Origin of the sequence: Candidatus Laterigemmans baculatus (assembly GCF_010367455.1) — a bacterium.
In the GTDB taxonomy this organism is placed as follows: Bacteria; Planctomycetota; Planctomycetia; order Pirellulales; family Pirellulaceae; genus Laterigemmans; species Laterigemmans baculatus.
In genome coordinates this window covers 1-52,918 of sequence record NZ_WRPR01000045.1, presented here as the reverse complement: position 1 = coordinate 52,918, position 52,918 = coordinate 1, and the positions used below count along the sequence as shown (strand labels likewise).

At 64.1% G+C, this 52,918-nt stretch carries 37 protein-coding genes and 2 tRNA genes; 29 read left to right on the top strand and 10 right to left on the bottom strand.

Annotated features, from left to right (window positions below; all coding sequences use genetic code 11):
• The first annotated feature begins 202 nt into the window (after nt 1–202).
• Complete coding sequence (locus GNK13_RS10435) at nt 203–1,171, top strand: AAA family ATPase (protein ID WP_235935030.1); 969 nt, start codon at nt 203–205, stop codon at nt 1,169–1,171.
• Between the two features lie 111 nt (nt 1,172–1,282).
• On the opposite strand, the gene GNK13_RS10430 is transcribed toward GNK13_RS10435, so the two are convergent.
• Nucleotides 1,283–1,933, bottom strand: a complete 651-nt coding sequence (locus GNK13_RS10430; protein ID WP_164102460.1) for a TVP38/TMEM64 family protein — start codon at nt 1,931–1,933, stop codon at nt 1,283–1,285.
• Nucleotides 1,934–2,333: 400 nt separating this feature from the next.
• Here GNK13_RS10430 and GNK13_RS10425 point away from each other — a divergent pair, with 400 nt between their 5' ends.
• From GNK13_RS10425 to GNK13_RS10410, 4 genes are all read left to right on the top strand, one after another.
• Nucleotides 2,334–3,335, top strand: a complete 1,002-nt coding sequence (locus GNK13_RS10425; protein WP_164102465.1) for a DUF1559 domain-containing protein — start codon at nt 2,334–2,336, stop codon at nt 3,333–3,335.
• 495 nt (nt 3,336–3,830) lie between these two features.
• Complete coding sequence (locus GNK13_RS10420) at nt 3,831–4,319, top strand: carboxypeptidase-like regulatory domain-containing protein (RefSeq protein ID WP_164102459.1); 489 nt, start codon at nt 3,831–3,833, stop codon at nt 4,317–4,319.
• 769 nt (nt 4,320–5,088) lie between these two features.
• Nucleotides 5,089–5,979 (top strand): DUF58 domain-containing protein, encoded by an 891-nt coding sequence (locus tag GNK13_RS10415; protein WP_164102458.1) that lies wholly within the window; start codon nt 5,089–5,091, stop codon nt 5,977–5,979.
• A complete protein-coding gene (locus tag GNK13_RS10410) occupies nt 5,976–8,117 on the top strand; it encodes a vWA domain-containing protein (protein WP_164102457.1) in 2,142 nt (713 codons plus the stop codon). The genes GNK13_RS10415 and GNK13_RS10410 overlap by 4 nt, the downstream gene beginning before the upstream one ends.
• Before the next feature lie 211 nt (nt 8,118–8,328).
• On the opposite strand, the gene ykgO is transcribed toward GNK13_RS10410, so the two are convergent.
• Nucleotides 8,329–8,481: a type B 50S ribosomal protein L36 gene (gene ykgO / locus GNK13_RS10405; protein WP_164102456.1), complete on the bottom strand. Its 153-nt coding sequence runs from the start codon at nt 8,479–8,481 to the stop codon at nt 8,329–8,331.
• Nucleotides 8,482–8,710: 229 nt separating this feature from the next.
• Here ykgO and larC point away from each other — a divergent pair, with 229 nt between their 5' ends.
• The 3 genes from larC (at nt 8,711) to GNK13_RS10390 (ending at nt 11,074) form a co-directional block, all read left to right on the top strand.
• Nucleotides 8,711–9,931 carry a nickel pincer cofactor biosynthesis protein LarC gene (gene larC / locus GNK13_RS10400; RefSeq protein ID WP_164102455.1) on the top strand — a complete coding sequence of 407 codons (1,221 nt, stop codon included), beginning with the start codon at nt 8,711–8,713 and terminating at the stop codon, nt 9,929–9,931.
• A 103-nt stretch (nt 9,932–10,034) separates the two neighbouring features.
• Nucleotides 10,035–10,517, top strand: coding sequence for a hypothetical protein (locus GNK13_RS10395; protein ID WP_164102454.1), 483 nt, complete (start codon nt 10,035–10,037; stop codon nt 10,515–10,517).
• Between the two features lie 188 nt (nt 10,518–10,705).
• Nucleotides 10,706–11,074 carry a hypothetical protein gene (locus GNK13_RS10390; protein WP_164102453.1) on the top strand — a complete coding sequence of 123 codons (369 nt, stop codon included), beginning with the start codon at nt 10,706–10,708 and terminating at the stop codon, nt 11,072–11,074.
• 364 nt (nt 11,075–11,438) lie between these two features.
• Here GNK13_RS10390 and GNK13_RS10385 read toward each other — a convergent pair whose 3' ends face one another.
• Entirely contained in the window at nt 11,439–11,657 is a 219-nt protein-coding gene (locus GNK13_RS10385) for a lipopolysaccharide assembly protein LapA domain-containing protein (RefSeq protein ID WP_164102452.1), read from the bottom strand.
• A gap of 33 nt (nt 11,658–11,690) precedes the next feature.
• Entirely contained in the window at nt 11,691–12,668 is a 978-nt protein-coding gene (gene pdxA / locus GNK13_RS10380) for a 4-hydroxythreonine-4-phosphate dehydrogenase PdxA (RefSeq protein ID WP_164102451.1), read from the bottom strand.
• A 269-nt stretch (nt 12,669–12,937) separates the two neighbouring features.
• On the opposite strand from pdxA, the gene GNK13_RS10375 reads away from it, so the two are divergent.
• The 3 genes from GNK13_RS10375 (at nt 12,938) to cysK (ending at nt 16,031) form a co-directional block, all read left to right on the top strand.
• Nucleotides 12,938–13,008: transfer RNA gene (locus tag GNK13_RS10375), tRNA-Gly, on the top strand.
• A gap of 241 nt (nt 13,009–13,249) precedes the next feature.
• The gene (locus tag GNK13_RS10370; protein WP_164102450.1) at nt 13,250–14,890 is read left to right on the top strand and encodes a C25 family cysteine peptidase; all 1,641 of its coding nucleotides are present in this window, start codon (nt 13,250–13,252) and stop codon (nt 14,888–14,890) included.
• A 199-nt stretch (nt 14,891–15,089) separates the two neighbouring features.
• Nucleotides 15,090–16,031 carry a cysteine synthase A gene (cysK, locus tag GNK13_RS10365; RefSeq protein ID WP_164102449.1) on the top strand — a complete coding sequence of 314 codons (942 nt, stop codon included), beginning with the start codon at nt 15,090–15,092 and terminating at the stop codon, nt 16,029–16,031.
• Between the two features lie 15 nt (nt 16,032–16,046).
• Here cysK and GNK13_RS10360 read toward each other — a convergent pair whose 3' ends face one another.
• Complete coding sequence (locus tag GNK13_RS10360) at nt 16,047–16,625, bottom strand: anthranilate synthase component II (protein WP_164102448.1); 579 nt, start codon at nt 16,623–16,625, stop codon at nt 16,047–16,049.
• Nucleotides 16,626–17,022: 397 nt separating this feature from the next.
• On the opposite strand from GNK13_RS10360, the gene GNK13_RS10355 reads away from it, so the two are divergent.
• From GNK13_RS10355 to GNK13_RS10310, 10 genes are all read left to right on the top strand, one after another.
• Entirely contained in the window at nt 17,023–17,580 is a 558-nt protein-coding gene (locus GNK13_RS10355) for a DUF2617 family protein (protein ID WP_164102447.1), read from the top strand.
• 143 nt (nt 17,581–17,723) lie between these two features.
• Nucleotides 17,724–18,905, top strand: coding sequence for a PDZ domain-containing protein (locus tag GNK13_RS10350; RefSeq protein WP_164102446.1), 1,182 nt, complete (start codon nt 17,724–17,726; stop codon nt 18,903–18,905).
• Between the two features lie 345 nt (nt 18,906–19,250).
• Nucleotides 19,251–21,818, top strand: coding sequence for a peptidase MA family metallohydrolase (locus GNK13_RS10345; protein WP_235935029.1), 2,568 nt, complete (start codon nt 19,251–19,253; stop codon nt 21,816–21,818).
• Nucleotides 21,819–21,869: 51 nt separating this feature from the next.
• Entirely contained in the window at nt 21,870–22,706 is an 837-nt protein-coding gene (locus GNK13_RS10340; protein ID WP_164102445.1) for a DUF4159 domain-containing protein, read from the top strand.
• Between the two features lie 206 nt (nt 22,707–22,912).
• On the top strand, nt 22,913–23,938 hold the full coding sequence (locus GNK13_RS10335; RefSeq protein WP_164102444.1) for an AAA family ATPase: 1,026 nt from the start codon (nt 22,913–22,915) through the stop codon (nt 23,936–23,938).
• A 12-nt stretch (nt 23,939–23,950) separates the two neighbouring features.
• Nucleotides 23,951–24,856, top strand: coding sequence for a DUF58 domain-containing protein (locus GNK13_RS10330; RefSeq protein WP_164102443.1), 906 nt, complete (start codon nt 23,951–23,953; stop codon nt 24,854–24,856).
• Complete coding sequence (locus GNK13_RS10325; RefSeq protein ID WP_164102442.1) at nt 24,853–27,087, top strand: BatA domain-containing protein; 2,235 nt, start codon at nt 24,853–24,855, stop codon at nt 27,085–27,087. The genes GNK13_RS10330 and GNK13_RS10325 overlap by 4 nt, the downstream gene beginning before the upstream one ends.
• On the top strand, nt 27,080–31,099 hold the full coding sequence (locus GNK13_RS10320) for a DUF4175 family protein (RefSeq protein ID WP_164102441.1): 4,020 nt from the start codon (nt 27,080–27,082) through the stop codon (nt 31,097–31,099). Before GNK13_RS10325 ends, GNK13_RS10320 begins: the two co-directional genes overlap by 8 nt.
• Complete coding sequence (locus GNK13_RS10315) at nt 31,096–33,519, top strand: hypothetical protein (RefSeq protein ID WP_235935028.1); 2,424 nt, start codon at nt 31,096–31,098, stop codon at nt 33,517–33,519. The genes GNK13_RS10320 and GNK13_RS10315 overlap by 4 nt, the downstream gene beginning before the upstream one ends.
• The gene (locus tag GNK13_RS10310) at nt 33,516–34,610 is read left to right on the top strand and encodes a DUF3500 domain-containing protein (protein ID WP_164102440.1); all 1,095 of its coding nucleotides are present in this window, start codon (nt 33,516–33,518) and stop codon (nt 34,608–34,610) included. Before GNK13_RS10315 ends, GNK13_RS10310 begins: the two co-directional genes overlap by 4 nt.
• Before the next feature lie 163 nt (nt 34,611–34,773).
• On the opposite strand, the gene carB is transcribed toward GNK13_RS10310, so the two are convergent.
• Nucleotides 34,774–38,034, bottom strand: a complete 3,261-nt coding sequence (carB, locus tag GNK13_RS10305; protein ID WP_164102439.1) for a carbamoyl-phosphate synthase large subunit — start codon at nt 38,032–38,034, stop codon at nt 34,774–34,776.
• Nucleotides 38,035–38,260: 226 nt separating this feature from the next.
• Between carB and GNK13_RS10300 the strand changes: the two genes are divergently transcribed.
• A complete protein-coding gene (locus GNK13_RS10300; RefSeq protein WP_164102438.1) occupies nt 38,261–39,547 on the top strand; it encodes a hypothetical protein in 1,287 nt (428 codons plus the stop codon).
• Nucleotides 39,548–39,552: 5 nt separating this feature from the next.
• Here GNK13_RS10300 and GNK13_RS10295 read toward each other — a convergent pair whose 3' ends face one another.
• Nucleotides 39,553–40,668 carry an aldose epimerase family protein gene (locus GNK13_RS10295; RefSeq protein ID WP_164102437.1) on the bottom strand — a complete coding sequence of 372 codons (1,116 nt, stop codon included), beginning with the start codon at nt 40,666–40,668 and terminating at the stop codon, nt 39,553–39,555.
• Between the two features lie 113 nt (nt 40,669–40,781).
• On the opposite strand from GNK13_RS10295, the gene GNK13_RS10290 reads away from it, so the two are divergent.
• On the top strand, nt 40,782–41,864 hold the full coding sequence (locus GNK13_RS10290; RefSeq protein WP_164102436.1) for a tRNA dihydrouridine synthase: 1,083 nt from the start codon (nt 40,782–40,784) through the stop codon (nt 41,862–41,864).
• A 15-nt stretch (nt 41,865–41,879) separates the two neighbouring features.
• Here the strand turns inward: GNK13_RS10290 and GNK13_RS10285 are convergent, their stop codons facing one another.
• The gene (locus GNK13_RS10285; RefSeq protein ID WP_164102435.1) at nt 41,880–42,434 is read right to left on the bottom strand and encodes a sugar O-acetyltransferase; all 555 of its coding nucleotides are present in this window, start codon (nt 42,432–42,434) and stop codon (nt 41,880–41,882) included.
• 50 nt (nt 42,435–42,484) lie between these two features.
• Here GNK13_RS10285 and GNK13_RS10280 point away from each other — a divergent pair, with 50 nt between their 5' ends.
• From GNK13_RS10280 to GNK13_RS10270, 3 genes are all read left to right on the top strand, one after another.
• On the top strand, nt 42,485–43,096 hold the full coding sequence (locus GNK13_RS10280) for a DNA-3-methyladenine glycosylase family protein (RefSeq protein WP_164102434.1): 612 nt from the start codon (nt 42,485–42,487) through the stop codon (nt 43,094–43,096).
• 90 nt (nt 43,097–43,186) lie between these two features.
• Nucleotides 43,187–43,642: a VOC family protein gene (locus tag GNK13_RS10275; protein WP_164102433.1), complete on the top strand. Its 456-nt coding sequence runs from the start codon at nt 43,187–43,189 to the stop codon at nt 43,640–43,642.
• A 31-nt stretch (nt 43,643–43,673) separates the two neighbouring features.
• Complete coding sequence (locus tag GNK13_RS10270) at nt 43,674–44,012, top strand: DUF1294 domain-containing protein (RefSeq protein WP_164102432.1); 339 nt, start codon at nt 43,674–43,676, stop codon at nt 44,010–44,012.
• A gap of 56 nt (nt 44,013–44,068) precedes the next feature.
• Here the strand turns inward: GNK13_RS10270 and GNK13_RS10265 are convergent.
• Together GNK13_RS10265 and GNK13_RS10260 are read right to left on the bottom strand one after the other, a co-directional pair.
• Nucleotides 44,069–44,141, bottom strand: a tRNA-Ala gene (locus GNK13_RS10265).
• A gap of 193 nt (nt 44,142–44,334) precedes the next feature.
• Nucleotides 44,335–45,543 carry a Gfo/Idh/MocA family protein gene (locus GNK13_RS10260; RefSeq protein WP_235935023.1) on the bottom strand — a complete coding sequence of 403 codons (1,209 nt, stop codon included), beginning with the start codon at nt 45,541–45,543 and terminating at the stop codon, nt 44,335–44,337.
• A gap of 266 nt (nt 45,544–45,809) precedes the next feature.
• Here GNK13_RS10260 and GNK13_RS10255 point away from each other — a divergent pair, with 266 nt between their 5' ends.
• From GNK13_RS10255 to GNK13_RS10245, 3 genes are read left to right on the top strand one after another with little or no spacing between them, the layout of a single operon-like run.
• On the top strand, nt 45,810–47,183 hold the full coding sequence (locus GNK13_RS10255; protein WP_164102431.1) for a DUF1501 domain-containing protein: 1,374 nt from the start codon (nt 45,810–45,812) through the stop codon (nt 47,181–47,183).
• Between the two features lie 28 nt (nt 47,184–47,211).
• The gene (locus tag GNK13_RS10250) at nt 47,212–49,722 is read left to right on the top strand and encodes a DUF1549 domain-containing protein (RefSeq protein ID WP_164102430.1); all 2,511 of its coding nucleotides are present in this window, start codon (nt 47,212–47,214) and stop codon (nt 49,720–49,722) included.
• Nucleotides 49,723–49,752: 30 nt separating this feature from the next.
• On the top strand, nt 49,753–52,629 hold the full coding sequence (locus GNK13_RS10245; RefSeq protein WP_164102429.1) for a c-type cytochrome domain-containing protein: 2,877 nt from the start codon (nt 49,753–49,755) through the stop codon (nt 52,627–52,629).
• Nucleotides 52,630–52,918: the final 289 nt, after the last annotated feature.

Sequence of the window (52,918 nt, the reverse complement as noted above, 5' to 3'; positions counted from 1 at the left end):
GTGTCCTTCCGTGGCCCGCGTCCTCCCGCCTCCCGCCTCCCGCCTCCCGCCTCCCGCCTCCCGCCTCCCGCCTCCCGCCTCCCGCCTCCCGCCTGCCGCCTGCCGCCTCCCGCGTCGTCGTCTGTTACGGCGCTGCGGGAGGGGCTAGGATGCAATCGCGATGCCTCCCGGCGGAGGAGGCGTTCCACAGCAGGGAAGGGGCATGAGTAAACAGGCTGCGTCCGAACACATTGAAATCGATGGCGTGCTCTTGAAGCTGAGCCGCCCGAATGACACGACCGGCGGCTGGATCGGGCAGCGCGAGATCCTGATGCAGTTGCTCGCTTGCTGGCTGACGGTCGACGCCAGCGATCTGCCGCTGACGCCGCGGCTGATCGGTCCGCCGGGAGTCGGCAAGACGCAACTGGCGATGGCCGCGGCCGCCGAATCGAAGCTGCCCCTGTACATCTACCAGTGCACCTCCGACACGCGGCCCGAAGATCTGCTGGTCACGCCGGTGCTCTCGCAGAACGGCTCGATCGCCTACCACGCCTCGCCGCTGGTCACGGCGATGATCCGCGGCGGCGTCTGCATCCTCGACGAGGGGAACCGGATGAACGAAAAGTCGTGGGCCAGCCTCGCTCCGCTGTTCGACCAGCGGCGCTACGTCGAATCGATCGTCGCCGGGATCACGATCCCCGCCTCCCCGAATTTCCGGGCTGCGGTGACGATGAACCAGGACGAGTCGACGTTCGAAATCCCCGACTACATCCTCAGCCGCTTGCAGCCGACGCTCGGCGTCGGGTTTCCCAACAAGCAGGACGAACTGGCGATCCTCCAGTACCACCTGCCATTCGCCGAAGCAGAGATGCTGGCGATGACGGTCGAGTTCCTGCAGCGGTCGCACGAGCTGCGGCTCGACTTCTCCCCCCGCGACGGGATCAACATGCTGCGGTTCGCCCTCAAGCGACTCGCCCAAGACCCGGAGCACCCGATCAGCCGCGACAAAGCGTGGCGGGAAGCCCTCGAGCACTGCCTCGGCGAAGAGGCGCTCGATCTCGAAGCGGCCGCCGAACGCCGACGCCGGACCCTCGGCGGCGACGCCGTCCCGCTGGGGCTGGCCGATTTCTTCTTCGACGCCGACGATCCCCTGCACCCCGACCGCGACGACGAAGACGACGACGAGCTGTAGCCGCCACAGTCGCCCATAGTCGCCTTTCGCTCCGCCATAGTCGCCTTTCGCTCCGCGAAAGTAGCGCAGACCGCTACTTTCGCGGAGCGAAAGGCGACTATGGCGACTACCTCATCCTACGGCGGCCAGCTCGCGCTCGGCGTACCGCTTCAAATACACCGCCAGGGCAACCGAGGCGGCGACGGTGAGGGCCAGGCTGAACCAACCGGCCGCTCCGGCTCCCCCAGCCACGGCACTGCCGGCGATCGCGCCAGAGTAAACCCAAGGAACTTGACTCACGACCGCCACCGCGGCGGCCGAGAGAAACGGAGCGGGACGGGCCCCGGCGGCACCACAGGCATAGCTGATCAGCATCGTCGGGACCGGAGCGAGCCGGAGCATGAGCTGCAGCCGAAAGCCTCCCTCGCCGGCCAATCGCCGGACCGCCGCCCACCGCGGCCGCTCAGCCGCCCAAGCCGCAACGCGCTCCCGGGCAAGCCACCGCGCCAGCGAATAACTCACCGCAGCCGCCAGCGTCGCCACGCACACCATCAGCAGCGAACCGAGGGCGGTTCCGAACAGTGCCCCGGCCGACACCGAGACCGCCGTCTTAGGGACGAACGCAGAGATCAGCGAAGCCCCAGCGGCAATGAACACCAAGGGAGCATAATCGCCCGCCCGATCGCAGAAGGCCGCGATCTGCTCCGCTGACGGCCCTGCACCCAACCCTGTCCCCATCGCTGTCCCCAGCCCGACCAGCGCCAGCCCCGCGAGAGCTCCCACCGCCAGCCATAGCCTGCCCCCCAGCCACAGCCTGCCCTGCCGTCCTGCCCCCACCATTCCTATTTCCTCTACCAGCCTTCCCCAACTTCCAGCGGCTCTCGGCGTACCCAGGAAAGGGAATTTTTTTCAGTGATTTTTCTTGCAACGCGATGGAGGAAAGGATATCAAGCAAGGACCGACTGGATCGAGCCTTCGCTCCGTCGACCTTATCTCACAACTCGATTTTCTCGACTCCCGATTCTCCCCATACCGCTTCCCTGCAGAATACAGTGGTCAGCAGCGGCGAGTGAGTGGAACACCCGACGCATTCGAAGCTGCGCGCTGCTCGAATTTTAATTCGAAGCGGTCTTAATCATACGGCTTTTCTTTTTCAGCTTCTCTTTTCCTACGAGGTAGGACAATGAATGCCAGAAGATCGGGTTTTACGCTGGTGGAATTATTGGTGGTGATCGCCATCATCGGAGTTCTCGTGGGTCTGCTGTTACCAGCGGTCCAAGCAGCGCGAGAAGCGGCACGGAGGATGAGTTGCTCGAACAACCTCAAACAGCAGGGTCTCGCGGCTCACAACTACCACGACACGTTCAAGATTTTCCCGCCGGCGCTCATCGCCTCGGGACGCTACAACAATGCGACTTACCATGTCGACAAAGGCTTGGTGAAAAACACCACGGGCTGGGCTTTGATGCTTCCGTTCATGGAACAGCAAGCGATCCACGCGAACTGGAATTTCAATGTCTGCGCCGGCGCGTCCAATCCTTACGGACAGCAGCTTGCGGGCGACGACACCATCAACCTCGGGCTCTACAACGCCCGCATCGCGACGCTCGAATGTCCCTCGCACCCTGAGGCGGGCGAGATCAGCACCTACAATGCTGGCGGCACCAGTTTCTACGATCGCCGCGAAGCGGTTCGCACCAGTTATTTCTTCTCGACCGGTTACTACACCGACTACGACCGGCCTTACGAACAGTGCAATAACAATGTTCAGCAAGGGGCGTTTGGCAACGACGGCGCCGCCAAGTTCGCGTCCCTGCGCGACGGCAGCAGCAATTGCCTGCTGTTCGGCGAAGGGGCCGGCGGGAGCATGAAAACCTCGAGCCACTACGGACCGTGGGGCATGTCGGGAATCCACACCGGCATCCATGGCCGCGTCGTCGTGGCCGATGTGGCCACCGGTATCAAGCCCACGGCCCTGGAAGCCCAGAACTACAGCATCAACGGAGCGTGGAACAACGACGCCAAACGCCGCACGTACGCCTGGATCTTCGGGAGCCACCACCCTGGCGGCGCCCAGTTCACCATGGGCGACGGCTCGGTCCGCTTCCTCAGCGACAATATGGATTTCACGACTTTCGCCCGTCTGGCCTACATCCACGACGGCGAAGTGCTCGGAGATATCTAAGCCGCCGGATCGCAGGAGCTAAGCTCATTCAGAAAACTTGAACGCTACCTTCCCAGCGGGAGGGTAGCTTTCTGACAGACACTGCCCGGCTCGTTCATCAGCCGCCGGGCGCTAGGCTCTATCAGAGACCCTGAAACGACACCCTCCCCCCGGGAGGGTCGCGAGGAACGAGCGGGGAGGGTGATGCGGGACGTAGAGCCTCAACACGGCGAAGTTCCGCAGCCCTCCCCGGGCCCGAGAGCCCGACCCTCCCGGGGGGAGGGTAACGGGGAAGAGGGGTTTTCCGACAGAGCCTAGCCCGTGGCGGCTGATTCAACACACGGTTTTGCGACGTTCTGCCATAAGCAGCGCCGACGGCTGAGGTAGATCCGCGACGCTCACGAGAAGCCGATGGCCTCGGCCATCGGCTTCTTTTTTATCAATGACCCTGTTTGCCTTTCCTGTTCGCTATCCATTTCTCAGTTTGTACAAGCCATGACAACGACGGATTTCCCCATGCATCGATCGGCTTCGCTCCCCAACCTTCGGCCTCGCCAATTGCGCGGACTGCGAGGCGTGGCTGTTGCCAGCCTCTGCAGCGGACTGTTCTTGCTTTCCGGCTGCCGCGACGCGGATACAGGCCCGGAAACGGTTCCGGTCAGCGGCACCATTACGGTCGACGGCAAGCCGATCGCAGGGGCGAAAGTCACCTTCCTCCACGAGACCTTCGCCGCTTTCGGTGAGACCGACGCCAGCGGCAAGTACCAGCTTGCTCCCGGTGCGGTCCCGGGCGAGAACAAGATCGTGCTGAGCAAATGGGAAGGCGGACCTCCCGGCGGCGAGGACGCCGGATTCGACGACGAACAACTGCGGATGATGGCCGAAGCAGGCGGCCCCGACGCGCCCAAACAGATCTTTCCGCGCGAAGTCACCAACGCGATGACCACCAACCTCACCTTCAGCGTTCCCGAGGAAGGCAGCGAAGCCGCAGACTTCGACCTCTAAGATCGGGTAGCCGGTTGCCGGTTGCTGGGGGCCGGGGAGAGGGGCCACGGAAGGACACGAGCCACGGAAGGACACGGAAATGCACGGAAGGATAGGGAAGGGCAGGGAAGGGCAGGGAAGGACAGGGAAGGACAGGGAAGTGCGCGGAAGGTGGGGAGGAGGACGAGCACCGCTTCGCAGAGCACGAGCACGACGATTGCCGCCCTCCATGCTGTTCCCTCTTCTTCCGTGCTGTTCCGTGGCCAGCAGAATCTGAGATCTCAGATTCTGCGAGCCACCGCTGCTTCCTCTCCTTTGATCCGCGTTCTCCGGGCTATCCGCGGTCCTTCTCCCTCGGCGCATCCATTCGTGTGATTCGTCTCATTCGTGGTTGCTTTCCCGATCAGGTCCCCACATAGATTCCGCTAGGGTCAGGAGATTTCGCATTTTCCGAAAGCGTTCCTTCCTTCCCTTCTATCCGCGTTATCTGCGCTATCCGCGGTTCAGCTCCGCTCCTTTCCTTCGTGCTCTTCGTGTCCTTCGTGGTTCCCCCACCGCGCGCCCTGTCGATTACGAGCACGAGCACCGCCCTCCATGCTGCTCCCTCTTCTTCCGTGCTGTTCCCTCTTCTTCCGTGCTGTTCCCTCCTTTTCCGTGCATTTCTGTGTCCTTCCGTGGCCCGTGTCTTTCCGTGGCCCCTCCCGCCGGCTCCCAGATGCCGACTCCCGGATCGGGTACACTGCGGTCCTGTCCCCCCCGTACCCTTTCTCCCCCGGGTCTTGGTTCTGCGATGCCCTCTGCCGCGGTGACGGACTTGCTTTCGCCTGAGTTGCTCAAGCGGCTCGAGCGGCTGGAATTGGTCTCGCGGCGGATCTTCCGCGGACGGCTCAAGGGGGAACGGCGTGGGAAGCGAAAAGGTCAGAGCGTCGAGTTTGCCGACTTTCGTAGCTACATCGCCGGCGATGACTTACGGTTTATCGACTGGAATCTCTACGCCCGGCTCGACAAGCTGTTCCTCAAGCTGTTTCTCGAGGAAGAAGACCTGCACGTCTTTGCCTTGATCGATGCCAGCGAATCGATGAATTTTGGCACGCCCACGAAGCTGCACGTCGCCAAACAGCTCGCCGCAGCCCTCGGTTACGTCGGACTTTGCCGGGCGGACCGCGTGAAAGTTGCCGCCTTGGGTCCCCCTTCCGCCGCCGCTCCGGTCCTGCGGGGACGGGCGTCGATGTGGCGGATGATCGATTATCTCTCGGGCGTCGAGCCGGGCCACAACGTATCGCTTTCGAGCGGCGTCAAAGATTTTTGCCTACGGAACCCGGGGCAAGGAGTCGTGCTGCTGATCACGGATTTGATGGATAAGGACGGCTACGAGTCGGCGCTGCGGATGCTGGTCGGCCGCCGGATGGACGTCTACCTGCTGCACGTGATGGCCCCCGAAGAGCTCGACCCGCCGCTGATTGGAGACCTGAAACTGGTCGACGCCGAAGATGGCGAAGAAACCGAGGTGACCGCCAGCGGTTATTTGCTCAACCGCTACCGCCGCGGCGTTGACTCGTTTGTCGCTGGGGCTCGCTCGTTCTGTTCGCAGCGGGGAGTGACTTACATCCAGATCCGCAGCGACGAGCCGGTCGAACGGATTGTGACTTCCTACCTCCGCAGCCACGGCGTCGTGCGATGAGTTTTTTGCCGGTGCTGTCGGCTTGGCAATGGGCGTTGCTCGCGGCGGTCCCCGTCGGCGTCGTCCTGCTGTACTTTCTCAAGCTTCGCCGCCAGCCGCTCCGCGTCCCGAGCACGTTCCTGTGGCATCGGGCGATCGAAGACAGCCGCGTCAACAGTTTGCTGCAGCGACTGCGGCGAAACCTGATGCTGTTCCTCCAGCTGCTCTTCCTAGCTCTGGCGATGCTCGCCCTACTGCGACCCGGGTGGCAAGGCGAGAGCGGCGGCGGACGGCGGCTGATCTTGATGCTCGATGCATCGGCCAGCATGGCGGCGACCGACGTCGCCGGCGCGGCGACGCGGTTTGAGCTCGCCAAGCAGCGGATCCATGATCAGATCGACGCGATGCGGGGCAACGACGTCGCGACGCTGATCACCTTCAGCGATCGCCCCGAGATTTTGCAGGAGTTCACCGCCGACCACCGCCGCCTCCGAGACGCACTGGACCGCGCCCGCGTGACCCACCGGACCACCGATCTGCGGGAAGCGATTCGCGGCGCTGCGGGCTTGGCGGGCGTGCTCCCGGCAGGCACCGTCGGAGGTCTCGCCCCCGGCGACGGCGTGGGTGGCGAAAGCAGCGGAGGCGGAGGGACGGAGGGGGCAGGCGACGCATCGCAGTTGCCAGCGAGCACCGGAGCCGCGGATGCGGGGGCAACCGGCGAGACGGCCGAGCCGGAAGTGGCCACGGCGGAGCTTTGGATTTACTCCGACGGTGGATTTGGCCCGCTCGAGGAGGCCAGTTTCGGCAAGCTGCCCACCCACTATGTTCCGATCGGCACGCAGTCGGCGAGCAACTTGGGAATCGTCGCCTTCAGCGCCGAGCGGAACGTGGAACGGCCCGAGCAAGTCGAGGCGTTTGCCCGAATCGTCAATTTCGGTAATCAGCCGATCCAAGGGACGGCCAGCCTAACGATTGGTGACGAGCTGATCGATGCGGCCGCGGTCGACGTGGAAGCCGGCGGCGAGACCGGCTTGTCGTTCGACCTGGAGTCGCTCGAGAACGCCGAACTCCAACTCACGTTGGACATCGAGGACGATCTGAGCGCCGACAACACGGCCTACACAGCCCTTGCGCCGCTCCGCGACATTTCAGTACTGCTGATCACGCCCGGCAACCGAGCGCTGCAGATCGCCCTCGAGACCGACCAGGCGGCCGAGCTCGGACGGATCGAAACTAAACCGCCAAGCTATCTGGAGAGCGACGAGTACCGCAGCCGTGCGGCGACCGGTCGCGAGGATCTGATCATTTACGATCGCTGCGCGCCGGCCGTGATGCCCGCGGCGAACACGTTTTTCATCGGTTCCTTGCCACCGGAGCATTGGGACGCGGGCGAGATGAGCGGCCCGCTGCTGCCGATCGACATCGACCGCACGCACCCGATCATGCGGTTCCTCGACTTGTTCTCGTTGAAGATCGTCGAAGGCCGCCCGCTCCAAGCCCCACCTCGATCGCTCGCGTTGCTCACGACGACCGCAGGAGAGGTGCTGGCGATCGCCCCCCGCGTTGGGAGCGAGGGCGCGGGTTACCAGGATCTCGTAATGGGTTTTGAAATCATCAGCGAGACCGAGGAGGGAGCCGCTTTCAATACCGACTGGCCCGTCCAACGCAGCTGGCCGGTATTCGTCTACAACCTGCTGCGGCACCTCGGTGGAGCGGTCGACGCGACCAGCGCCCCGAGTTATCAGCCCGGCACGGTCGCCCCGCTGCGAATCGACAATCAGATCCGCGAAGTCCGGGTGCGAGTCCCTGCGTCGCTCGATGCTGGGGGGACCAACGCGACAGGCCCAGCGGGCCCGCTCACGCGGAGCGTCAGCCGAGACGCTGGCGGCCCGCTGCTGTTTCCCGAAACCGAACGGCTGGGCGTCTATCGCGTACTGGCCGCCGAAGGAGCGCAGCCGCTGAGCCTGTTCACGATCAATCTCTTCGACCCGCGAGAGAGCGATCTGCGGCCGGCCGCATCGATACGTGTCGGCGAGCGAGAGATCGTCCAGAGCGACGCGCAAATTCGAGGCCGCAGCGAGCTGTGGAGGTGGCTGCTGATGGCCGCCCTCGGGATGCTGGCAGTCGAATGGCTGGTCTTCAATCGCCGAATGGGGTGAGAGGAGGCGTTCCTTCCAGCGTCCTCAACCTGCCGCCACGCGCACAATCCGTCAGAAAGCCCAAACGACACCCTCCCCCTGGGAGGGTCGCGAGGGACGAGCGGGGAGGGTAATGCGCGACGTAAAGGGCCGACCGCGAACGGATGCAGCTCTCCCTCCCCGGGCCCGAGAGCCCGACCCTCCCGGGGGGAGGGTGATGATTAGACTCGTCTTACCGACGGGCTTTCTTGGTTTTGGCTCCGCCTTGGCGGACTTTGAACTTGGGGTTGCTCTTGCAGATCACGTAGATCCGGCCGCGGCGACGGACAACTTGGCAATCCGCGTGGCGGTACTTGAGGGCTCCGATCGAGCTGACAACTTTCATCGAACCAATTCCCGAAACGTTTCGTTTGCTGTGGCTGGTCACGCCGCACGCCGGACCGAGCGGTCCACCATCAGCCGCGGGCTAAGGGCAGCCGCGGGCTGAAGGCTCGGCGGGGCGGGGTTATTTCACCGGTTGAATCGCGTATTCTACGCGGCTGCGGCTTGCTCGCAATATCACTTCCCCCTTCGGCCGTTTGCCCCCTCGATCCCTCTCGTTTTTTGGAGCTCCCGTGCGAATCGCCTACTTTGACTGTCTGAGCGGAATTAGCGGTGACATGACGCTCGGCGCGTTGATCGATGCCGGGGCATCGCGCGACGCCATCCTGCGAGGCGTCCAGTCGCTCGGGCTCGGGCAGCTCGATTTGGTGGTGAGCGAAGTCAAAAAGTGCGGTTTCCGCGCGACCCACGTGCGGGTCGAGCATCCGCCGGAGCACGCCCACCGCCATCTGCACCATATCGACGCGATGATCGATGGTTCGGAGGTGATTTCCGACGACGCCAAAGCTCTAGCGAAGCGAATTTTCCTGCGGCTCGGGGAAGCGGAAGCCAAAGTCCATGGGACGACGATCCAAAAAGTCCACTTTCACGAAGTCGGTGCGGTCGACTCGATCGCCGACATCGTGGGGACGGCGATCGGTCTGCGGCTGCTCGAGATCGATGCGGTCGAAGCGTCGCCGGTCCCGACGGGTACGGGGTTCATCGAGATCGCTCATGGCCGCGTCTCGGTTCCCGCTCCGGCCACCGCGGAGCTGCTGACCGACGTGCCGATCGCGCCGAGCGAGGTCTCTTTCGAACTGACAACCCCCACCGGAGCGGCGATCCTCAAGGCGACCGCTCGGCGATTTGGGCCGCTTCCGGCGTTCCGCGTCCAGCGGATTGGCTACGGGGCGGGAACGCGGGATCTCGAGGGGCAGGCGAACGTGCTGCGGCTGCTGATCGGCGAGAGCGAAGAGGCGGCCGCCGGAAGCACGATCGAGAGCGATCAAGTCATGGTGCTTGAGACGAATATCGATGACACCACTCCGGAGGATCTCGCCGCCTGCGTCGCGCGGCTGCACGCGGGCGGAGCGATCGACGTCTACCAGACTCCGTGCCTGATGAAGAAAGGTCGCAGCGGCGTGGCGGTGACGGTGCTCGCACCTACCTCCCGCGTCGCGGCGCTCGAATCGCTTCTGTTTACCCACGCCGGCACGATCGGCGTCCGCCGCTACCGAGCCGACCGCCACAAGCTGGTCCGCCGCGAGCACACCGTGGAGACCGAGGTCGGGCCGGTCCGCGGCAAGTGCGTCTGGCTGCCTGCGGGCCGCTGGCGGTTCAGCGTCGAGTTCGACGACGCCGACGCGATTGCAGCCGACCGCGGAATTCCGCTCAGCGAAGTCCGGCGATTGGCGGCCGAAGCGTTCCAAGCCGGCCAACGCCCCGAACCGCTGCATCCGGAAACTTCGCCCTAACCGCCAGCCGCGCTCGTCGGCTGATGTCGGCGGCTGGCGATGGTCGATTCGGCAATCGGTGGCCGGGCCCGCGCCGCCGCTTCCTCCGACCCGGCTGATACACATGCCTGCTGCCTCCCCCACGCTCGGACCGACGCTCGCGATCGCGTTCGACCGCGCGATGGAGTTCGTGCCGGCAGCGGCTCTGGAGCCGAATTCGTTCCGCTCGCAGATGATGTTGCTCGGCGGTTTCGTGCTGCTCGCTTGGGTCCTGATCCGTCGCTCGATCCGGGCCAAGAAGCGGGAGCGAGCGGCGGCGGCGGAGTGGCAGCGACACCAGCAGCAGACCGCGGCGGCCACCGATTCGCAGCTTCCCTTAGCCAACGCTCCGGTCGAGGTACTTCGCTGGCAGGGAGCGATGTTCGATCTGCAACGCGAGCTAAAAGCGGAGCTCGAGACGAAGATCTCGGTGCTCCAAGCGATGGTGCAGCTGGCCGACCAGCGAATCGCAACGCTCGAGAGGCTCCAGGCCTCAGCCCAGCGGGCGGAAACAGAACAGCCTCACGGTTCGCCAGCGGGTCAGGCTGGAAAGCCTGACGTACGTTAGGCTTTCCAGGCTGACAATCCGTCCGCAGCCGGTCAGGCTGGAAAGCCTGACGTACTGAAATTTTTTGAAAAATCTTTTTCGGGTGTGACCGAACGTGTCACAGCCCTCGCGAAGAATCAGAGGCGTGGTCGGGAAGGCAAGGCAATTCCCGGCGATTCCTGAGAACTTTGCCGCGAGGGCTGATTGCGATGACTCAATTGCTGCTGTTCGACTATCCGACCAACGCCACCGCTTCCGTCGCCAGCCCTCTCCCGGCCGCCAGCCCCGTTCCGGTCACCTGCCCCTCCGGCCGGCGGTTCCGCACTTCCGCGTCGCCGCGGCGGGAAGCGGCCGCGAAAGCCTCGCCCGCGACTCAGTCACCCGCGACCGCTTCGCACACGACTCAGTCTCTCGGGGGCTCGCTGCCGCTGTACGAACCGGCCCAAGGGGAACTGCATCGGATCGGCGACTTGGCCCAAGTGGTGCTGGCCCGCTATGAGATCGTCCACCGCCGCCGCGCCGCACGCCTTCGCCGCGCTCGCTCCGCCCCGGGCATCGCCTCGCAGAGCCGGGTGTAGGCGCAATACCGTTCATTTTTCATCTCATCAGCCGCAGGGCGCTAGCCCGGATTATTCGTGCGTTTGGGCAGATGTGTCGCAAGTTCTTGTGGTGCTAGAAGTTGCGACAGACCATGACAGAACAGTGTGTTAAATCAGCCGCCACGCGCTAGCGTCCGGTTCTTGCGGAGTTTTCGAGAACCGGGGGCTAGCGCCCGGCGGCTGATGAATAATCCGGGCTAGCCCCCGGTTCCTTCGACCCTCATCAAAAACCGGACGCTAGCGCGTTGCGGCTGATACTGCGACAACCCAAATAATGAACGGCATTGGGTGTTGGCGACTATGCAGAACGCTACCCACGCTACTTTCGCGGAGCGAAAGGCGACTATCCGGTTCGCGGTTTTTTGCGGCGGAGGATTCGGCTGGTCGTGATCACTCCGAGCACGAAACCGACGCCGGCCGCAAGGAAGATCAGAGCGGCTTGTGGGAGGGTGAATTCGTAGAACAGGAACGCGGTCTTGGTGGCCGCGGTGTTCTGAAAGACGGCGATCAACAAGATCATCAGGGCGATCACCACCAGCACCAGTTTTGTCTTTTGCCACATTGTTCGCCCTTTGCGTTTTAAGCTCGTTGCGTTTTAAGCGAGTTGTGCCGCCATTCGGATCGCCGCGAGCATGCTCGCATCGCTCGCCTTGCCCTGCCAGGCGAGGTCCAGGGCAGTCCCGTGATCGACGCTGGTCCGGACGATCGGCAATCCCAGCGTGACGTTGACCGCTTCGTCGAACGCGATCGCTTTGAGCGGAATCAATCCCTGGTCGTGGTACATGCAGACGTAGACGTCGGTCTCCGCTCGCCGGGCGGAGAGGAACGCCGTGTCGGGTGGCAGCGGCCCGAGCGCGTGGATTCCTTGCACGACGGCTGCCTCGATGGCGGGAATGATGGCGGCTTCCTCTTCGCCGCGACCAAACAAACCTCCCTCGCCGGCATGGGGATTCAGCCCACAAACGCTGACCCGCGGCGGCCGATCGATCATGCGCCCGACCGCTTCGGCCGCGATCTCGATCGTTTCCAGCACGTTGGCCGTGGTGATTTGCGAGGGAACGTCGGCCAGCCCAATATGCACGGTGACCAGAGCGCAGCGAATCGACGGCGCGGCCAACATCATACAGTGCCGCTCGGCCCCGGTCCGCTCGGCCAACAGCTCGGTATGTCCCGGGTGCTGCGAGCCCGCGGCGTGCCAAGCTTCTTTGTGAATCGGCCCGGTCACGATCCCCGCCGCTCGCTCGTCGAGCGCCGCATCGATCGCCCAATTCACGTACGCGAGCGACGCTCGGCCGGTCGCCGCGTTGACGTGTCCCGGTCGCACCGTCTCCGCCTTGAGCCCCGGAAGGTCGACGATCGCAGCGCCGTTGCAACGCGAGAGGTCGTCGGCGGGGACGACCGCGGGCAGCGGAAGGTCGAGCTGACGAGCGACTCGAGCGAGCAGCGCGGCGGATCCGACGATCACCGTAGGGATTCCTTCCCGAGCGGCCCAAGCCGCCCCGCGAAGCGCCAATTCAGGCCCCACCCCAGCGGGATCACCGCAAGTGATCGCAAGCGGTTTGTCGGAACTCACTGGGGTCTCCTGGAAAAGGTTTTTGGCTCGCACACGAGATCCGTCGCCCCGCGGCAGGCGATTGAGGGAACTTCGGCTCTACACCATTTAACCCGTGGTCGGACCTTTTCATCAGCCCATGGCTAGCAAAACACAGTCGCCTGCGGCTTGCCGTTAAACGAAATTTTTGTCGAGAGTCCTGCGGATCCTGTCGCAGCCGAAATCTCCTCCCATGCGGGCTTTTCGGGCCAGCCCCGGAAACGCTAAACTAGCCCTCCGCAAACACCGCTGCGGGTGTGGTTCAATGGTAGAACGCTGGCTTCCCAAGCCCGAGACGAGGGTTCGATTCCCTTCACCCGCTCTCTGACGTGTGCACCCCCCGCCAGTGAACCTTCGGGGACTGGCGGTTCGTATTGGATGACAGCAGCGGGCCCGTTAATGTCGTCGACCGTCCGCGTAACGTCGCTGATGGTTCGTCCAGACATCTTTGGCTTGCCGTGAAGCGATGATGGAAGGCGCGAGGATCGAAGGTGGAGGGACAGCCCGAAGCCTTGGCTCTGACCGCCGAGTGACCTTCGCATTCTTTTAGCCGGCTGTGGCTCATGCACGCACTCGCTCTCGCCGCTCTGTTGTCCGCTCCTGCGCTGGCGGCCCCTCCACCGGGCCCAGCCACTTCGACTCCAGCCACTTCTATTGCGGCGCCCCGAGCAGCGACGCACCCTGCAGCCGCCACGGGGGACGCCGCGGCCGATTGTTTTGTCGTCTGCCCGCCGCTGTTCCGCCAGTCGCTCGCCCCATGGATCGAGCACCGCACCCGAGACGGGCTGAACATCAAAGTCCTCGCGTCGGGGGCGACGGCCGCTGAAGTCTTGCAAAATCTTCGCGAAGCCGGACTCGGTCCAGAAGCGAAATATGTGGTTCTGGTGGGGGACTGCCGGATCGTGGCGGCCGACCACGCGGACGCCAGCCGCGAGGTTCCGACCCACTACCGGTTGCCCGGCCCGAGCGCTCGCTATGGCACCACTCCCACGCTGGCCGGCGACGCGCCGTACGGCGACCTCGACGGCGATGGGATTCCCGAAATCGCAGTCGGCCGGCTGCCGGTCCGCACCCCGGAACAACTGTCGGGGCTCGTCGAGCGGGTGATTCGCTACGAGCAAAGCAGCGATTTCGGTCCCTGGCGCGACACGGTGCAACTGACCGCGGGGACGGGCGGATTTGGGATGCTGGCCGACGCGGCGATCGAGTCGGCTACGCGCGCGGTGCTGACCTCGTCGCTGCCGGCGTCGGTGCGAACGGCGATTACCTATGCGGCGCCGGCGAGCCCCTTCAATCCGGGATCGCGTGACTTCTTTCCCTCGGTGCTCCGCCGGTATCGCGAGGGAGGGTTGTTCTGGGTCTACATGGGGCACGGCAACGTGACGGAGCTGGACCGCGTCCCGGGTCCCAACGGGCCTCGACCGGTGCTCGACTCGGAGGACGTGGAGCTGCTCGAGCGTCCGGCGGAAGGGGCACCGATCGCGTTGATGCTGGCCTGCTACACCGGAGCCTTCGACGCCTCGGAGGACGCCTTGGCCGAGCGGATGCTGCTGGCCGAGGGAGGTCCGATCGCAGTGTTAGCCGGCTCCCGCGTGACGATGCCCTATGGCAATGCGATCGCCGCCCAGGGATTGATCCAGGCGGTTTACCACGAGCGGCTGGAGCGGCTCGGCGATGCTTGGCTTTATGCCCAGCGGGAGTTGGCCAGCGAGGCGGCGGAAGTCGAGGGGCTCGCCGAGCGGCGACGGCTGCTCGATCTGCTGGCCGGGATGCTCAGCCCCTCAGCCGATGCGCTTTCGCCCGAGCGGCGGGAGCACGTGCACCTCTACAACCTGCTGGGCGATCCGGCGCTGCGGCTGCGGCATCCGGGCGAGCTCTCGGTCTCGGCTCCGCGAGGAATCGCTCCCGGAGAAACGCTCACGGTCCGCGGCGTGGCTCCCCACCGAGGCAAGCTGACCGTCTCGATCTGCCCCTTGCCCGGCGGCGGTCCGATCGATGCTGAGGCACCGCGGGTCGAGCGGTACGAGCAGGCGAACTGCTTGCAGGTGGCGGAGACCGAAATCACCAGCCAAGCAGCCGGGCCGTTCGAAGTAGCGTTCGTCGTCCCGCCGTCGGCATCCGGTCCGATGCGGATCGTCGCTCGCCTGGAGGGAGGCGACGGCTGGTCGGTCGGTTCGGCGCCGCTGCTGGTCCGCCCCAACTAGCTGGACAGCGGCGCTTTGACCCGGCATTGCTTTCGTTTAACGGCAAGCCGAAGGCGACTGCTTTTTGAAACACAGTCGCCCCTCGCGGCAGGCTTCGAATCAAGCCGGGGCTAGTCGGTCGCCGATGAATGCCCGAAAACGACGGTTGTATCGACTCCGACCTCTCCATCGATTCGGACCTCTTTAGGGATTTTGCGTCATGCCTCGCGGAAAGACTTTCGACAACGCTGCTCGCGCCATTGGCGACACGCCGATGATTCGCATCAACCGCTTGCTTCCCGAGGGTGGCGCAACGGTGTTTGCGAAGTGCGAATTCTTCCAGCCGCTCAACAGCGTCAAAGACCGGATCGGCGTGGCGATGATCGAGGCCGGCGAGCGGGACGGCAAAGTCGACGCGAAGACCCACATCATCGAGCCCACCAGCGGCAACACGGGAATCGCCCTCGCGTTCGTATGCGCGGCGAAGCGTTATCAATTGACCCTAACGATGCCCGAATCGATGTCGGTCGAGCGACGCGCCCTGCTCCGGGCGATGGGAGCCAACCTCGTGCTCACTCCGGCCGCCGAGGGGATGAATGGAGCGATCCGGCGGGCTCAGGAATTGGTCGACGAAATCGACAACTCGTTCATGCCCCAGCAGTTCGAGAACCCGGCCAACCCGGCGATTCACGAAGCCACGACCGGCCCGGAAATTTGGGAGGACAGTGGCCACGACATCGATGCGATCGTCGCTGGCGTCGGCACCGGTGGCACGATCACCGGCGTGGCTCGCTACCTCAAGAAGATGAATCCCAACTTCAAAGCGATCGCCGTCGAACCCAAACACTCCGCGGTGATCAGCGGTAGTGCACCGGGCAAGCACCGCATTCAGGGGATCGGTGCGGGCTTTATTCCCAAGAACCTCGATACCTCGTTGCTCGACGACGTGATCCAAGTCGAGGACGAAGACGCCTTCAGCTGGGGCCGCCGGTTGGCCGCCGAGGAGGGAATCGTGGCGGGCATCAGCAGCGGTGCGAACATGTGGGCCGCCGCTCAAGTCGCCGCGCGACCGGAGATGAAGGGCAAGCGGATCGTGACGATCATGTGCTCGCTCGGCGAACGCTACCTAAGCACGCCGCTGTTCGCGGATCTGGCGCTGTAGCGTCAGCCGATCGCTCTACCACTGCAGAAAGCGGCGGATCAGTTCCGTTCCGGGAGCGGTCAAAAAGCTCTCGGGATGGAACTGCCAGCCTTCGAGTTTTTGCGTTCGGTGGCGGACTCCCATGATCTGCCGCTCGCCCCCGGTGTCGGTCCAGGCGCTGACGATCAGGTCCTCCGGCACAGTCGTCGGATCGATCACCAAGCTGTGGTACCGCGTGGCCACGAAGGGGCGATGGATTCCGGCAAACAGACCCTGATCGTCGTGGTCGATCGCATCGGTCTTGCCGTGCATCAACTGCGGGGCGCGAATGATCCGCGCCCCGAGCGCCTGGCCGATCGATTGATGCCCCAGGCAGACGCCGAGGACCGGGATCTGTCCGGCGAAGGCGTGGACGCAGTCGACGCTGACCCCGGCTTCGGTCGGCGTGCATGGCCCGGGAGAGATGATCAGCCGCTCGGGCTGGAGCGCGGCGACCGCATCGACCGACATCTCGTCATTGCGAACCACCCGCACCTCGATCGCCCCATCGATCTCGCCCATCCGCTGGACCAGGTTGTAGGTGAATGAATCGTAGTTATCGATCACGACGACCATCGGTTCCTCAGCAGGCGAAGGTTTGGGTTCAGCGGGGCGGGGGCTTGGACTGAGCGGGGCACAAAGTGACGCGGTGCAGAGCGGAAAGGCCGCTTCACTCTACCCCGTACGCAGCCTCGCTTCGAGGCGTTTGCCGGTTCAAATCGCGACCCGAATCACAATCGTCGGCAAACGCTCTTTAGTCGGGGTCGCTCGAGGCGGTATAATCCCAGCCAGCGACCCAGCAGCGTCACGAACTCCCTTGCGAAACTGGCATACTCGGCCGCGGGATTCGTTTTTTCGCTCGCCAGCGTGGGCCGCGGGACTAATCTGAACTTTGAGCGAATCGTCTCCGTTCCCGCTCGGATAGGGAACGAGCTCAAACGCTTCGACGACATAATACGCAGGAATTGCTCACGTGCTTTCGGTACGTCCACGAGTCGCCGAGTTAGCTTTCCACCTGCTTGGCAGGTCGCTTCACCCGGAGCTGTACGCGATCCACAAGACGCGACGGATCCAACGCAGCGGCTATGAAGCGAAGCTGGATATCACCAACTCCGGACACGTCATCACGTGGTGCGGGGCGGGTCAGATCCTGACCGAAGTGGCCGCCTCGGCGCGACAGCCGTTGCCGGCTCGCCGCCAACTGCTCTCGCACCGGATCATGGGCCAGCGCCGCGAGCAGCACGAGTGTCGCGGCGGAGCGACCTACCGGACCGAGTTCCAACTCGAATCGGTCGCCCCGGAACTGTTTTGGAACTTCCAGGAACAACTCTTCGGCGGTCCCGCTCCCGAAGGACTCGCCCATCGCTTCGACGCCAGCGGACGATTGGCCCTGGGAGCGTTCAGCTACATCCATGTCGACACCCGGGCCAGCTCGATGATGGTCCAGGCGATCCACACGTTTCCCGACGACTATGCGATCGTCAAAGTCGAGTCGGTGTTCACGCTGCCCAAGAAGCCGTTTGGCTCCTGACCCGTCGCGCGGCCGCTGAGCCATCGGCAGGCGCGAGAACAGCCCTCTGCACCGAGCTGCTTGGAACGTGAGTTGCAAGGTTCGATCGGACTTCCGCGGGATTGTTTTCCCCACCTAGTTTCCTTCGAACAGGGCTCAATAACATGACTCAGCAAAACCGCTCTCGCACCTCGCGCCGCCTTCGCATCGTCGCACTCAGCACCTCGCTCGGACTCCTCGGCGGCGTCGCGGGCGCTCAAGACATCGGCGACGCCATCCGGGGTGGGATCGACGCCCAGATTGAAGCCGGACAGCGCGGCAATCTGAATCCCACCCAGCGGGGTATTGGCGAAGCGGTGCGAGGCGCGCTCCAGGGCGAAAGCGCCGGAGACGCTCTCCGCCGAGGCGTGGGTGAGGCCGCTCGATCGGCCACCGAAACTCCCCAACAGACCCTCCGCCGCGACCAGTACGACGCCTACCAAGATCGCTTCGGCTCCGACTACCAAGGCCGCCAACTCTTCGATTCCCAGGGCCAGCCTCTCTACGACGCCCAGGGCCGCCCGCTCTACGACAACCGGATTCGCAGCCAGCAGCAGTTCGAGACCCAGCAGCAGTTCCGCACCCAGCAGGGGATCGCTGGCCAGACCCGTGCGCGAGCCCGGCTCGGAATCGCGATGGGGCAAGCCGCTGAGGGAGTCGCGATCCAGGACGTGATGCAGGGAACTGCGGCCGCCAGCGCTGGACTCCGTCCCGGTGACGTGATCGTCAGCGTCGATGGTCGCCAAGTCTCCGACCCCAACCAAATCTCCACGTGGATCCGCCAGCGTTCGCCGGGCGAGCAGGTCGGCTTGGTGGTGATTCGTGACGGTGAGCGGCAGACGATCAACGCCACTCTCACCGGCTACGAGGCGAGCGACCGTCAGCGGATGGCTCGCCCGGCCCTCGAAGGGGAAGCCGGTGACCTTCGCCAGCAAGTCCAGCAGCTTCAGGAAGAGGTCCGTCAACTTCGCCAGGAGCTCGAGCAGATGAAAGGCGTCCAGGGCTCGGTCGACGCCGAAGCAGCGGCAACCGGTGAGGCGGAAGCCGGAGCTACCCGTACCGACAGCGATCTGAACCTCGACGCTGAGGCTGACACCCGGACCCCGCCGAGCCGCCCCGTTCCTGGTGACACCGAAGCGGACGCGGATGCGAACCTCGACGCCGACGCGGATCTCGATCTCGATGCCGGCGCAGCCGATGCGGACGCCGGTGCGGACCTGGATGCCGGTGCGGATTTGGACGCCGATGCGGCTGGTGCCGATTTGGACCTCGACGCTGGAGCCGCGGGTGCTGCCACGCAGCGGTAACGGGCTACCGCGATTCGGCTAACTGTCCACGAGCCGTTTCGACACACATCGATACTCTGAAGCCACGGCCCCGGCCGTGGCTTTTTTCGTTGACTGCCCCCACTCGCCAAGCCCAGGGCCCGCTCGCCAAGCTCAGGCCCCGCTCGCCAAGCTCAGGCCCCGCTCTCCGAGGGAAGGCTCCGTAATGCCCCTGCCCAATGCTCCGCCCCAAAACCGACCGCCGCCCCGGAACGGGCGGGCGGTAGGTGAAGCGGCGGACTGCTTGCGGATCGACCAGACGCTTGTCCGACATTGCCATCCGGTATGATGAACTCCGTGAGCGAGCACCGCTTTTGGAGACTAGGGATGGCAGAACCGGTTTTCCGTACGGGCCGACTTCGACGATGGTGGGCGATCGCAGGCCTGATTGGCATGGTCAGCCTCGCGGCAGCCGAAACCAACAGCGGCCGCCTCCACGCCTCCGAGTGGAGCGACGCCGTCGACCTCTATCACCGCGGTGACTACGAAGCCTCAGCCGCTAGGGCTTCCGCGGCAATCGACGGGGGAACCTGGAATTCCGACTGGTCGCAGTTGCTGATTCGCAACCATTTGGCGACGGGGAAGTACGAGCAGGCGGTCGAGGTTTACGAGACAGCCGAGCGGAGATACACCGACGACCTCCCCCTGCGGTTGCTCGCCGCCGAAGCGTACCGCTCTGCCGGTCAGAGCGAGCGGGCGAACATCGTCACGGAGCAGATTTTTGAGCTGCTGCGGCGGGCGCCGGGTCGATACACGGGAAGCGAAAACCTGGTCGCCGCTGGTCGGTACTTCGCCAGTCGCGGCGAGGATGCTCGCAAAATTTTGGAGTTGTTCTACGATCGCGTCCGCCGCGCCGACCCGAACTACTCCGACGTCCATGTCGCGACGGCCGAACTCGCGCTTGCGAAACACGACTACGCGGTTGCTGCGGAGTCGCTGGCGCGGGCCGCGGAGCTCGATCCGGGCGATCCGCAGATCGCGTATCTCACCGCCCGCGCCTGGTCGCCGAGTGATGCGAAACGGGCTGACGCCGCGCTTCGGCGGGCCCTCGACCTTAATCCGCGGCACGTCCCCAGCCTGCTGATGCAAGCGAACGAGTGGATCGACCGGGAACGTTATGATCAAGCCGAGGAATCGCTCGACCGCGTCGAGCAAGTCAACCCTCGCCAGCCGCTGCTGTGGGCCTACCGCGCCGTTCTGGCCCATCTGCGGGGCGATGCGGATGCGGAAGCGGAGATGCGGGACAAGGCGCTGGCGACTTGGAAAGACAATCCCGAAGTCGACTATGTGATCGGTCGCGAGCTGTCACGGAAGTATCGCTTCGCCGAAGGAGCCGCTGCACAGCGCCGCGCCCTCAAGTTCGACCCCACGCATACCGAAGCCCGCTTTCAACTCGCCCAGGATCTCCTGCGACTGGGCGACGACGAGAAAGGATGGAAGCTGGCCGAACAGGTGAGCCAGGAGGATGCTTACAACGTCGTCGCCTACAACCTGATGACGTTGCACGATGAGCTGGAAACATACACCATCCTTCGCCGCGGCAACCTGCTGGTCCGCATGCAGGCCCAGGAGGCGAGCGTCTATGGCGAAGAGGTCCTCGACCTGTTGGAAGAAGCCTCGGAGGTCCTTTGCGCCAAGTACGATGTCACTCCAGACGGCCCCGTGGTCGTGGAAATTTTTCCGCGGCAGCAGGATTTCGCGATCCGCACCTTCGGCCTTCCCGGAGGCGACGGTTTTCTCGGCGTCTGTTTTGGCAGGGTCATCACCGCCAACAGTCCGCAGTCGCAAGGTCAGAATCCGTCGAATTGGAAATCGGTCCTGTGGCATGAATTCTGTCACGCTGTGACGCTGGAAAAAACCAACAACCGCATGCCTCGCTGGTTGAGTGAAGGGATCTCGGTTTACGAAGAGCGGCAACGCGATCCGGTTTGGGGGCAGCGAATGACCCCCACCTTTCGACGCATGTTGCTCGGCGAAGACCTGGTGCCGATCAGCCGCTTATCGGGCGCGTTTCTGGAACCCAAAACACCGGCCCACCTGCAGTTGGCCTACTACCAGTCGTCGCTCGCCGTCGAGCATCTGATCGAACGCTATGGGATGCCGGCGCTCCAGCGAATCCTGGTTGATTTGGGCGTCGGGATGCCGATCAACGAAACTTTGGAGCGCCACACGGGTTCACTCAAAACACTGGACGAAGAGTACACGGTTTTCGTCCGGCAACGGGCCCAAGCCTTTGGCGAGCAACTGGACTGGACCGACGAAGGGCTTCCCGAGCGAGGTGATGTAGCAGTTTGGGAGGCGTGGCTCGAGAAACACCCCAACAACTACTGGGGCCTGCGCGGCAAGGCGACCGCGCTGCTCGAGGAACGTCAATTTGAGAAAGCGGAAACGGTGCTCGAGCGGATTCGGGAGCTCCTTTCCCACGACGTGGCCCCCGAAGGAACGCTGGAAGATCTAGCGGCGCTGGCGCGAGAGATCGGCGACGTTGACCGCGAACTCGAACTGCTCAAGGAACTGGCCGATGCCCGAGCCGACGGGTTTCAAGACTTGATTCGTTTGATGGAGTTGGAAGCGGAGCGGGAACAGTGGGACGCGGTTGCGGGGCACGCGGAGAAAGCGCTCGCGCTCAATCCGCTGTTGCCCGATGCCCATCGTTTCGCGGCTCGAGCGGCGGCCGAAACCGATGCGGCCGAGCGAGCCGTCCGCCCACTGCAAGTGCTGGCCACGATGGATCCGGTCGATCCGGCCGGGGTGCATTTCCAGCTAGCCGAAGCTCTCACGGCGGCCGGAGATCGGGATGGAGCGAAACGGCAGGTGCTGATGGCGCTCGAAGAAGCCCCAAGATACCGCCGCGCCCAGCAGTTGCTGTTGGAGTTGACGAGCGAGAAGAAGTAGCCGTCCGAGCCTTCCCTGCCCCTCGAATCTTTTGCACGAGGAATCTTGCCCATGCGTCCGACTTGGTTTGCCGCCATCGGCATCGTGGCGATTGTCGTCCTGGACGCAAGCGACGCCACGGCTCAACGAGGTTATTGGGGGCGTGGCGGCGGACGTGAGATGGGCCGCCGCGGCGTCCCCACCTGGGAGATCGATGAACGCTTCGCCGGCGACACGTTTACTTTCGCCCGCGTCAAATACGATTCCTATGGGTATCGTGACAAATGGCAAACCGACTATCCCGACAGCGATCTCAATTTCTCGCTCCGGCTCCAGCAGTTGACTTCGCTCAAAGTCAACCCAAACCCCGTCATCGTTGAACTCACCGATCCCAAGCTTTTTGATTATCCGTTTCTGTACATGATCGAACCGGGGGCGATCACGCTCAGCGACGAGGAAGTCGTTGCGCTGCGGCGGTATTTGACCAGCGGTGGTTTCTTAATGGTCGACGATTTTTGGGGCGACCACGAATATGTGGCGCTCGAGAATGAATTGAAACGGGTTTTCCCGAATCGCCGCGCCGAAGAGGTTCCGCTCACGCATGAAATTTTCCACTGCGTCTATGACCTCAAAGAGAAGCCCCAAGTCCCCAGCATCCACGCCGCCGGTCGAGGGCGGGGTGGGCGACATCAAAGTTGGGAGTATCGCCCTGGCAGCGATACCAGCCGTGCGATCTATCGTGCAATCGAAGATGATGAAGGTCGGATCATGGTCTTCATCTGCCACAACACCGATCTTGGAGACGGCTGGGAACGGGAGGGTGAGAACAAATGGTATTTTGAGGAGTTCTCGGTCAAAAGAGCCTACCCCATGGGAATTAACATCGTGACCTATGCGATGACACACTGATGATTCGCTGTGACGGGGGGAGAACAAGGAACACTGACACCCTCCCCCGGGAGGGTCGACTTTTTGAGCCGTAGGCGCTAGCCTCGGGCCTTCGCGAGCCCCGGGACTTCCGGGGTAGAACCCGCGGCTAGCGCCGTCGACTCAGGGTTTTCTGACAAAACTTTAACCCTCTTCCGCCTCATTAATATTCTGCAAGAGGATGCTTTATGTCCGCTTCGGTCGACGATGCCACGGCAGACCCTGCCCTCGAGTCGCAGGTGGTCGAGCAGATTCGCACGGGTCGTGAGGCGATCCTCCGCGAGCTCAACAAAACAATCGTCGGCCAGAGCGAAATCATTGAGCAGTTGCTGATTTCACTGCTTGCCGGCGGGCACTGTTTAATTACTGGAGCCCCGGGGCTCGCCAAAACATTGCTCGTCCGCAGCGTCGCGCAGGTCTTCCACTTGAAGTTCGCGCGGATCCAGTTCACCCCCGATCTAATGCCCGCCGACATCACCGGGACGGAGATTCTCGAGGAGTCGGCGGATGGACGCCGGCAGATGAAATTCGTCCGCGGCCCGATCTTCGCCAACGTCATTTTGGCGGATGAGATTAACCGCACGCCTCCCAAGACCCAGGCCGCGCTGCTCGAAGCGATGCAGGAGCATCAGGTCACTGCCGCGGGCGAGCGGTACGCCCTGGAGGAACCGTTCTTCGTCTTGGCGACTCAGAACCCGATCGAGATGGAAGGCACCTATCCGCTGCCGGAGGCCCAGCTCGACCGCTTCATGTTCAACGTGTTGATCGATTACTTGCCGCACGCTGACGAGCTCGAGGTGGTGTTGCAGACGACGCAAACGCGTCCCGAGCCGATTCGACCTTTGTTCAGCGGCGACGATGTGCTCCGCTTCCACGACGTGGTGCGCCGCGTCCCGATCGCCCGCGAAGTGGCCGATTATGCGGTTCGGCTCGTTGCCGGCAGCCGCCCAGGACGCGCTGGCGCGCCCGATTTCGTGAACGAGTGGGTCAGCTGGGGAGCCGGACTCCGGGCTGCGCAAACGCTGGTCATTGGCGGCAAGGCTCGGGCCCTGCTGCGGGGCGAATCGCACGTCGGGTTCGACGACATCCAAGCCCTCGCCCACCCGACGCTCCGCCACCGCATCCTTCTGGGTTACAAAGCGGACGCCGAAGGCATCACGACCGAGCAGTTGATCGGACGGTTGATTGAGTCGGTCCCCCACACCTTGCGTTAGTCGAATTTCGCGATGGCATCCACGTTCGTCGATCCGGCCGCTCTGATGCGAATCCGTAATCTGCAGTTGCGCGCTCGGCACGTCGTGGACGGGTTTTATAACGGCTTGCACCGTAGTCCCTACCATGGATTCTCGGTCGAATTCAGCCAGTATCGACCCTACTCGGTGGGCGATGATCCGCGGCAGTTGGACTGGAAGCTTTTTGCCCGCTCTGACCGCTATCACATCAAACAATTTGAAGACGAAACCAGCCGTCGCTGCTATCTGCTGGTCGATCAAAGTCGCTCCATGGACTACACGACCTTGGCATATTCAAAAGCGGACTATGCCAGGACGGTCGCGGCGAGCCTCGGCTACTATCTCACATTGCAGCGCGACAGCGTGGGGCTGCTGACCTTTGGCGACGAGGTGCTCCAGTTTCTCCCGGCGCGTCACCGCCCCGGGCACTTCCGCAGGTTTTTGGGAGCCTTGGAACGTTCGAGTGATGGAACTCGCACCGACCTGCAAAAGCCGCTCGAACAGATCGCGGCGGTGGTTCGCCGCCGCGGGTTGGTGATTCTGATCTCGGACCTGTTGGCCCCAATTGATTCGCTCAAAAAGCATCTCTCCCATTTGATCGGTCGCGGGCACGAGGTGCTCGTGCTACGAATTCTCGATCCGGGCGAGATCGTGCTGAGCCTCAGCGGGCCGACAATGGTCCGCGACCTGGAATCGGGCCGCGACGTCTATATCGATCCGCACACCGCGATCGACCGCTACCAACAACGGTTTGCGGAGCACGAACGGCAAGTCCAGTCGGCCTGCGACGCTTTGGGCGTGATCTTTTCGACCTTGCCGAGTGATCGGCCAGTTGACCAGGCGCTGTTTGACTTGCTCAACATGACGGTTCGCCGCAATAGCCGGAGGGGGCGACGGTGAGCGTTCTCGCACCTCTCTTCCTGCTCGGTGGACTGGCGGTTGCGTTGCCGGTCATCTTCCACTTGATCCGCCGCCAGCCGCAGGGGCAGATCCCTTTCAGCTCCTTGATGTTTCTCGAGGCGAGCCCGCCGCGACTCAGCCGCCGCAGCCGGATCGATAACTGGTTGCTGTTGCTGCTCCGAGGGCTGGCCGTGTTGCTGATCGCAATCGCCTTTGCTCGTCCCTTCCTCCGCGGTTCGGCGGCTGAAGTGGGAACAGCCGTGGAGGAGTACCGGGTCGTGTTGATCGACCGCAGCGCGAGCATGCACCGCGGCGATCTTTGGCAACGCGCCGTCGACGCGGCGATCGCCCAGGCGGAAGAGCTCGAGCCCACCACGCGAGCCGCCTGGCTCACCTTCGACACGCGGATCGACGTGCTCCGCGATTTCGCTTCCCCGGCAGCGGGCGATGCCAGTGCAGCGGGCGATGCCAGTGCAGCGGGCGATGCCGTTTGGGCGGGCGGGGAGAGGGGGGATGTGGTCGGCGAAGTGCGAGCAGCGCTCGAGGGACTCGAGCCCTCGTGGCGGGGCGGCGAGCTCGGAGCGGCGTTGGCCGCCGCGGCGGAGCGGGTCGACGAGGCGGCTCGGCGATCGGACCAGACCGATGTGGCGCGGACGATCGTCGTGATTAGCGACATGCAGGCGGGCAGCTCGCTGTCCGCCCTCCACGGTTACCAGTGGCCCGAGTCGACGCGGGTTCAGCTGGAAACGCTCGAGCTGCCCGACTCCTCCAACGCCACGATCGCTGCCGCCGAGCCCGCAGCACTGCAGGACGGAAGCGGAAGCACCGCGGCGGCCGGCTCCGAGAACGGGTTTCGCATCTCGATCAGCAATGCTGCCGATTCCACGGTGGGGCAATTCACCGCCCGCTGGATCGACGCCGAGGGAGCACCGCTCGGAGACACGGTCGTCTCGCTGTCCGTGCCGCCAGGGACGAATCGCGCAAGCCGCCTGCGCGCCCCGCCAGTGAATGCCCATGCGATCGAACTGGTCGGCGATGATCACTCGTTCGACAATCGCCGCTTCGTGACGGTTCCCGAGCCGATCGAGCAGCGTGTGTTGTTCGTGGGCCCGGAAGTCGAGGATCCGCGGGAGAGCTTGCTGTACTACCTGCAGCGAGTCTCGCTCGATCGCCCCGGCAGCTCGGTCTCCGTCGAACGGCGCGACCCGACCGCACCACTCGCTACGCCCAACAGCCAGTCCGGAAGCGCGGAGGAGCTGACCCCCACGGAAGTTCCCTTGATCGCGGTCGCCGCAGCCCCCGCGACTGCCCGACTCGCGGAACTGAAGAGCTACCTCGACGGCGGCGGCCGAGTCCTGCTGGTCATCGATTCGGCGGCGGCCCAGGATCCGGCGGTCGAGCAAGCCGCACAGACGTTGAGCGGTGACAGCTCGCTGCGGATCGAACCGAAGGAGATCGACGATTACGCGCTGCTGACGCAGATCGATTTCCAACACCGACTGTTCGCACCGCTGGCCGATCCCCGGTTCAGCGATTTTGCCAAAATCCAATTCTGGTCGCATCAGGAAGTTCGCCTCGCGGCGCCCGAAGCCTGGCGAACGCTAGCCCGCTTCGATGATGGCTCGGCCGCACTCCTCGAGCGGAGCGTGGGGAGCGGCAAACTTTGGCTGCTGGCCGCGGGCTGGCAACCGACCGAAAGCCAGTTGGCGCTGTCGACGAAGTTCGTACCGATCATTGCGGGCATGGCTCGCGATGCCCAGCGCGAGGAGCTCACCGCCACGGCGACAGTCGGTCAACCCTGGACGCTTCCGGCCAGTGAGACCGCGGAGATCATCGCTCCCGATGGCCGCCGGATCGCGTACCGCACGCCCACCGATGCTCAGACGCTCGACGCTCCTGGAATTTACCGCTACCGCGACGGGACGGACGAGCAGGCCGTCGCGGTCAACCTCGCGGCGGCTGAAAGCCAGACCGAGCCGATGGACCGCTCGATGCTCGAACAGCTCGGCGTCCAATTCATCGATCAAGAGCAAGTCGAACGGCAAGCGCAAGTCGAGCGTCAGGCAGAGGACGCGGAACTCGAACGAAGCCAGCAGTGGTGGCGAGTGCTGTTGCTCGCCGGGCTGGCGATGATCGGCCTCGAGACGCTGCTCAGCAGTCGCACCCGCGCGGCCCGCGGCGGCCAAGCGTCCGCGGAGGTTCAATCGACAAGGAGGCCCGCTCATGACTAACCGCCCCCCACACGATCGCCCGCTCCCACACGAGCGCAGCCCGTCTCCAGTTCGCAGCCCAGCAGCCGATCGCAGCCCAGCAGCCGATCGGGGGCCAGCAGCCGATCGGGGGCCAGCAGCCGATCGGGGGCCAGCAGCCGATCGGGGGCCGATTGCCGATCGGCGACTCGAGGATCGCATCGGCCAAGTCGCTCAGCGGTTTCGCCAACTGCGGTTCCTGCGAGTGGCGACGCTCCTCAGTTGGTTGGCCTTGGCGGCGATTGTCGGCAGCTGGCTCTTCACCGGGGGGCTTCCGCTGAGCGGTCTCGAGAGCTTAATCCTGGTCATCGGAATCGCAGTTTCGGTCGTGCTCGTCTCCGGGATCGCGACTGCCTTTTCCGAGCGCGACCTTCGCTCCGTTGCGGCGAGGATCGAGCGGGCCCATCCGAGTTTGCGGGCGACGTTGCTGACGGCCATCGACCAGCGTCCGACGGGTCCGCGCGGGTTCACTTTTCTGCAGCAGCGGGTCGTCGACCGCGCGGTCGCCCATGCGGCCGCCGGCCAGTGGAATGAAACGGTTCCTTCGAATCGCTTGGCCCGGCGGCGGTGTCTGCTCGTTTTCTCCTGGCTTTGTCTGACTGTCGTCGCATTCGCTGCTCGAGATACGTCGCCCCCCAATCTCGTGGCGGAGGTTCCGTTGGAGCTCGCGGCGCCGCAGGGGGCGGTCGAGGTGCTGCCCGGGGACATCGAACTCGAAAGGGGAGCGAGCCTGGTCGTCTCGGCACGTTTCGCCGGAGAGGCACCGCCGAGCGACGTGGTGATGGTTCGGCACTGGCCGCACGCCGGGGGCGACTCGCCGGAGCCGGAAGAGCGAGTCGCCATGAAGCGCAATCTCGATGACTTCCGCTTCGGAGGCTACTTCGCGGCGGTCGATCGCGACTTCCTGTACCACGTCGAATCGGCCACCGTCCGCAGCCGCGACTTTCGTGTTCGTGTCTTCGAGTACCCGCAGCTGGTCCGCGGCGATGCCGTGCTCACTCCTCCGGCCTACACGTCGGAAGAACCGAAAACGATCGAAAACACGCTTCGGGTGACGGCCGTCGAAGGGACCGAGCTGAGCTGGCGAATTCACGTCAATAAGCCGCTCGCGAGCGCTCGGCTGATTCCGGAAGACGACGGCGAACCGCCGCTGGAGCTGAAGCCCACCGACGACACGGCAACCGTGTGGCAGACGACGCTGGTGCTGAGCGAAACGCAGCGCTGGCGGCTGGAACTTCGCGACGAGGCGGAGCGGCAAAACAAGTTCCCACCGCAGTTCGTCGCCCGCGTGCTGCCGAATCTCCCGGCGGAACTGAAGCTGGTCACGGCTACCGATGCTACGGTTTCGCCGATCGAAGAGTTGCCGGTTGCTGCGTCGGTCAAAGACGACTTCGGCATCCACCGCATCGGGCTGAGTTACGCCTTCGGGACCGAAGAGCCGCAGGAGATCGAACTGGCCAGCACGGCGAACGGGGCCAACGAAACCAGCGGGGGCAACGAAACCAGCGGGGCCAACGCAACCAGCGGGGGCAACGGCCAGCGAGAGAACCAGGTCACGCACCTGCTCGATTTTGAAGAACTCGAGGCCGAAGCCGACCAGCTGCTGAGCTATCACTTTTGGGCCGAAGATACGGGGCCGGACGGTCAGCTGCGGCGGACCACCAGCGACATCTTCTTCGCCGAAGTCCGCCCCTTCGAACAGATCTTCCGCGAAGGGGAATCGCCACCGGGTGGCGCTCCATCCCAACAGCAGCAACAACAGGCTCAGCAGGCCGATGAGTTGGCCGAGCTCCAAAAGCAGATCACCACGGCCGTTTGGAATCTGATCCGCCGGGCGGATGTCAGCGGCGCCAGTGACGCCAGTGAACCCAGTGACGATCGCTCGCTGCAGAGCCGGTTTCTCAAAGACGCCGAAACGATCCGCGACTCGCAGCAAGCGGCGATCGAACAATTTGCGGAGCTCGCCGATGCGCTTCCTCCGAATGCCTCGCCCGAATTGGTCGAAGCGGTCGCCCACTCCATGCAGGAAGCGGCGGCCGAACTCTCGACCGCAATTCAGGAACGCTCGCAAGAGCCGCTGCCACCCGCGCTGGTCGCGGCCCGAGGCGCTTACCAGGGACTGCTTCGCCTGCGAGCACGCGAGTTCAACGTCTCCCGTTCATCCCAGTCGCAGGGAGGCGGAGGCGGCGGTGATGGCGGCAAGCTGCAACAGCAGTTGGACCAATTGGAGCTGAAGAACGATTCGAGCCGCTACGAAACCGAACGGACCGCGCAGGAGCAACCCACGGCGGGCGACCAGCAGGCGAACGAAATCCTCAGCCAGCTGCGCGACTTGGCTCGGCGGCAGAGCGATCTGAACCAACAACTCCGCGACGCCGAGCTGGCACTTCAGCAAGCGGCCGATGAAGCGGAACGCGAAGCGGCGCGTCGCCAACTGCAGCGACTCCGCGAACAGCAACAGGAGTTGTTGGAAGACGCCGACGCGCTCGCCTCGGAGATGAATCGCTCGGAGGCGAGCCAAGCCGAGGCGGCCGATCGGATGGAACAGATCCGCGAGAATCTTCGCGAAGCCGAGCAGGCGCTCCGCCAAGACCGGCCAGCCGACGCCCTGGCCGCAGGCGCGCGGGCCGAGCGAAGTTTGGAAGAAACGCGTGATGAGTTCAAGAAAGAGACGTCCGCGGCACTCAACGAAACGATGCGGCAGATGCGGTCCGAAGCGGACGAACTGGCCCAGCAGCAGAAGGCGATCGAAGCACAATTGCGTGAGCTGGAGACTCCCTCCCCAGCGGCCGGACTCCGCGCTCCCGACAATGGCCGCGAGGAACTCGCCGATCGCTTGCAAACTCAAGCTGAGCAGGCGGCGGAGCTGCTGGACAAAATCCGCCAAACCGTCCGCGACGCCGAAGAGAGCGAACCACTGCTGGCGAATCAGTTGTACGAAGCTCAGCGAGAAGCTCAGCAGGGAGATCTCGATCCCCAGCTGCGGATGGCCGCCGATCTACTCCGCCGCGGCTTCGACCCCCAGGCTCAACAGTTGAGCGAGATGGCCGGAGACCAGATCGAGCGGCTCGCCACGGACATCGATCAAGCCGCCCAAAGCGTTCTCGGCGATCCCACCGAAGCTCTCGCCCGCGCCACCCAAGAGCTCGACGCCCTCGAGCGGCAGCTGGCCGCCGAAAATCCTGCCCCCCAAGCCGATCAGCCGCCCAATGGCGATCAGCCGCCCAATGGCGATCAGCCCTCCAGCGAGCGGCCAACGAACCAGGGGCAACCCGGCGCGTCGAACCCCGGCGAATCCAACCCCGGGGAGTCCAACCCCGGGGAACCGGCCACCGGCGAACAGCCGCCAAGTGAAGGTCAGCAGCCCGCTGAAGGGCAGCAGCCAGGTGAAGGGCAGCAGCCAGGTGAAGGGCAACAACCGGGACAGGGCCAGCAACCAGGACAGGGCCAACAACCGGGACAGGGCCAACAGCCGGGTCAAGCGCCGAGTTCCGGTGGTGGTGAAGCCGAACCGCAGCCGGGCTCGCCGGCCGCTGGCGGTCTCCGTAGCGAGGGTGGCGGCAACGCTGCCGGCGGGTTGCTCGCAGGCGACTGGACCGAGGCGCTCGGTGGTTCGCCAGCTGGGGAACCAGCGGGTGGGCCCGTCGGCCCGCGGCCGATCACCGGCGATGGGTTCCGGGAGTGGAGCGACAGTCTCCGCGAGGTGGAGGAAATGCTTGAGGATCCTGAGCTGCGGTCACGGGCGGCGGGAATTCGCGATCGGGCTCGCGAGATGCGTCGCCAAGTGAAGCGGCATGCCAGCGAGCCGCAGTGGTCGGAAATCGAAGAGATGATTGCCGAGCCGCTCCGTCAGCTTCGCACCGATGTTTCCGCCGAGCTCCTCCGACGCTCGGCCGAGCGGCATGCGGTGGTGCCGATCGATCGCGATCCGGTTCCAGAAGCTTTCACCGATGCGGTCCGCAAGTACTACGAACAATTGGGAACCGGCCGTTGAACTTCGATACGTTTTTCCTCGGAGCACCCCGCTGGGTTTTGCCGGCGGCGGCCATCGCCGCCGTACTATTGCTCGCTGTCCTCTGGAACTATTTGCGTGGCGGATGGAGCGGTTGGCGAGCTCTCGCGGCGACGCTGAAAATCGTCGCCATCGCAACGTTGGTGGTGACGCTGGTCGAACCGCGGGGGCGAGCCGAACGACCGATCCCCCGCGAGAACCTCCTCCCGATCGTGGTCGATACGAGCCGCAGCATGACGCTGCGAAATTCGCAGAACTCGCAGAGTTTCGCCGACCGGGTGCATCAAGCCTTTGAGGGCGGAAGCGGCTGGGGTCCCAGTTCGCGACCGACCGAGCAACTGGAACAGATTTTCGACGTCCGCCGCTACGCATTCGATGCTCGGCTCCGCGGCAGTCACGACTTCGCCTCGCTCACCTTCGACGGAGAAGCGTCGAATTTGCGAACCGCTCTGGAGACCCTCGGAGATCGCTTCAAGGGTCGTCCGGTCGCCGGGCTGCTGCTGGCCAGCGATGGCAACTGGACCGACGCGGCCGCGGCCGATTGGTCGCAGCTCGGGTTTCCTGTGTACCCGGTCCGCGATACGGCGGCGGAGCGGCTTCGCGACTTGCGAATTGCCGACGTCTCGGTCAGCCAAACCGACTTTGAAACCGCCCCGGTCACGATCGACGTCTCGCTCGAGAAGGTCGATCTGCCTGATGAGCCGATCAGCGTTCGCCTGCTCGCGGAAGATGGCACGCTGGTCGAGGAAAAATCATTCGCCGACGAAGCGACCGAGAGCGAAGCGGGACCTGCGGGGTTGCCGCTCCGCTTCCGCTTTCGTCCGGAGACCGCTGGCGTCTCGTTCTATCGCGTGGAATGTTTTCTGGAGCGGGAGCGGAAGCGTTTCGAAGCGGGCGAGTCCCGGGTCGAATCGACGCTCGAAAACAATCGACGCTGGGTGGCGGTCCACCGGCGGCGGGGGCCCTACAGCGTGCTGTACGTCGGCGGGCGGCCCAACTGGGAGTTCAAGTTTCTCCGCCGCGCGATCGACGCCGACGCCGAAGTGCGGTTGTTGGGGCTGTTGAGGATCGCCCGCAAGCAACCAAAATTCAGCTTTCGCGATGCTTCGCTCGGATCGACCAACCCGTTGTTCGCGGGGCTTGGCGGGGACGAGGAAGAAGCGGCCGAACAATTGGACGAGCCAGTTCTACTGCGGCTGGGGGTCACGGACGCGCAGGAATTGGTTGAGGGTTTTCCGTCGGATCCCGATGCCCTGTTCCCCTTCTCAGCAATCATTCTGGATGACGTCGAAGCGGACTTTTTTACGCAGGATCAGCTGTTGTTGCTGCGCCGCTTCGTCAGCAATCGTGGCGGTGCGCTGTTGATGCTCGGGGGGCAGGAAGCGCTCGAGCGGGGAGGTTACGCCGACTCGCCGCTCGGTGAACTGGCACCGGTGTATCTCTCGCGGGGGACTCGCTCGGCGGCCGAATTCGATGGTCCCTCGGGGCCCTACCGCGTCGAGCTGACTCGCGAGGGTTTGTTGCAACCATTCCTGCGGCTGCGGAGCACCGAAGCGGCCGAGGCGGCGCGGCTGAGCCTGCTGCCGCCGCTGTCGGTGCTGAACTCGGCCGAACAGGTCAAGCCGGGAGCGATGGTGCTGGCGGTCGCCCGCGACTCGGTTGGTGCTCCTCAGCCCGCGTTCGTCTCTCAGCCTTTCGGCAACGGAAAAACAGCCGCTTTGCTGCTAGGTGACCTGTGGCGATGGTCGCTCCGCGCGCCGGTCCGGGAGCCGGAAGATCGCGAGGACGCTTCGCAGGCGCCCGATGACGATCCGGCCCAAACTTGGCGTCAGATGGTGCGGTGGTTGGTCAACGATGTGCCGTCCCGAGTCGAAGCGAGGATCGAACCGGCAACCCCGCCCGGAACGATCCGCGTTGCGGTGGAGGTCCGCGACCCCAGCTTCACGCCGCTCGACGGGGCCACCGTGTCGCTACGGATCGAGACTCCCGATCAACCGAAGCTCGAAGTCACCGCTGTGCCGAGCCCCGAGGAAGCCGGAGTCTATACGGCAGCGATCTGGCCCCGAACCGCCGGCGGCTACCGCGTCACAGCCACCGCGACGGCTGCCGATGGGAGCGAGATCGGCACTGCCGAAACGGATTGGGCACACGATGCGGCAGGGGACGAATTCGAGCGGCTCGGCGCGAACCTCGATCTGCTCGAAGAGATCGCCCGCGAGTCGGGAGGTCGCGTCGTGCCGCTGGAAGAGCTTGACGAATTTGCCAGCTCCCTCGACGGCGAGCGGGTGCCCGTGAAGGAAACGTGGGCGTTTCCCCTCTGGCACCGGCCGTGGGTGATGACGCTGGCAATCCTCTGCTTGTGTGGCGAATGGGGAATTCGGCGTTGGAAAGGGATGCCGTGAAGCAGCTTATCTTTGCCCGCACGTGGGTCGCGGTATTCCGGCATGTGGCACTCGCGTTTTGCGCGAGCGGGTGGCTGCTAGGACCGGTGAGCGTTTCCCACGCCCAATCCGAGGTCGACGTGGTGATCGTCGTCGGTGCCGGGGGCACGGACGAATATGCTGCCGCATTCTCCGAGTGGGCCGAGCGATGGGAGAAGGTTGCCACCGAAGCCCAAGCCAACGTGACGCGGATCGGGCCGGTGGTGAGCAGGGAGTCTGAGAGTGTTGACTCCGAGAGTACTGAGTCTGAGAGTACTGAGTCTGAGAGTACTGAGTCCGGTGAAGCTGCGCCGGCGGATCGTGAGCTGCTGCTGGAGTCGCTCGAGCAACTGAAAGCCGACAGCGGTCAGGCTCCACTGTGGCTGGTCCTGATCGGGCACGGGACTTTCCAGCAAGAGCAAGCGAAGTTCAATCTCCGCGGTCCCGATCTCTCGGCCGCGGAATTCGCCAAGGTGCTTGAGGGCGCGGCGCGGCCCCTGGTGATCGTCAATGCGGCGTCCTCGAGCGGTCCGTTCCTCGCCGCGCTCTCGGGGGAAAACCGAGTCGTGGTGACCGCCACGCGTTCGGGTGAAGAGCAGAATTTCGCTCGCTTCGGCGACTATCTTTCCCGCGCGATCGGCGATCGCTCGGCCGATCTCGATCACGACGCCAGCGTCTCGATTTTGGAGGCTTTTCTCGCAGCCTCGCATCAAACGCAGCAGTTCTACGAGCGGGAGGGGCGTTTGGCCACCGAGCACGCGTTGCTCGACGACAACGGCGATGGGAAAGGGACGCCGGCCGACTTTTTCCGCGGGATGCGCGTCGTCGGTCAACCCGCTGGAGAAGCCGAGCCGGATGGCCCGTTCGCCGCGGGGTTGTCGTTGCTGGCAACCGAGGAGGAGCTAGCGCTCACGGCGGAACAGCGCGAGCGCATCGCCGAAATTGAACAGAGTGTTCGGGAGCTGCGCGGCCGCAAATCGGAACTGGACGAAGACGCCTACTACGCCGAACTCGAACCGTTAATGGTCGAGCTGGCAAAGTTGTGCGAGCAAGGGGATCAGCCGCAGCAGTGAGCCCCACGAAAAGACACCCTCCCCCCAGGAGGGTCGGGCTCTCAGGCCCGGGGAGGGCCAGCAGTGCCCAATGACGTCGCCCTCGCGTCGATATTAGTCAGCCCTCCCCGCTCGTTCCTCGCGACCCTCCCGGGGGGAGGGTGGTCGAACTGCTTCCCGCTCCTCAGACTTCGACCGTCTTTTCGGCGTAGCGGTCTTGGAGCGACTGGACGGTCATTTCGCCTTCGCGAAGCGCTTCCATGGCGAGGATGGCTGCGGTCGCGCCGGTGATCGTCGTGATGCAGGGAATCCCGTGCTGGACGGCGGTCGCCCGGATCTTCCCTTCGTCGGTCCGCGCTCCCTTGCCGCTCGGCGTATTCAAGATCAACTGCACGTCGTCGTTCTTGAGGTAGTCGATCAGGTTCGGGTGGCCTTCGGCGATCTTGCGAACGCGGGTCACCGGGATTCCAGCTTTCTCCAGCCGTTCGGCGGTCCCGGTGGTCGCCAGGATCGAGAACCCGAGGTCGGTCAACCGCCGGCTGATGTCGACGACCCGATCTTTCTGCCGCGAGGAAAAGCTGATGAAGATGTTGCCTTTCTCCGGCAGCACCGAGCCGGCGGCCAGCTGACTTTTGGCAAACGCCAGGGCGAACGAGTCGCTGACTCCCATGACTTCGCCGGTCGACCGCATCTCGGGGCCGAGGACGATGTCGACGCCGGCAAACTTGCGGAACGGGAAGACGCTTTCCTTGACCGAAACATGGCGCGGTCGCGGCTCTTCGGTCAGCCCGATCTGTTCGAGCGTCTTTCCATACATCACCTGCGTCGCGAGTCCGGCGACCGGCACACCGGTCGCTTTGGCAACGAACGGTACGGTGCGGCTCGCCCGCGGATTGACTTCCAAGACGTAGACGACCGGACCGCTCTCTTCCTGCTTGACGGCGAACTGGATGTTCATCAGTCCCACCACGCCCAACCGTTTGGCGAGGCTCACGGTCGCTTGGCGGATCACCGTCAGGACCTCTTCGGGCAGACTGTACGGCGGGATCGCACACGCCGAGTCACCCGAGTGCACGCCCGCTTCTTCGATGTGCTCCATGATCCCCATGATCATGCACGTATTGCGGTCGCAGAGCGCATCGACATCGACTTCGGTCGCGTCCTCGAGGAAACGGTCGATCAGCACCGGCTGGCCTTCGGCGACGACGAATGCCTCGGCGACGTAGCGGTCGAACTGGGCTTGGTCGTAGCAGATTTCCATCGCGCGGCCGCCGAGCACGAAGCTCGGGCGGACGAGCACCGGGAATCCGATCCGTTTGACCTCCGACCGCGCCTGGCTCATCGTCCGGGCCATCCCGGCCGGCGGCTGGTGCAGGCCGAGTCCCTCGATCAGTTTTTGGAATTGGCCGCGGTCCTCGGTCGCTTCGATCGTGTCGACGGTGGTGCCGATGATCGGGACCCCCGCGTCCTGCAATCCGCGGGCGAGGTTCAGCGGCGTTTGGCCGCCGAACTGGACGATCACTCCGTCGGGCTGGACCACGTCGCAGATGTTCAGAACATCTTCGATCGTCAGCGGCTCGAAGAACAGCAAATCGCTGGTGTCATAGTCGGTGCTGACCGTCTCGGGGTTGCTGTTGACCATCACGCTTTCGACGCCCAGTTCGCGGAGGGCGTAACTCGCGTGACAGCAGCAATAGTCGAACTCGATCCCCTGGCCGATTCGGTTGGGTCCGCCGCCGAGGATCATCACCCGCGGCTTGTCGCCCTTGGCCGGGACTTCGTTCTCCTGCTCGTAGCTGCTGTAGAAGTAAGGCGTGTAGGCCTCGAACTCCGCCGCACACGTATCGACGCTCTTGAAGACCGGCCGGATGCCCAGCTCTTTGCGGCGGGCGCGGACTTGCAGCTCGGTTTTGCGGTAGATCGTTCCCAGCTGGCGATCGGAGAAGCCAAAGCGTTTGGCCTTCCACATCATCTCCGCCGAAACCGCCTCCAAGTTCTCCAGCCCGCGGAGTTCCTGCTCCAGTTCGACGATCTGGGCGATCGAATCGAGGAACCAATGATCGATTCCGGTCAGCTCGTAAATCTCGTCCTGGCTCATCCCCGCCAGCATCGCGTAGCGGATAAAGAAGATCCGGCCGGCACCTGGAACCGTCAGTCGAGCAGTGATCTCGTCGCTGTCGGGAGCATCTTCGCGGCCCCACCGATCCTTGCTGTCGGAGCCGAGTCCAAAGACGCCGATCTCCAATCCTCGCAGCGCTTTTTGGAGCGACTCCTTGAACGTCCGGCCGATCGCCATCGTTTCGCCGACGCTCTTCATCTGCGTCGTCAGCGTCGCGTTGGCTTCGGGGAATTTTTCGAAGGCAAAGCGAGGGATCTTGGTGACGACGTAATCGATCGTCGGCTCGAAGCAGGCCTTGGTCTTCTGAGTGATGTCGTTGGGCAGTTCCCACAACCGATAACCGACCGCCAGCTTGGCCGCGATTTTGGCGATCGGAAATCCGGTCGCCTTGCTGGCCAGGGCGCTCGAACGAGAGACGCGGGGGTTCATCTCGATCACGATCATCCGCCCGGTCTTGGGGTGGACGGCGAACTGAATGTTGCTTCCCCCGGTCTCGACGCCGATTTCGCGGATCACCGCCAGCGAAGCATCCCGCATTCGCTGGTATTCTTTGTCGGTCAAAGTTTGGGCCGGGGCGACCGTGATCGAGTCTCCGGTGTGCACGCCCATCGGGTCGAAGTTTTCGATCGCGCAGATGATGACGACGTTGTCGTCCTGATCGCGCATGACCTCCATCTCGTACTCTTTCCAGCCGATGATCGATTCTTCGATCAGGACTTCGGTCACCGGACTCTGGTCGAGGCCATTTTTGACCAGCGAATCGAATTCATCGCGGTTGTAGGCAATCGCCGAACCGGAGCCGCCGAGCGTGAAGCTGGGGCGGACGACGCAGGGCAGGCCGACTTTCGTCAGCGCTGCTCGGGCTTCTTCGAGCGTATGGACGGTCTCGCCGACGCAGACGTCCAGCCCGATCTTCTCCATCGCCTCCTTGAACTGGTCCCGCTCCTCGGCTTTGGCGATCGCCACGGCGTTGGCACCGATCATCTCGACGCCATACTTCTCCAGCACTCCATGCTGCGACAGCTCCATCGCCAGATTCAGTGCGGTCTGGCCACCGAGCGTCGGCAGCAGGGCGTCGGGCCGCTCCCGCTCGATCACCTTCTCGATGAGCTGCCACGTGAGCGGCTCAATGTAGGTCGCATCGGCGGTGGCCGGATCGGTCATGATGGTCGCTGGATTGCTGTTGACCAACACGACTTCGTAGCCCTCCTCGCGGAGCGCTTTGCAGGCTTGGGTGCCCGAGTAATCGAATTCGCAGGCTTGGCCGATAACAATAGGGCCACTGCCGATCAGAAGAATTTTTTTTAGGTCGTCGCGTGCAGGCACGGGCGAAGGTCCCGGTTTGACTGATTGGATACCAAGGCGGACGTTAAATTCTGGAAAACAATAGCAGAATGCCGGCGGAACGGGAGATGGCCAAGCGAAGCTCGGCATCCGAACCGAATTGCTGCTAAAACCTCAGTCCCGCAGACTCGCGTGTCCCCATCGGTGGGGCTCGTCCCGGTGAGTCCGCTGTCCCATTCGTCGCATTGTATAAAACCAAGGGGTATCGATGGAGACCACTCGACAGTCCTGCCCGGAGTGCGGCGCCACGTTGGAATTGCCGACCGCGGCGATCGGCCGCAAGGCTCGCTGCCCCGCCTGCCAGTCGACTTTCGTCGTCGCTTCGCCGCAACCAGGCGAGGCCGCTCCGCCTGCCTCCACCACCCCAACCACCCCAACCACCCCAACCACCCCGCCGAGCCACAGCGTTCCCAGCAGCCCCCATTCCGAATTCCGCAGCCCATCAGGCCAGGGCAGCCAATCAGGCCAAGGCAATTATGGGGAGCTAGGAGGAACGTCCGGGGCCCCGCCCCACAAACCGGCCCGTTCGTTCGGCGGCGGCGGCGATGGGTTTTCGATGCCCGTGGATCGACCGGCCGAGTCGTTCGACAATCCCTACGCGGTCCGCTCGGGGATGGCTGCCGCGTCGGCCGCTCCGCTCGAAGCGGGGGAACTGCGGATTCAGACCCCGAACATCGACGCGATCGTTTCCGCCGCGTGGGCGATTTTCACTGAGCGTTGGCAACCGCTCGTGATCGGCGGGCTGATCGTCTTCGGCTACAACATTGCCAGCAGCATCGTGAACCAGATCATCCCCATGGTCGCCGGGGCTGGTGGTCAGGAAATCGCCTTCGGGGCCAGCATGCTGTTCAGCTTCCTCTCGTCGATCATCGGGTTTTACCTGACCGTGGGGCTGATCCGCACCGCGCTGTCGGTCGCCCGCGATCAACCGACGCCGGTCTCGGTGATGTTTCCCAACCCGGGGATTTTTGGCCGCGTCATCCTGACCCTGTTGATCCCGATCTTCGTGCTCGTCGCCCTCGCAGCGGTCGTCGCCGGGCTTGGGGCGGTCGTCTACTTTGCGACGGGCCAGAACGACGGGGCCGGAGTCGCGGCCGCAGTGGTCGGCGGCTTATTGTTCACCGTCGTCTACATCGTGATGTTCTTTCTGCTTTGGCCGTCGGTGTACTTGGCCAGCGACGGTCGAGCTTCAGGAATGGAAGCGATTCGCACCGGCTACGCGATCGGGATCAACAACAAGCTGAACACGTTTCTGTTCTTCCTGATCAACATGGTCCTCGGGATCATCGGCGTGCTGACCTGTTGCATCGGCCAGATCGCGACCACCCCGTTGACCTTCCTGGTCGCCGGAGTCGGGTACCTGCTGATGACCAGCCAACCGCTCAGCGATCCCAGGGGACTGCCGCCGACCGTCTCCCCGCCCGGTTTCGGTCCAGGAACTCTGGGCAGCACGGCGAAGCCGGGTGGCGGCGAGCCCTTCGGGACGCCGAGCTAGCCGCGTCACTCGGTGCTGAACACGTGCACCGTCGTCTCGCTCATCGTCTGATCGGGATCGAGACGCGTCGAGGGAAAATCGGGTTTGTTGGGCGCGTCCGGATAGTGCTGCGTCTCGAGGCAGAACGCCGAGTGCTGGCCGAATCCGGCACTCGAGTCGTTCCCCGCCAGATGGTTTCCGGTGTAAAGCTGCATCCCCGGCTGCGTCGTGCGGACGTCCATGATCCGTCCCGACTGGGGATCGATCACGCGAGCCGCCGCACGCAGCGTCCCCTTTTTGCCGCGAACGACGTAGCAGTGGTCGTAGCCTTTGGTCTCGGGCAGCTGGTCGATCGACTCGCCGATCGCGCGGCTCGTGCGGAAATCGAGAGGCGTGTCAGCGATCTCATTGAGCTTGCCGGTCGGGACCAGCGTGGCGTCGACATCCAGAACTTGATCGGCCTCGATCTCGATCCGGTGATCCCGCACGAGCCCATTGCCGGCACCGGCCAAATTCCAGTAAACATGGTTGGTCAAGTTGACCACGGTCGGCTTGTCGGTCGTGGCGGTGAACGTGTAGGCCAGCTCGTTCTGATTGTTCCAGCTGTATTCGGCGACCACTTCGAGCGTCCCCGGGTAACCCTCCTGTCCATCGGGGCTGACCAGCCGAAAGCGGATTCCGATCGTCTCACCGTTTTCGAACGTCTCGGCGTCCCAGAGCTGGGCATCGAAACCGACTTTGCCACCGTGGATGTGGGTTTCGCCGAGGTTGGCAGCCAAACGGTACTCGGTCCCGTCGAGCGTGAACCGTGCGCCGCCGATCCGGTTGCAGAATCGCCCCACCGTCGAACCGAAGTAGGGATGCCGCTGGAGATAACCCTCGAGACGCTCGAAGCCGAGCACCACGTTTTCGATCTTGCCGTCCCGGTCGGGAACGCGGACGGCAACCAGCGTCGCTCCCCAATCGATCATCTCCACCGAATGTCCGCTGGCGTTGGTCAACGTAAAGCGATGCACGTTGCGTCCGTCCGCCGTCTGTCCCCAAACTTCAGATTCGATCTTCAATGGTCTCTCCTCAGCCCCCAAGGTCGTGGATCCGGTTACCAACAGGCTGATCGCGATCAGCAAAAGGTGACGTGACATCGACTACTCCTCGCCTTCGACCGCCTAGAATGCACCGTGTCGGCCGTTCAGCATAGCCGACACCGAATCCCCCGACAGCGAACTCCGCTCGCCCGCTTGCGACTTGCCCACGGATGCCTGTGTTTCCTGCGACTTCGCCCGCCTCGTCGAATCTGCTCCCCCTCTCGATCGGTCCGCTGCGGATTGGCTTTCCGGTGGTGCAAGCCGCCCTGTCGGGCTACAGCGATTTGCCGATGCGCGTCCTGGCGCGGCGGCACGGCGCTTCGTACTCGGTGTGCGAAGTGATGCTCGACCAGTTCCTGCTCGCGATCGGTGAGCGGCGAAAGACCCAGCATTTTCTGGCGATCGCCGACGAGGAGCACCCCGTGGGCGGCCAGCTGATGGGGGCCGAGCCCGAGCAGTTCGCCGCCGGCGCCGAGCGACTAGCGGCGGCGGGCTTTGACGTCATCGATATCAACTTCGGCTGCCCGGTGAAAAAAGTCCTCGGCCGCTGCCGGGGCGGGTTCCACCTCTCGCAGCCCGACGTGGCTCTGGACATCATCCGGCGGACCCGCGACATCGTACCGGCTCATCTGCCGGTGACGGTCAAAATGCGGCGCGGCATCGATGACACGGACGAAGCTCGCGAGAACTTTTTTCGCATCCTTGATGGAGCCATCGAGGCGGGAGTCGCCGGCGTGACCGTCCACGGGCGGACCGTCGCACAGCGTTACATCGGGCCGAGCCGCTGGTCGTTCCTGGCCGAAGTGACCCGCCACGTCGCCGGACGCATCTCCGTGCTCGGCAGCGGCGATCTGTTTTCCGCCGCCGACTGCTTGCGGATGATCGCCGAGACGGGCGTCGACGGCGTGACCGTGGCCCGGGGTGCGATCGGCAATCCCTGGATCTTCGCGCAGGCCCAAGCCCTGGCCGCCGGAGAGCCGTTGCCCCCGCCGCCCTCGCTCCCCGAACAGGCCGCGGTGATCCGGGAACATTTTCGGCTGATCGAACAAATCTACGGCCCCGAGCGGGCTCCGCTGCTGATGCGAAAATTCGCAATCAAGTACTCGGCGAGCCATCCCCAACACGAAACCGTGCGGCTCCGCGTCGTCCGGCTCCGCTCGGCGGAAGAACTCTGGCAAGTCCTCGAGGAGTTCTATGCCACGGGCGAAGGACAGTATCCCCCCGAGGGCATCCACCGATCGCAGGAAGAGTAGTAGAGGCCTGAGGACTCACTCGAGGGCGCGGATCACTCGACAGGGATTGCCGGCGGCAAAAACTCCCGCGGGCATCTCACGCGTCACCACGCTCCCGGCTCCGATGACGGTTCGATCGCCGATCGTCACGCCCGGGCAGAGGATTGCTCCGCCCCCGACCCACACATCCGAACCGATGCTCACCGGCTTGCCAAACTCCTGATGGCGGCGCAGCTTGGCATCCATGGGGTGGGTCGCGGTATAAATCTGCACGGCCGGACCGAAAAACGTAAAGCTCCCGATATGCACCGGGCAGACGTCCAGCACGATGCAGTTGAAGTTGAAGTACACCCGCTCGCCGAGATAGATATTCGATCCGTAGTCGCAGTAGAACGGAGGCTGCATCCAGACGGAGTCCCCGCCGCGGGCGAATAATTTTTGAAGAATTTCCCGCCGAGCCGTTTGCTCCGCTTCCCGCGTTGCATTGAGGTCCTGGCACAGATTGCGAGCCTGCTCTCGACGATGCACGAGTTCGGGATCCTGCGGATCATACAACTCGCCGGCCAACATCTTTTCGGTTTCGGTGCGCATCGTGACCTGCTTTCCTTCCGACACCACGACGACCGAGCGGACGCCACCGCATGCTCGACCACCCTTCGATTGACCGCCACTTCGCTTCCAATGACTCTGTCTTGGCCGAGGTCATTCGGCAAGTAGGCCCCTGCACGCTCAGGCCGCGTCGCGACCGCTTTCGGACGCTGGTCGGCTCCATCATCTCTCAGCAAATCTCCACCTCGGCGGCGCGGACCATTCGCGCCCGGTTTGAAGCTCATCTTAAACCGGCGAAAGTCTCTCCCGAATCGGTCGCCCGACTGACGCTCGACGAACTCCGCGCGCTGGGACTCTCGCGTCAGAAAGCGAGCTACCTCCTCGACCTAGCCGCCAAGTGCAGCGACGGGACGGTTCGCTTGTCGCGGATCGGGCGCTACTCGGACGAGGAGATCATCGAGGAGCTGACTCAGGTGAAGGGGATCGGCCGCTGGTCGGCGCAGATGTTCCTGATCTTTGGGCTCCGCCGACTGAATGTGTTTCCCGCCGATGACCTGGGGGTGCGGACTGCGATTCGCCGGCTGTATGGCCTCGACGCATTGCCCTCCAGTGGCGAATCCCACGAGATCGGTCGCCGCTGGCAACCGTACGCGAGCATCGGTGCGTGGTATTGCTGGCGGTTTTTAGAACTTCCCCCACGCTAACTCCGTCAGAAATACTCGGTATGTGATTTCATATTTCCGTTTGCGCCTCGATCGGTTCGCCAACTCATTCCGCCCGTGAGATCTGTCGCGATGTCCAGAAAGCATATCATCCACGAAGTTTTTCCCTACCTGCGTGTGCGAGATGCCGACGCGGCGATCGAGTTCTATCGAGAAGCATTTGGTGCCGAGGAAATGTTTCGGTTGACCGCTCCGGACGGCCGCGTCGGACACGCGCAGCTGCGGTTTGGCGATGCGGTGCTGATGCTCTCGGACGAGTATCCCGAGTACGGCATCCAGGGTCCACAGGCGTTCGGAGGGAGCGGATCGTCGATCCATTTGCACGTGGACGACGTTGATGCCATGACCACTCAGGCCGCAGAGACCGGAGCGAGCGTGCTGATGGAACCCAAAGATCAGTTCTATGGGGAGCGTTCGTCCCGCGTCCTCGACCCCTTCGGCCACGAATGGATCTTGGGCTCGAAGACCGAGGAGGTGTCGCCCGAAGAGATGCAGCGACGCTTCAACGTGATGTACGAAGAGGAGTGAGCAGCGCCGACTCCATTGGCCACCATCGATCATGGCTCTCGCCCGCCACCTCCTCGACGTGAACCGCCTCGATATGCCCGGCTCGACTTTCGGAATCGCTGCCCTGTGCTACGCCGGGCTCGTCGCCATGAGCAGCTGCGTGAGCTTTGTCGCTTACGGATTCGACAAGCGGCGTGCGACGCGCGGTGGGCGGCGGATCCCCGAACGGACGCTGCACCTGCTGGCGCTCGCGGGGGGCTGGCCGGGAGCTCTATGGGGCCAGCGGCATTTTCGGCACAAAACGCGGAAGGTGCGTTTTCTGGTCGTATTCTGGCTGGCCGCCCTGCTCCACGTCGCAGCAGTCGCCGCACTGGCCTACGCGATTACCTGAGCCCACCGCGCAACAAAAAAGGCACTCGCAGCGAACCGCGAGTGCCTTGCGTGAGGTGGAGGATAGGGGGCTCGAACCCCTGACCTCTACAATGCCATTGTAGCGCTCTCCCAGCTGAGCTAATCCCCCTCGAGATTTCCGTTTCCCCAATGCTAACCGCATCAGGAAGGATTTCCAGGGGGCCGATGCGAAGAGTGGATCGCGTGGCCCCTGTCATCCTTGCGGGACGAGAAAATTAGCATGGACCGCCGCGAGGCGTCAATGGGCGAATGGAGTCAAAAATATCCCCGTCGCCGCTCCGCCGTTCGGTGCCGGGGGAGACCTACAGCCGCAGCAGCGGATGGCTCCGCTCGGCCAGCGGAATGGAGACGCTGCGACCCTCCTGACGGTGCGATTCGAACACCGCACAAATCATCTCCACCGTCATCGCTCCCTCCTCCAAATCGCACCGCGGCGGTCGGTCGAGGGCGATCGCTTCGATCAGATCGCGAGCCGGCCCCTGGTGCTGATTGACCAAAGCGGACAGATCGCGGCGGGGCTCAGGGACCCCCGCACCGGCCGACGAGATGGGAACCCAGGGAGTGGCACTCGAGTCCACGGCGAACGGGTTTCCGCGGCGGAGGTGAGCCAGCGGCGAGCGGTCGCAGTCCACGTCGATCACCCCTTCGCTGCCGATGAGCTGCAGTCCAAAGCCCGCGCCGCCGGTTCCATCGTTGGCGATCGAATCGAAGTACGCCACGATCCCGCGCTCGGTCTCGTAGCGGGCATGCACTTCGTCGCCCGCCAAGGGGCCGAGCCCTTCGCTACCCGGCCTAACGTCTTCTTGAGTGATCGCGCGGCCCCCGCGGCGAACCACCGCCGAGCACGATCGGGGCGTTCCGGCAAAGTAGTGGATCAAGTTCAGCACGTGCGAGCCGAGGACCCACAGGTCCTCGCTGCCACCGCGACGATCCCCTTTGCCTCGGCCCCGGATTTCCAGCAGCCGCCCGATCTCTCCTTCGGCGACCAATTGGTCGATCGCTTGCAGCGTGGGGTGGTAACGGTTGCGGTGCGCAACGGCCAGCTTCGCCCCGGACCGCTCGCAGGCAGCGCGGATCTCGTCCGCTTCGGCTGGCGTGCGGCAGAAGGGTTTTTCGATGTAGATCCCGCGAGCCCCGGCGTCGATCGCGGCGAGCGTCATCTCGAGATGTTGATCGGGATGCCGCGGACACACCGCGACGATCTCCGGCCGCGCCGTTTGGAGCATCTGGCGATAATCCGCAAACCCCGCCTCGACCCGCAACCGCTGCTTAGCCGCCTCCAAGCCGGCCGCGTCCGCATCCGCGACCGCCACAATTTTCGTCTCGGGTAACTCGAGCCAGAGCGTATCGAGCCCATGCCCGTAGTTGCCTCGGCCGGTGTGACCGATGACGCCCACGCGGCGCGGGTTCGCCGCCGCGGCGAGCGCCGTTCGGATCGCCGCCGAAGGGCTTAGACCGCCGCAGGCTGCGGGCATCGCTGCGAGCGCCGCGAGCATTGTCCGCCGATTCACCGTCGCATGTCCTGTCATCGTTCCCGCCGCTTCGAGTGAAGCCCGGTAGAGCCGCGCTGCGTCGAGCCTCGCAGTGTCGAGCCCTGCTGATTCGTTCCGCTGCGGCTCGCTGGCCGGCGATTGTACTCGCAGCGGCGAGCCGCCGCGCCAGCTGATAGAATAGCCCCGAGGCGCCCCCCCTCTTCCCGCGGTCCAGAACGCAGCCGCAGGACCGGGGATTGACTCGCGAAACAATCGAGATTGCGGCGAGCGAGGAGAGGATTCGAATGTTAAATCTGACCGGGCGAGGCGCATCGCATACCTGCAACGGAGTCACCCGGCGTGACTTCTTGCAGGTGGGAACGTTGGGGGCGATCGGTTTGGGGCTGCCCAGCTTCCTGGCGGCCCGCGCCGCCGGTGCGGTCGACCCGGCCAAGGACGATCGCTCCTGCATCATGATCTTCAATCTTGGTGCGCCCTCGCAGCTCGACACCTTTGACATGAAGCCGGAAGCCCCGGCCGAAGTTCGCGGCCCCTTCAAGCCGATCGACACGCGGGGCGATTTCCAAGTATCGGAGATCCTCCCCGGACATGCGGCGATCGGCGACAAGTTCTCGATCGTCCGCAGCTGCTACCACACCGCGGCGGCGGTCCACGACGCGGGCTGGCAGATGATGCAGACCGGGCGGCAGTTCACCGGCGGCGTCAACTACCCGCACGCCGGCGCGGTCGTCCAGTACCTCAAGGGGCGGCGCAGCGATCTTCCCCCGCACGTCGTGTTGCCCGAGACGATGGGGCGGGGGGGCGGCAATCTGCCCAACGGCCAAGCGGGCGGATTTCTCGGCATGGCTTACGATCCGTTCGCACTGATGGCCGACCCGAGCCAGCCCGACTTCAAGGTCCCCGACCTGCTCCCGCCCCAGTCGCTCGGGGACGTCCGGATCGATCGTCGGCGACGGATGCGGGCCGCCGTCGAAGCGCGGATGAGCCATCTCGAAGCGACCGAACCGGCCAGTCTGCTCGACGATAATTTCCAGGCGGCTTACCGCTTGATGAGCAGCCCGCAGGCGCGGGAAGCGTTCGATCTGAGCAAGGAACCGCAGAGCGTCCGCGAGCGGTACGGCATGAATCGCCTCGGCCAATGCTGTCTGCTCGCCCGCCGCCTGGTGGAAGCCCGAGTCCGCTTCGTGACGGTCAATACGTTCCTGACCGTGTTCAACGAAATCACCTGGGACATCCACGGCAGCAAACCTTTTACGAGCATCGAAGGGATGAAGGACATCGTTGCTCCGATGTACGACCAGGCTTACTCCGCCTTGATCTCCGACCTGGATCAACGGGGGATGCTCGAGACGACGCTCGTCGCGGGGCTGGCCGAATTCGGCCGGACCCCCAAAGTCAATCCGGCCGGTGGACGCGACCACTGGCCCCAATGTTTTTCCTGCACGTTCGCTGGCGGCGGCGTCCAGGGAGGCCGTGCGGTCGGCGCGAGCGATCCGGTCGGTGGCGTCCCAGCCGACCGGCCTGCCCCGCCCGGTGAGATCATCGCCACCATCTTCCACGCGCTGGGACTCGACTTGCACGCCGAATTGCCCGGTCCCGGAGGCCGCCCCTTCCCGTTGGTCGATTTCGGCGTCCAAGAAATCCGCGAGCTGTTCTAAACCGCCACCGAAGCCCCTCGAGAGTTTTATGCCCCGACGCATCCTGGTCGTAGCCGCAGCGCTACTTTCCACGGTCGCGGCTTCCGCGGCCGAATTCCAGTTACTGCCGAACCGGTTCACGCTGAGCGGTCCCGAAGCCCAGCAGCGAGTGATCGCGGTCCGCACGGCTCCCGCTGCGGCAGAGTCGCTGTCGAGCAGCGACGAGCCCGTCGCTGGGCCGCTCATCACCGAGGGGATGGAGCTCGAATCGTCCGATCCTTCGGTCGCGGTCGTCGCCGCGGGTGTGGTCCGCCCGGTGGGCAATGGCCAAGCGGAGATCATCGCTCGAGCCGCCGACGGCAGCGAGTCGCGGGCCCAGGTGACGGTGGAGAACGCCGACGCGCCGCATGCGTGGAGCTTCCGCCACGACGTCCAGCCGATTCTCGCCAAGCTCGGCTGCAACGCCGGAGCCTGCCATGGGGCGCTGGCCGGCAAGGGCGGATTCCGGCTTTCCCTGCACGGCTACGACCCGCTGGCCGACTACCAATCGATCACTCGCGAAGCGCTCGGGCGGCGCATCGAACCAGGAGACCCCGGCCGCAGTTTGCTGCTGGCCAAGCCGACCGGTGCGCTCCCGCACAAGGGCGGGCTACGACTCGAGCTCGATTCGCGCGATTATCAAATCCTCAGCCGCTGGATCGCCAACGGTGCCGCTCCGCCGAGCCAGGACGATCCGAGCCTCGAACGGATCAGCCTGCTGCCGAGCGAGACGATGTTGGCCGAGGGACAGGCCGCTCAGGTGCTGGTCCAAGCGCACTACAGCGACGGACGCGTGGCGGATGTAACCCACTGGGCCAAGTTCACCGCGACCGACGAGTCCATCGTGGGGGTCGATCCGAGCGGCCGCGTCGAGGTTCGCGGAAGCGGCCAAGGGGCGGTCCTCGTCTGGTTCAGTAGCAAAGTTGCGCTCGCCCGCTTCACGGTTCCCTATCCCTACCAGGTTGCCGAGGAGGTTTACCGGGACGCCCCGCAGCGAAACTTCATCGATGAACTGGTGCTCCGCCAACTCCAGACGCTGAACCTCCAACCGTCACCTCGCTGCAGCGACGAGACGTTCATTCGCCGCGCGAGCATCGACACGATCGGCCGCCTCCCCACGCTCACCGAGACTCAAGATTTCCTGGCCGATGCGCGGAGCGACAAACGCGACCGCTTGATCGAGGCGCTGCTCTCCAGCGAGGACTTTGTCGACTACTGGTCGTACAAGTGGAGCGATTTACTGCTCGTCAACGGCACCCGGCTGCGGCCGGCCGGTGTGAAGGCTTTTTACAGTTGGATCCGGGAGCAAGTCAGCGACAACGTGCCTTGGGACGAATTCGTCCGCTCGATCCTGACCGCTCGCGGAAGCAGCGTGGAGAACGGCGCGACGAACTTCTACGCGCTGCATCAAGATCCCGAGTCGATGACGGAGAACGCGTCGCAGGCCTTTTTGGGTCTCTCGATCGGATGTGCCAAATGCCACAACCACCCACTCGAGAAATGGACCAACGATCAATACTACGCAATGGCCAACATGTTCGCCCGCGTGCGTGGAAAAGGTTGGGGTGGCGATTCGCGTAACGGTGACGGGATCCGAACCTTATATGTCGCCACCAGCGGAGATTTGATCCAGCCCGCCCGCGGGAAACCTCAGCCTCCGGCGGCACTCGATCAACCTCCCTTGGAGATCGAGGACCCGGGAGATCGTCGCGAGGCGTTGGCCGACTGGATGGTCGCTGCGGACAATCCTTATTTCACGCGTGCGATCACCAATCGCATCTGGAAAAACTTCTACGGAGTCGCGCTGATCGAAGAGCCCGACGATCTGCGGCTGAGCAATCCGGCCAGCAACGAGCCTTTGCTAGCCGCGGCGTCCGAGTTTCTCGTCGACAGCGATTTTGATCTCAAGCGTTTGATCCGCGAGATTTTGCGGAGCGAAACGTACCAGCGGAGCAGTCAGCCGCTGCCACACAACGAAGCCGAGTCGCGTTACTACAGCCGCTACTATCCGCGCCGGATGATGGCCGAGGTGCTGCTCGATGCGATCGACCAAACGCTGCAGACCAGCACGCGGTTCGAGACCCTGGCCTTCCCCGGCGCCGATCGAGTCCCGACTGATTTTTATCCCACGGGAACGCGGGCTATCGAGTTGTACGACTCGGCCGTCGAATCGTATTTCCTCCAAACCTTCGGCCGCAATCCGCGGGAAATCACCTGCGAATGCGAACGGAGCGATGAGCCGAGCATGGTGCAAGTGCTTCATATGTCGAACGGCGAAACGCTCAATCCAAAGCTAGCCGCCCAGGGCAATCGGATCACCCGTTGGCTAGCCGCCGAGCAATCCGACCGAGAAATCGTCGATGCGTTATTCTTGGCGGCTTTGGCGCGGCATCCGACCGAGGACGAGCGGCAGCAACTTCTCGCGGTGATCTCGGAATATGGTCCCGACGCGCGGCGGCAAGCGATCGAGGACCTCTGCTGGGGCGTGCTCACGAGCGCCGAATTCGTCTTCAACCAATAAGTCTTTCCAGATCCCATTCGGCGGCTTCCCATGCGAGTTCCATTCGCCTTCGCGCTGACGATCCTGATGCTGGCTGTCGCACTGCACCCGACGACCACGGCGGCCGACGAAGCGGTCCCTACCGGATCCCCACCGGAAGCCGTGGACTATGGCCGCGATATCGCACCGATCTTCGAAGTCTACTGTGTCGCCTGCCACACCGCCGATGACGCCAACGGCGAATTCGTGCTCGACTCGTTCGCCGACTTGTTGGGCGGAGGCGAACACGGACCGGCGATCACCCCAGGCGAACCCGACAGCAGCCGGCTGTTCCTAATGGTCGCCGGCCGAATCGAACCGGTCATGCCGCCAGATGACATGGAAGGCCCGAACGAAGCCGAACGAGCGCTGCTGCGACTTTGGATCGAACAGGGAGCCAAAGGCCCCGAGGGAGACCCGCCGGTGCGGCGGATGCCGCGGACTCCTCAGATCGAACGCACCAGCAACCAACCGTTGCCGATCACTGCCGTGGCCCTCGCGCCTCAACAGCCGCACTTGGCCGTCGCCCGCTTCCGCAGCGTCGAGATTGTCGAAGTCGGCAGCGAAAAAACGCTCCGCACGCTTCCGGAGCAGCCAGGCAAGGTCAACGATCTGCGGTTCAGCTCCGACGGCAGGCGTCTGGTCGTCGCCTCCGGCGTGACCGGAGCATTCGGCCAAGCCAGTGTCTATGAGGTCGCCAGCGGAGAGCGAATCGCGGAACTGGTCGGCCACCGCGACATTCTCTATGCGGCTGCCCTCTCACCGGATGGCAAGACGGTAGCCACCGCCGGTTATGATGCGGAGGTTCGGCTGTGGGATTTGGCCAGCGGCGAACTGTTGCAAACGTTGAGCGGTCACAACGGAGCGATCTTCGATGTCGCTTTCTCTCCCGATGGTGCCGTGCTGGCAACGGCCAGTGCCGACGAGACGGTCAAACTCTGGAAGGTCTCCAGCGGTGAGCGGCTCGACACACTTGCCCAGCCGCAAGGGGAAGTGTGGTCGGTCGCCTTCACTCCCGATGGCGAGCGGATCGTCGCCGGCAGTGCGGATAACCAATTTCGCGTCTGGAAGTTTGTCTCCCGCGAGCGAGCGAGAACAAACCCGCTGGTCGCGACGCGGTTCGCCGACGAAGCACCGCTCGTGCGTCTGACGCTCACCGCCGATGGCCAGCGTCTGATCGTCGCCAGTGCGGCGGGTCGGCTGACGATGTTCGATACCGCTTCCTGGTCTCAAGTCTCCGATCTCCCCGACGGTTCGGATCTGATTAGCGACATCGCCGTCAACCCGGCGGGGGACCGAGCGGTGGTCGGATCGATGGACGGAACGCTGAGCTGGATCGACCTGCCGAGCGGGCCCGAAGCCATGGCCGCTCAGGGGACGCGGTTTGCTGATTCGCCCCAGCCGATCGAGGAAATCTATCTGACCGTCGAAGCCTTGGCGGAACTGCAAGAGCCGACGGGCGGCGAAAACCAACGCTCCGAACAAGCGATGCCGCTCCCGCGAGGCGCGATCGTCCAAGGAGTCTTGCAGGCGGGCGACGGGGACACGGCGGCCGTCGACTGGTTCCGCTTCGATGCGCGGCGCGGCGAAGTGTGGATGATCGAGACCCAAGCGGCTCGCGACGGTTCGCCGCTCGATTCGGTCGTGCAGGTGTTCGACGCGGCGAGTCAACCGGTGCTGCGAACGCGGTTGCAAGCCGTCCACGAGTCGTACTTTACCTTTCGCGGGAAGGACTCCACGCAGAGCAACGACTTTCGCCTGTTCGATTGGCAGGCGATGGAGCTGAACGATTACCTCTACTCGGCAGGCGAAGTGACGCGGCTGTGGATGTATCCGCGCGGTCCCGACAGCGGGTTCAACGTCTACCCGGGGACGGGCGCGCGATGGACTTTTTTCGACACCACGCCGGTAACCCACGCGCTGCAAGAGCCGGCTTACATCGTTCGCGAACTGGCTCCGGGCGAGTCTCCGGCGTCGAACGGTTTGCCCGTTTTCGAGATCCCCTACCTGAACGATGACGACGGCTCTCGGCAGATCGGCTCGGACAGCCGTCTGCGGTTCGTCGCACCGTCCGACGGGAGCTACAAAATTGCGGTTCGCGACGCGCGAGGACTCGGCGGTGCGGACTTCAAGTACCGCTTAACCCTCCGCCCCGCTTCCCCCGACTATCGTCCTCGAGTCGATAAGATCACCCAGCCTATCCCCGCCGGTGCCGGCCGTGAATTCCGCGTCGCAATTGTCCGCAGCGACGACTACCCGGGTCCGGTCGAGTTCGAAATCAGTGGATTGCCCGAGGGCTTGCACGCGACCGAGCACGTTGTCATCGAAGCGGGACAGAACGAAGCGTTTGGTGTCGTCTGGGCCGACGCCGATGTGCCAGCCAATCAGACCTTTGCTCCGCCGCGCGTCGTTGCGCGGGCCAAGATCCTCGGCCGTGTGGTCGAGCGAGCCGCGGGTGATCTGGGCGAACTGAAGACGGGCCCCCGTCCGCAGGCAACGTTGCGGATCGTTCCCGACATCGACGCCAGCAGCTCCGCCGGAGACCCGGACGATGCGTCCGCTACCGAGGCGGTGGCTGCTTCAGAGACTGCGACGCTGCGGATTCGCCCCGGCGAGACGATCTCGGCGGTGGTGCACGTCGATCGCCATGGTAACGAGGGGGAGATCCGGTTGGGCAACGAGTTTGCGGGACGGAACATGCCGCACGGCGTGTTCGTCGACAACATTGGACTCAGCGGGCTGCTGGTTCTGCCCGGCTCCGATCGACAGCAATTCTTCATCACCGCCGCACCGACCGCCGCGCTCGGCCCACGGCTGTTCCACCTCACCGCAGCGATCGAAGGGGGAATCACCTCGCCCCCGGTGTTGTTGGAAGTGGTCGAGGAGTAGTGAGAATTCATCACCCCGCGCGCCCATGTGCTAAATCAGCCGCCACGCGCTAGCGTCCGGTTTCTGCGGCGTTTCCGGGAACCGGGGGCTAGTTGGACAGCGCCACTTTCTCACGCTGAATTGCCATGAAGTCCGCAGTGCCCAGCAGTTGGCTACCAAGTCGTTTAACGGCAAGCCGAAGGCGACTGCTTTTTAAAACACAGTCGCCTTCGGCTTGCCGTTAAACGATTTTTCCGCGAGCCGTCCTGCTCCGAACCAATCCAAAGTGGCGCTGTCCAGCTAGGCTCTG

What these genes read in the sequence shown, in the direction of transcription:
- GNK13_RS10320 (WP_164102441.1), top strand. Translation starts at nt 27,080, where the DNA reads ATGACTAACCGCCCCCCACACGATCGCCCGCTCCCACACGAGCGCAGC.
- GNK13_RS10420 (WP_164102459.1), top strand. Translation starts at nt 3,831, where the DNA reads ATGCATCGATCGGCTTCGCTCCCCAACCTTCGGCCTCGCCAATTGCGC.
- GNK13_RS10335 (WP_164102444.1), top strand. Translation starts at nt 22,913, where the DNA reads ATGTCCGCTTCGGTCGACGATGCCACGGCAGACCCTGCCCTCGAGTCG.
- GNK13_RS10270 (WP_164102432.1), top strand. Translation starts at nt 43,674, where the DNA reads ATGGCTCTCGCCCGCCACCTCCTCGACGTGAACCGCCTCGATATGCCC.
- GNK13_RS10435 (WP_235935030.1), top strand. Translation starts at nt 203, where the DNA reads ATGAGTAAACAGGCTGCGTCCGAACACATTGAAATCGATGGCGTGCTC.
- GNK13_RS10245 (WP_164102429.1), top strand. Translation starts at nt 49,753, where the DNA reads ATGCGAGTTCCATTCGCCTTCGCGCTGACGATCCTGATGCTGGCTGTC.
- GNK13_RS10370 (WP_164102450.1), top strand. Translation starts at nt 13,250, where the DNA reads ATGCACGCACTCGCTCTCGCCGCTCTGTTGTCCGCTCCTGCGCTGGCG.
- GNK13_RS10345 (WP_235935029.1), top strand. Translation starts at nt 19,251, where the DNA reads ATGGCAGAACCGGTTTTCCGTACGGGCCGACTTCGACGATGGTGGGCG.
- GNK13_RS10295 (WP_164102437.1), bottom strand. Translation starts at nt 40,668, where the DNA reads ATGTCACGTCACCTTTTGCTGATCGCGATCAGCCTGTTGGTAACCGGA.
- GNK13_RS10255 (WP_164102431.1), top strand. Translation starts at nt 45,810, where the DNA reads ATGTTAAATCTGACCGGGCGAGGCGCATCGCATACCTGCAACGGAGTC.
- GNK13_RS10290 (WP_164102436.1), top strand. Translation starts at nt 40,782, where the DNA reads ATGCCTGTGTTTCCTGCGACTTCGCCCGCCTCGTCGAATCTGCTCCCC.
- GNK13_RS10350 (WP_164102446.1), top strand. Translation starts at nt 17,724, where the DNA reads ATGACTCAGCAAAACCGCTCTCGCACCTCGCGCCGCCTTCGCATCGTC.
- GNK13_RS10425 (WP_164102465.1), top strand. Translation starts at nt 2,334, where the DNA reads ATGAATGCCAGAAGATCGGGTTTTACGCTGGTGGAATTATTGGTGGTG.
- cysK (WP_164102449.1), top strand. Translation starts at nt 15,090, where the DNA reads ATGCCTCGCGGAAAGACTTTCGACAACGCTGCTCGCGCCATTGGCGAC.
- ykgO (WP_164102456.1), bottom strand. Translation starts at nt 8,481, where the DNA reads ATGAAAGTTGTCAGCTCGATCGGAGCCCTCAAGTACCGCCACGCGGAT.
- GNK13_RS10330 (WP_164102443.1), top strand. Translation starts at nt 23,951, where the DNA reads ATGGCATCCACGTTCGTCGATCCGGCCGCTCTGATGCGAATCCGTAAT.
- GNK13_RS10275 (WP_164102433.1), top strand. Translation starts at nt 43,187, where the DNA reads ATGTCCAGAAAGCATATCATCCACGAAGTTTTTCCCTACCTGCGTGTG.
- GNK13_RS10360 (WP_164102448.1), bottom strand. Translation starts at nt 16,625, where the DNA reads ATGGTCGTCGTGATCGATAACTACGATTCATTCACCTACAACCTGGTC.
- GNK13_RS10250 (WP_164102430.1), top strand. Translation starts at nt 47,212, where the DNA reads ATGCCCCGACGCATCCTGGTCGTAGCCGCAGCGCTACTTTCCACGGTC.
- GNK13_RS10340 (WP_164102445.1), top strand. Translation starts at nt 21,870, where the DNA reads ATGCGTCCGACTTGGTTTGCCGCCATCGGCATCGTGGCGATTGTCGTC.
- GNK13_RS10415 (WP_164102458.1), top strand. Translation starts at nt 5,089, where the DNA reads ATGCCCTCTGCCGCGGTGACGGACTTGCTTTCGCCTGAGTTGCTCAAG.
- GNK13_RS10390 (WP_164102453.1), top strand. Translation starts at nt 10,706, where the DNA reads ATGACTCAATTGCTGCTGTTCGACTATCCGACCAACGCCACCGCTTCC.
- GNK13_RS10280 (WP_164102434.1), top strand. Translation starts at nt 42,485, where the DNA reads ATGCTCGACCACCCTTCGATTGACCGCCACTTCGCTTCCAATGACTCT.
- GNK13_RS10410 (WP_164102457.1), top strand. Translation starts at nt 5,976, where the DNA reads ATGAGTTTTTTGCCGGTGCTGTCGGCTTGGCAATGGGCGTTGCTCGCG.
- GNK13_RS10385 (WP_164102452.1), bottom strand. Translation starts at nt 11,657, where the DNA reads ATGTGGCAAAAGACAAAACTGGTGCTGGTGGTGATCGCCCTGATGATC.
- GNK13_RS10285 (WP_164102435.1), bottom strand. Translation starts at nt 42,434, where the DNA reads ATGCGCACCGAAACCGAAAAGATGTTGGCCGGCGAGTTGTATGATCCG.
- GNK13_RS10300 (WP_164102438.1), top strand. Translation starts at nt 38,261, where the DNA reads ATGGAGACCACTCGACAGTCCTGCCCGGAGTGCGGCGCCACGTTGGAA.
- GNK13_RS10395 (WP_164102454.1), top strand. Translation starts at nt 10,035, where the DNA reads ATGCCTGCTGCCTCCCCCACGCTCGGACCGACGCTCGCGATCGCGTTC.